Here is a 52,456-nt window from a genome sequence, read left to right as displayed (position 1 = left end):
ATGGATTCTGCGTGACGTTGTAGTCGCCCTCGTTGTGGGTGGGGTCGTGGCGTGGGGATCTGTTCGCGCGCAACAAGATATTGATGACGAAAGAATGTTGCGGGAAAGCTCGCTCGCGGCGCAGCAGGAGAGGCAGAGCGCGCGATTAGAGAATCTTCGCTTTGTCCGAGATCGCTCGTCGATCGATGATTCGGTGGTTCGCCCTTTCGGCGGGCTAGACCTGGCTCATCAAAATATGATTGGGCTGAACCTTACTGGAGCCTCTTTCATCGAATCGAATCTGCAGCTTGCTGACTTGACGCAAATCGATGTTTCTTCGAGTAGCAAGTTCGGCCCTGCGAACTTTTATGGCGCAGACCTGTGCGGAGCCAATTTGACCAACTCTATTATGTTCTTCGCAAATTTCACACATGCGTCCTTGCGTGCCACTACTCTTTCTGGTGGGTGGTTCGGACGGGCCTGGTTCGACGGCACTGATATGAGCTATTCGTATGGAGCGGGAGCCGACTTCGATCACGCAACCTTTGTAAATGGCGTAAACTTCCGAAACGCAGTGCTAACGGACGCGAGTTTTTGGAGCGCCGACCTTTCGGGGGCGGACTTCAGTGATGCAATAGTAGCTGGGGCCGATTTCTCACACGCAATAATAAGCAGCGCAACGAAGTTCGACGGAGTCGTTTACACGTCTTCAACCAAGTGGCCGCAGGGCTTTACGCCAAAATCGGATCCCGTTTCGGAAAGCGATCTGTCGATCGGCCCCGATTTCCAGCCCGACACGCAGAGTTGTGAAGAATCGAAGTGATTTTGACGGCCCCACCAGAGCAGCTCCCGAGATAGACCGTGGTCGTGAGACCGTGAGACCGCCGTAGACGCGTCGATCGGCGGCCTGGCTGGATGTCGCAGTTCTCGTGCGAATCCACAGCGCTTGCTCTGTGCGCCCGCTGCGGATTCAGCTGTTTTGTCAGGCTGCGGCGGGGCTCGACGAGTCTGAGGCGCCCGTATCGCCGGCCGTTGGTTTGTCGTTGTCGATCCTGGATTTGATGTCGTTGACCGAGATGCCGTTCTTTTTGGTGCCTTGTGCGTGCCGGGGGCTCGAGGGTCGGGTGGTGGCGCGGGCGTCGTCGTCATTTGTGGATTCGCCTGTGTCCGCGGCGGTTTCAGATGCGTTCTTGGTGGCTGTCGGTTTTGTCAGCCGTGTCGTGCGCGGCTCGTCTGTCTCGGTCGCCGGGGTCGTGGTGGTGCCCTCTTCCGTGTCCGCGGCGCCGGTCGTGGTCTCGGTTGTCGGGGTTGGGTCCGGGGCGGTGACCGTCGATGCGTCGGGGTCGAGGACCGGATCGGTGGGCTGCGTCTGCGGCTGTGGCGACTCGGTGAGGTGCTCGGCTGCCGGCGTTTCGGTGGGCTGCGCTGTCGGCGGCGCCTGCGGGTCGTCTGCGGCGGGGTCTTGTGGGGTGGGCTCGACGATGGCGGTGCCGGTTTCGGCGTCGGTTCCGGCGGCATCGGGTGTCGATGTCGGTGTGATGCTGAGGGACACGGTGCGGGGGGCTGAAAGTGCCGATGTGTCGGGAATGCTCGCGGCCGGCGGCAGTGCGGCCGCGGACCGGGTGGTGAGATTGCTGATGGCTGAGCCGATGTCGAGGGCGAGCGCGACTGCGTTCAGCGACGTCGCGGTTGCGAAGGCGGCTAGATTCACGGCGGTGTTGACGCCGGCAGCGATGACGTGGGGCAGGCCGGTGACGAACACTGGTTGTCCTGCCATTTGCAGGATGCCGCTGGCGGCGGTGGCCGCGCTGCTGGTGAATGCGGTGATGACGTCTGCGCCGGTCGTGGTGAGTTTTGCCGCGGTTGAGAACGGGATCGATGCCAGGGTGCCGGCTGTGCCGGCAGCGATTGTGAGTGTGGTGGACCCGGCGCCGACGAGTATCGAGAGGGCGTCGGCGTAGGAGGCCGGGGCGAGGGGGGCTGTGCCGATTCTTTCGATGGCCGCCTGCAGCGCTCCGGGGGTGGTGCCGTTGCCGATCCAGGTGGTGACCGCGGCGGAGGCCCGGGTGGTGAGCCGGGTGAGCGCGGTGGTGGCAGCGTTCGACAGTGCTGAGGTGCCGCCGTTGATGCCGGCGATGGTTGCGGTCACTGGGGCGGACACGATGCCTTGTACCGCGGTCAGGGCGCCGTCGATGAGACGGTTTCCGCTGTTGTCCCCTACGGCGTCGAGTAGATCGTTGAATCCGGACAGCGCGTTGGTGATCTGTGCGGTGATTCCGGTGACGAACGTGGTGCCGAGCCTCAGGGCGGCCGGGGCGAGGTCATGGCCGGCCGTGGTGAGCGCGTTGTTGATGGTGAGGCCGGCGATGTCGAGGGGGACGGTCAGTAGGGCGGTGTAGGCGGCGGCAGACAGAGGGTTGTTGAGGATGCCGGCTACGGCTTGCAGTGCGGCGCTCAGTGAGCCGGTCAGCGTCGAGGTCAATAGGTCGGTGACCTGCCCTGTGGCCAGGGTGAAGGTGGTGTTGGCCGATCCGGCTGTGGTGGCCAGTCGTGTAAGTCCGCTGTTGGATGTGGCTTTGAGTGCCTTCAGCACGTCGCCCAGGGTGGGGTTGTCGGTGGCGGTGATCAGCGTGTCCCACAGGGTGGTGTTCAGTGTGACGGCGGAGTTGAGCGCGTCGGCAAGAGTTTGTCCCGGTGCGCCGATCGCTGTGGTGACTGTGGCCGAGACGGCGTTCATGGCGCTGTTGAGGTTGTTGATCAGGGCCTTGATGTCGGCCGGTGAGATGGCGGCGGCGAGTTCGATCGTGGGCGGCGCTGCGGCGTGGGGAACGGCGATGTTGGCCGGTGCGGTGCTGGGGATCGTCAGCGGCGTTAGGGCGATCGCGCCGGCGGCGGTCAGCGCCATCGTGGTTGTCAGGTAGGAGCGGGGGGCGATTTCCATACGGGGCCTCCGTGAGTGGTCGTCGGCGGCGATGGCGTGGGTTCCTGCAACCGCCAAAATGTCTCGACAAAATAGCACGGTGTGTCATGACACCGTTGACATCGGCGATCGGCTTCGGCGCACAGTCAGGCAGTGTTTGCACACCAGTCATTCGGCGGCCACCGGTGTCGGGTGAGGACGCTTCTGGCCGCCCGGCCTGGCTCGTCGGGCGGGCGTGCGTTGCTGGTCGAAACGGCGGCAGGCCGGTTGGCCGTATATTTCGGTTTGTGATTCGCCGGTTGATGCTCGACTGCAGCGCCATGCTGCGAGGGTGGTGCTGACGGTGGATGAGATCACGGTGCTGCAGAGGGCGCACGACCTCTTTGCCGGCAGTCCCGCGGTTGCGGCTGCTGGTGGGCCTGCTGTCGACGCTGAGCGGTCGCTACGTGGCGGCCAGTCGTTGAGCGGTGCGGCGTTCGAGCGCTACCACCAGCGGGCGGCGCAGGGCCGCAGTGATCTGCGCGCCAGTGGGGCCACCGATGCGCAGCTGTCGACGATCTTGCGCGGCGCGGCCGATGAGCACGCCGCGGCCCGGCAGCAGACACGGGTGATCTTGGATGCGGCCCGGGCGGATTCGGCGCCGGCGGCCGATACGCCGATGGGCCAACGGGAGTTCTTACGCCGGCGTGTGGCGCGGCTGCGCGCCCAGCATCGCACCGTGTCGGGTGCGCGGCTGCGCGCGCTGCGGCGGCTGGCGTTGATTCGGGCGCTTCGCTATGGGCGGGTTGATATGGCGCGGTTGGCGGGGGCTCCGAATCCGCGGGCGGCGATGGCGGTGCGGGCGGCGTTGTCGAAGTTGGGGCGGCCGTACGTGTGGGGAGCGACGGGGCCGAATGCGTTTGACTGCTCAGGGTTGGTGCAGTGGGCCTATCGTCAAGCCGGGGTTGATATTTCACGGACGACGTGGACGCAGATTCATGATGGTGCTCCGGTGCCGCGGTCGATGATCGCGGTCGGGGATCTGGTGTTTCCCAATCGTGGCCATGTGCAGATGTACATCGGTAACGGCCAGGTTGTGGAGGCTCCGTACTCTGGGGCCTCGATCCGGATCAGCAGCCTCGGCGATGCCGTTGCGATTCGTCGCCCCATTATCTGAGTCAGGGCTACCATCTGTAGCATCGTGTACGGCGTAATCGGTTGTACGGGGCGCTGTTTGGCCTTTGCGCCTGCCGGGCCGAAACGCGCGGCGGCGCGATTGGGTGGGACCTGCTTGGCCGCTCGCCGGCTACCGGTGCTCGCTGCCGTAGTCCACAAGCCCGGCTAGACCGCCGATGGCCTCTATGACGACGTCTCCGGACAGCTCCTGCTCCCCTGCCAGCGAGAGTGCACCGATGCTCGCGACCAACGGAATCTCACTATCTGGCGCGCCGGTGACGTCGACGACGGCGCGCCCGTCGACGAAGAGGGTGTACAGGTCGTGCTCGGGAAAGTCGTGGTTCAACCGCAACACCCACCAGCGGCACGCCTGCATGGCGGCGAAAGGAAAGTGCTTGTCTCCGGTGCGTTTCCAGGGCGGGCGTGCTGCGCCGACACCGTGGACCGAGAGCCTATCGTCGACCACAACCCTGATTCTAGGTGGCCCTGTTCCCTTGACCCGTCCACTGCCGGGCGCAGTCCCGACGCAGATGGCCGCATTGTCGCGTGAACGTCCCCGGCGTCAGAGTATGGCGAGGGTGTCAGCGGTCGAGTACCACGTTAGATCGGGTCGGGCAATTGTTGTGTGCGGGAACGCAAGTTGCGATTCGCCCCCCGCCACAGACGACGGGCGGTCCCCCGCTGCAACGGGGGGCCGCCCTTTTCGCTCTCTCAATCCCTGGCCCCACGAGAAAAAGGAACCGTCGATGACGGTATCGGCCTATTCCAGCACGGGCAACTCACTGTGGAGCCGTCCTAGCGCAGGAGGTCTGCGATGAGCAGTCGTGACCGCTCGGGGATCGGCGAGTCCGGGAAGTAGCGTTGCACGATGGCCCAGACTTCTGTTTCTGAGGTGATGTTGAGGTAGTCGAGGAGGAATTCGAGGTCTTGGCGGTCGGTGGTGGGCCGGGCGGCCAGGACTTTCATCGCGAGCAGATGTCGCGGTGGTGTGGCGGCCACTTGCAGGTAGGGATGGTCAAAGACGAGGCTGCCGGTGCCAGGGGTTCGGGAGACATAGCTTGCGGCTTGGCTGTTGAGCCACGTGGAAGGCCAGCCGTTGTCGGTGGCGACCTTGCGGATCGCGTCAACCATGGGGCCGTCGGGTGAGAACAGGGCGTCGATATCGCGTGTGGCTACTCGTGTTTCGTCGTAGGCGAGGAGCATGGCGGCGCCGCCGATGACGTGGACGTGGCCGATGACGCCGCGGCGTTGGAGTTCGGCGGCAAGGGCGGTGAGCGCGCGGTGGATCTCGGCGCGGTCGAACAGCGGTTCGGGCATGGGGGTGGCTCCGTCGTGGGTGAGGTCGTGGCGGTCGAGGTAGATGCCGCGCCGGCGAAACGCTGCGGGGCTGGACAGCATGGCGTAGGCGCGCGCTGAGGGCAGGTCGCTGGTCCACCATGGTGTGTCGAGGAATCGGTCGGTGGTGATGCTCCATAGCGGGCCGGGCAGGGCGTAGCGGGCGGCGATGTGTTCGGCGATCGCGGCGAGGAGCGCGTCGTAGCGTGGTTGGCCGGTGGTTGGTGGTTCGTCGCGGATCAGGGTGAGGGCGGCGCGGCCGGCTTCGTCTGCGCCGCGGTTGAATTCCAGGAATAGGCGCCAGCGGGTGCGGTCGTCGGCGGTGTCGGTGAGGGCGGCGGCGGTGGTGGCGAGGGTGAGTGCGGCGGTGGGTGTGGTGAGGTCGGTGCGGGCGCCCTGGTGGCGGTCGACGGCCCAGATGTCTTCGGCGGGGTAGCCGGCGATGCGGTGGATGTGGCGCGCGGACAGGATGCCGCGGGCGCGTGCTGGGGTGACGCCCCAGTAGCGGGCGGCTTGGTCGGTGGTCCAGAGTTCAGCCACCCCCCCAACCTACGCGCTTGCCGCGCGGATGTGTACAGCGCGGTTGCGGTCTGTGTTCGGCTGAGGGATTTATGGGGGTTCTACAGGTGTTTTCTAGTCCCCGATGTCGTCGACCGCCTGTGGGCTGGCGCGGGTGGGTTGTCCGACATCGGTCGGAGTAGAGATGTTTTGTTCTACGTGATGAGGTAGGTTCGAGCCCATGCAGCCGGCACCAGATGACGCGCCCCACGTTCCCTACTCGGCGACCGATTGGGGTAGCCGTGTCGTCAGGACCGACGAGGTCGCACAACTCCTGGGCATCAAGCCGACCTCGCTGTACCAGCTCGTTCTGCGCGACGCGTTTCCAGAGGGACAGGTTCAGGGGCGGGACAAGATTTGGATGCTGGACACGGTGCTGCGCTTCATGATCGAGCAGCGCCGCCAGCAGATCGAACGGGTGCCGCGGCTGTTTCCCCGGGTCGACCGGCCGATTCCGGCGTTGTTCTGCGGATCGCGGCTATTCATGTCCAAGGCGCGGTCGGGGGAAACCCACCGTGAGTACATCGCACACATGTGGCAGCCCAGCGACGGCGGGCCGCTGGTGGCGCTCGTGTACAAGCTGCACTCCCCTGGCTGGCATCGCCCAGCGCGCGAGCTGCTCACCGAGCTGCACGAGGCCGGGCACACCGATGTGGGGGCGGTGGTCATCCCCTCAGGATCCAGCGGTGTGGCCCCCGACGGGGTGATCGAGCCACCGGAGATCGACTATGCCGACACCAGCCCGATGAACGGCGGGTGGGTACACGCCACCTGGTTTGACGTCGCCTACCTGTTGCAGGTGGACCTGCCGTGGTGGCCTCATTACTTGCGTGATGCCCAGGCCATGCTGCGTTGGCAGCCCGGCGATGCGCCGTATGCGGTGGTGCCACGCAGCTCAGTGTTCGGCGATCCGCATGCGCTGCTGCGGCTGGGTTCCACAGTGCAGGTCGATGACGATCACGAATCGGAGGAGGTGGCTCGGTTCTTCTGGTGGTGGGCAGAGCGCGCGGCGTGCGGGTTCTGCCCACCCGACACGCACCCGGCCCAGACGTTTCCCGGGATCTGTGTTCCGGTGAAGGCCGTTGCTCCGGGCACGGGTAGCGCGCTGAGCGCGGACGTCGCCGCAGAGCGGGGCCGTCCTACGCCCGAGCAGACCGCCCGAGTTCTACATACGCGGGTCGATCCGGAAGCCTTCGACGACGTGGTGCGCATGCTCGCCCACGGTTTCACGATTTGGTCTCCGCTGATCGAGCGAGTCGTTGCGATCAGGGTCGGCACCGCCAATCCGCTGGCGCGCCGGTTCTTGAGCAAGCTGTCGGAATCGGCTGCGCCCGTCGATGAACTCGGCTACCTGCATGTGTGTGCGTTCGGCCGCGATGATCAGCGGATCACCCAACCGTTGTCGATGACACGGCCGCAGCGCCTTGAGCATGAGCTGAACAAGGATCTGTGGATCGCCCAGTTCGGGAACACAGTGTATATCACTGTGCCGCAGGCGATTTCCACCGCAAGGGGGGAACTTCAGCAGCTCGACGTCACACAAGATGACGGCGTGGTGGTCGGCGATTTCTCCGCATGGTGGACCGACACCGACGGTTACGCGTGGCCGATGCCTGGGGAAGACCCCCACGAGGCCGGGTACAGCGGCGCCGGTCCTGACGGCCTCGCCGCTGCCGCCACAATCCTCGCCGACGATGCGGCCAGTCCCGTCGGCGGCCCGTACAGGCTCGCGGTGCAGTCCGACGTCCGCTACCAGCAGCTGGCCAAACAGCTCAAGTCTCGCCGCTACCCCACCCTGATTCGCCGGCTCGACGACCCAGCAGCGGGCTTTCGCTGGCACACCGACATCCCCTCGCGGTGATGTCCCCATTTTGGGCGGCGTCCTAGTCACGGGCCTTAGGTGCGGTCCCGTTTCCAGGCGTTATTTGCAGCCCTGTTCGCAGTCCGATGATCTGATGCGAAGTGAGAGTGCCTCGTTGAGCCGGTCGAATTCGACCTTGGTCGGGATGGCCTGATCGCCGCTGAACATGCCTTCGTCGGTATAGATGGTGCCAAGAACTGCGTATACATCGGGGCTACCGAACCGTAAGTGGGGCGTGCACAGGCCGGCGTTCTCCAGCCGGTCCAGAAGCGCATGAACCGCTTCCGCTCCCCTCGTTTCCAGTGTGGCGCTGTACGTGATCCATTCGCCGTGTTGGCATTTGCGCACCGCTCCGAGCGAGAAGGGTGCTGCGGGGCAGCTGTCCATTGATGGCATCGCCTCGTTACCGGTCTCTGTGGAGGTAGCCTGCGCTATCTGTCCCAGTCTGGGGCGAAGCTGGGTGGTGGGCGGCGCGTCACTTCAGTCACGTCGTCATCGCTGGCTGTCGGTGGTTGGAAGCGCGAGTGCGCATCGTCGCCGAGGAGTTCCATGAAGCGCTGGTTGGCGTCGTCGACGTACTGGTGGGCTTCGGCGATGTAGCGCTCGGCGGCGGCGCGGGTGCGCGCTACTTCGGCATCGGCTGCGCGGCGGACCTCTGCGACCCGGCCGTCGGCGTGCCGATGGGCTGCGGCGATCTCGGCGTCGGCGTCGGAGCGGACTCGGGCGATCTCGGCGCGCAGCTGCTCGATCTCTGTTTGTGCTTCTGCGCGCTCGGCTGTGCGTTCGGCGGCGCGCTCGTCGGCTTGGGCCTGCGCAGCGGCGAATTGTTCACGTGCGGCTGCGATCTCGGCGGCGGCGTCGGTGCGCACTTTTGCGATCTGGGCGTCGGCATTGGCGCGGAGGCGGTTGACTTCTGAGTTCAGCCGCTCGATCTCTGCTTGTGCGGCCAGGGTTTCGGCGTGCGCTGCTTGGGCGGCTTGGGCGTGTTGGGTTGCCTCGGCGCGCGCAATTGCGGCTGCCGTTGTGGCGTCTTGCATGTCCTGGCGGGCGGCGTGGGCTGCGCGGTCTGCCCGTGCGCGTAGGCGGTCGGCTTCGGCGATTTTCTGGCGCACTGTTGGCCGTTGGGGTGCCGGGGCGGAGTGTCGGCGGTGTTCGATGAGCTGCTGGACGGTCATGGCCGCGGCGGCTGCCAGTTGGGGGTGCGGCTGTCGTCCGGCTTGTCGTGCGGCTGCTACTGCATCGGCGGCGATGCGCTGGGTCATTGTGGCCCACGCTTCGGGGGTGAGTTCGGCGATGCGTTCCTGCAGCGTCATCGGCGTCGGCGCCCTTCGCCGTCGGTGGCTTTCGCTGGCTTGTCGTCGGCGGCCGGAGTTGTTGGGGTGGAGTTGTTTTCGTCGCCTGATGATGACGGCGAGCGTGCGGCCGCCGGCCTGTCGTCGGCTGGCGGCGCCTGGGCTGCGGCCACCTCGGCGAAGCGGTCTATCTGCTGGGTGAGGACTAGGCCCAGCTGGGTCAGGTACACCGCGGTGGCGTTGGCTAGGGTCTCGTCGCCGAGTTCTTCGGCGTCGCGCTTGAGCCCGCGTAAGAGTTCTTCGGCAAGTTCGGGTCCCAGTCCCATGTTCGCACTGGCTGGATCCGTTGCGGCAAGCTCCATGTCGGCTGTCTGCACTATCCAGGTCAGGCGATCCCAGCATCGGTTGATCGCTGCCGCGCGTTGTTGTGCTTCGTGGGTTTCTTGGTGGTGGCGGTCGCGCTGGTCCATTTCGCTTTGTCGGCGTTTGTCGGATCGGCGCGATGTTGCCAGCAGGCCCAGCAGGACGATCAGCGCGGCCAGGACCGCGGCGGTTCCGCCGAATCCGGCTGAGTGCACCCAGTCGCGAAGGGACGGGATTGTATCGGCTACCAAATACTGTGTTTGTGCAGCCACGATCTCACCTTAGATTAGCGGCACGGTACCGCGTTGCGTGCGGATTTCTCATTGCGGTCTGTCCCTATTCTGTGGTCGTCGTAGTGGTTGGTGGTGCTGGGGCCGGTTCGTGGGTTAGGGAGAACACCGCCGGGCTGTACGGTGAGACCGTCACTGTGCCTTCGCGGGTGTCGATGGTCAGGTCGCCCCAGTCCTCGCCGGCGGGGCCGACGCCGCCGGCGGTGCGCGGGTCGTAGTCACCGCCGGCCCATTCGGCGATCGCGTGGCCCTGGTCCGGGTGTGTCCACTGCACGACCTCGACGAGGGTCGGCTTGACGCGGAACTGCTGTGTCTCAGTCACCACTCTTGTCCCCTTCTGTGATGCCGTCATAGGGCGGCTTTGTGCGTTAACGACGCGGCCCCGGCACTATGGGACCTTCCGTCTGGGACACCGCCGTTACCGGATGTGGCGTGCATGTCGTCGGGCCTCCTCGAACTCATCGAGCACCTGGCGGACACGCGGATCGCTGACCAGCTCGCGCACACGTGGTGTGATCGCCAGGTCTTCGACGTCGCGATCGAGGCCGACGAGCTCGGCGATATCTGCGAGATGGCCGCCCAGGACCATGGCGACGGTCATCGTGTGATCGAGCCGGTCAGCCAGTTCGGCCGCGCCGAGCGCCGCTAGGCCCGCTAACCGGTCTTCCCTCGTTCTGGCCCCGGCAGGCATGTCCTGGCTCACCGGTTCTCCTGTGCGCGGCGGTAGTAGTCCTCGGCGAACTGGGCCAGTGCCCAGGTCGTCAGCGTGGGATCGGTGGACGATGCGTCGGGCGGTAGGTAGCCATGCAGACATGCGTCGATGAGGTATTCGCGGCGCACGAATTCGTCGACGTCCTCGCCGTCGGCCGTCAGGTGTCTGATGAACGCGGCCGCGCGGTCGAGCTGGCCGAGGTCAACACCGTTGCGGGCAGCGGTTTCTCGGACGTTGGCTGTGTGCTCGGCGTTGCCGTCGGCGTCGAGCAGGAACGTTGCGAGCTGGAAGGTGTAGGGCCGGTTCTCTGTCAACGGGGTTTCCCTTCCGGGTTTGGTATTGCGGTCTGGTCACTGCGGGTCGGCTCAGTGGGGGCGATCGCGGTCTCGGAGCCCGGGGAGCCTGATCGCGCCGGCGAGGTCAGTTCTGGTCATGGTTTCAGTGGGGGTATCGAGCCGATGGTGATGGTGGCCGCGGCACACAGCAGTACCGCGACGACGAGGACGGTCACGTGCCAGAGCGCCCAGCGCGGCAGGGCACCGAGCGGTTGCACCGGTTGGTGGGCTTTGGTTGGCATCGTTGCCCATTGCTGGCAAGCGCGCTTGAGTTCAGCGAGTGTCATGGGTTCACGAACGGCGAGGCGGATGAAGCGCAGTCGAATCCCGTTGTGCAGCATGTGGACTGCCAGGCGTGCACGGTATGCGCTGTCCTCGTCGTACACCTGGGCGGTGTCGGTGTAGTCGACGTCGATCGGGGTGGGCAGGCGCGGTAGCAGATCGGCGACCAGGGGGCCGGGAAGTCCGGACCGCTGTGCGACGTCGCGCTCGCAGAGCCAAGCAGATCTGGTGTTCATACCACCCCTCAGGCGATGTAGCACATTTCTAGCGGAGTGTATCTCGGTGGGAGGGGTCGCCGTTTCACTGATTTACGCCGAGCGGGGTTAGGAGGCGACCCCGGCGGGGCAAGCGATCATGGCCGCGTGGCGATCGGCGTCCGCGATCGCGAGTTGGTACTTCGCGGCGACGCTGAGGAACCGGATCACATATGCGCACTGGCCGGTGGCGGGCAGCCATTCGGAGGGGCCGGAGTCGCCCTTGGCGGAATTCTCCCGTGTGTCGACCGCCAGCAGGTTATCGGTGTCGTTGGCGAAGATGGCCCGCTGCTGTGGTGTCCACTGCCAGGCGCCGGCGTCCCATGCGTAGCGTAAGGCGACCACATGGTCAACGGCGATGTCCTCCAAGGTGATTCGCTGTCCGGTGTAGGGGTCGTGGACCCATCCTGCGGTGACCTTGCAGGTGCGGGTGCCTGGTTTGAATTGCACGTCGTGCAGTTGAGCGGCGAGGACTCTCGATCTCGTATCGCAGCCGGAGTGGTCCAGTGGATCGTTCCACGCCGGGCCAAACACGCAGCTGTGGCCTTTCTTGCAGCTTCGGTCGTAGCCGGCCACCGGCGTGATCGTTGTCGCTGTGGGGATCTGTGCGAGCAGCCGGGCGATGTCGCCGGCGGCCGCAGTGGGTGGTGGGGCGGGGGCGGCCGGCGGCGCCGGCGATAGTGGCCATTGGGTGTGGTCTGCGGCGCCGATGGCCAGCGCGCCCGCGGCCAGGGCCGCGGCGCTGAGGGTGACGAGTTTGCGTCGGTATCGACGTTTCATGGCACCTCCGTTGATCCGGGATGGGCGACGGGCAGTCCTGCGGCGCGGGCGGCGGCGGCCCGGTCGGGGTCGTAGGTGATGAATGCGGTCAGGGTGGCGGCGGTCTGAGCGGCGGCGATATGTAGGGCGTCGACGACGGTCGCGGTGGCTCGAACTCGAATTGCGGCGTCGAGTAGACGGTCGCTGACGTTGACGGTGTCCAGGGCGGTGGTGGCGGTGTGGATGGCCTCGCCGGCGTCGGGTAGGTCGTGGGCGAGCTCGACGCGGGTCAGCGCGCAGGTAAACCAGCGGACGTCGCAGTGTCGGCTGAGGTAATCGCGCAGCGGTTCTGTTTCCGGTTGCGCGGCAATGAGTTTGGCTACAGCGGTGGTGTCGAGGTAGATCATGGAATGGGCGCAGCGGTGAGCAGGTCGGTGCGGGGCCGCTGGGCCGGGGTTACTTCGCCGGCGTTGATCAGCTCGACCCAGGCAGGGTCGGTGGCGATCGGCATCAGGCGTGCGACCGGTCGGCCTTGGTTGGTGACTTCGATGATTTCGCCGGCGCTCACGCGTTCGAGGTAGCGGGTGGCGTATTGGCGCAGCTCGCGGACACCGATCCTCTGCATGTAGCACATGGTATCCGGTTTGTGCCACATCGGTGTGCAGGCCGGTCGGCAGGGGGTCGCGCCCTCAGAGTTCTAACGTCCTATTTCGGTGACGTCATAGCTTGCGGTCATCCGGGCACCGCAGGGTTGGACGGAAGTCGATAGATCGGCGTGCTGAGCGGCCGATTCCCAGCCCCGACGATGGCCGGCGACACGCGGACCATGCGGATCTGGCTGCGCCCGACGCCGACGTGCTGGCGCCGCCAGTGCCCGCGCCGGATGTGTGCCGTCACGGTGCGGCCCGTCGGATTGGGCCGCGCTGCAGTCGACGCTGTGCGGGTGGCGTTAAGGACATGCACCTTGCCGGCGGCGGCGGCGTGCTGCAGAGCGGCGCTACGCCGGTGACTCGTGGTGGTGGCCTCCGGGTCGGCGGGTTCATGCCAGTCGGCCCAGGCCGCAACGGCGAGGAGCGCATCGACCTGGTCTGCGTAGGCCGTGCGGTCGCGTTGGGCTGGCAGCGCCCACCGTCCCAGGACACCGGTGCGCGCCGGCACAGCGACGCACCAGGCAAGTCGGCCGTTGGGAATGCCCTGGTAGTCGCTGAGTAGCAGGACGCCCTCGATCAGGGCGCCGCGGGCCGCGATGAGGTCCAGCACGTTGATTTGGTTGACTGCGGTTAGGTTCGACAGAACCCAGTTGCTCGAATTGGTGAATTTTCGGGCCTGAACAAGACGCAGGGTGATGGCTTCGAGCCGTTCGGTGTCGACGGGTTCGGCGGCAGGGTTGGCTTCGAGCACGATCGGTTTGCCTAGTGCCAGAAACACGTTCGGGTAGGCCAGTCGGATTCGAGCGCGGTCGTCGTTGGTGATGGGATCGGAGTCGAGGTAGCCGTGAACTTGTCCTGGCGGCATCCAGAAGTTCGATGCCGCGGCCAGTGCTACGGCGGTTTCCCCGTAGCCACGGGATGATTCGGTGCCGTCGCTGCGCGCCCATGCGCCGGCTGCGGCCAGGCTATACCAGTGGCGCAGTGCGACCGCGTCGGCTGGTGATGGGTGGCGCGGCGGCGGGTGCAGAGGTGTCGGCAGGCGACCGGTGTCGCCAATCGTGTTGCGGCCCAGGCGCCACAGCGGCAGGAGCCCGTCGGCTACCTCCCAGGGGTCGCGCAGCGCGTAGAACGCGCGGTCTGATAGCAGCGGGTCGATGGTCGGTGGTTGTTGGCGAGGTGATGCGGTTTCGGGGCCGTTGAGGTCAAGTCCTAGCAGTCGTGCCACTGGGTGCTCGGTGTCGATGGTGGCGTCGACGCGCGGATGCGGGTGGCCGGCGAGTGCGGCGGTCGGGGTGAGGGTATACGGAGTGGCCCGCTGCCATTGATCGATCAGTTCCTTGACGCGCTCAGGCGGTTGCGGGGCGCGGTCGTTGTCGGTGTGTGACGCCAGCCAGGCCTTCCACTGCGGCCGCAGGGCGCGTGGCGCCAGCGCGGACGCGTCGACGACCGTCTCGCGGCGCGGCATTTTGTAGTTCGCTGAACGGGCGCCGCGCGCTTGGTCGATTCGGACGGTGGCCTCTGCTCCGAGCTTTCGTCGTACGGCCCAGCCGTCGAAGTCGATGACTCCCGCCATCCCCTCGTTGAGCAGGCCCATTACCGACTCGATGGCCTCTACGGGTTCTGCCGACCCGGCCTTTCGTTGTTCGATGTAGGTCTCTAGGTAGGTGACCCATGCGGTGTTCACGGGTTCAGACACCTCTTGGCTGCGCGCCAACACGTTGCGCAGCACTTCGATATCAGCGGTAAGGCGTTGTCGTTCGTCGGCGACCGCGGTGTCACGCTCATTGAGGCAGCTGCGTAGTTTGGCGTCCAGTTCCGACCGGTCGCGGGCCGCGGTCTGCGCTGCCCCCAGGCGCTTACGTGCGTCGCTGATTTGTGTTGTGAGGCTGTCGATCTCGGCCTCCAGTGACTTGTGGTCGCGGTTGGCCTTGCGATGGGAGTACTTACCGCGGGCCATCGGCGCTCCTGGTAACCACGGTGGTGAACGGAGGTATCTCGGGCAGCGTCAGGTAAGCGATGTCTGCCGCGTGGAGCTGTTCGATCAGCTGGGTACGGGCGGCACCGGTGGCGCTGAGGGCTGCGGGCAGCGCCGGCGGAGGAGGTACCTCGGGAGCCTTAGCGGCCATGGTTTCGCAGGCGCCGACGGTGTCGATCAGACCTGTCCACGCGCGCTCGATCGCATCGCACAGGTTCTCGGCGGTTTCTCGCAGGTCCTCCACCGTGGGGCTGGTCAATGCGTCTCGGTCGCGCTGTGCCTGTTCGATCGCGGCGGCTAGGACCTTGCGGTCGACCGCTGCGCGTTCGGCAGCCTCGATCTGGTGTTGCAGGTCGGCCAGCTCCTTTTTGAGGGCGTCGCGTTGTGCCGTCAGCGCTGTGATGTCATTGCCTCGGGTCTCACCGTCCATCGCTACCTCCCGTCAGCGTTGTCTGCGCATCCCTTGTGACGATCGCTAGGGTAGTTCCGCCCTGGGACAGTGGATCGATAGTCCAGCAAATCCGGGTAGGGGCTATTCCTCGCCGGGCGAGGTGGGGCGGCGTTCGAGGTGGGGCGGCGTTCAGTTGAGCCTTTTGTTCGCGGTGGCAAGCAGACCCAGCACAAGCGCGAGATGCTCGGGGTCGGCGCGCGGCGGGTTGACTTGGTCGAGGTTGCTCGTTGCGCTAGGTGCGGTCAGGTCGACTTTGGTGTGGCCGCGTAGCCCACCGAAGCGGCCGTGGGCGACGGCTTCCATGCCGCACGAGAACAGTTCGGTGTAGTTGCTGCCGGGATAGTCCTTGCCCATGTAGCGGTGAGCGAAGCCGTCTGGCACTACCAGTTCTTTGCGGTGGTAGCGCTCTTTGGGCAGTCCCTCGGTGCGGCGGTTCAGAAAATGCTTTGTGGCGATGCTGATTTCGGGGTTGCGGTCTTCCATTCGGTGGGCTAGCTCGTGGGTCATCGAGGATGTGTCGTTGTAGGTGATCTCGGCGGATGTGCCGGCGTGTTGCACGGTGGCGCGCTTGCCGGCGCCGCGCACGTAGATCACCTCTTGGGCCTGGCCGGCGGCGTCGGTGTGGGTGGCGAAGTGCATAGTGGCCGGTTTCTTGCGAGTGGCGTTGAACTGTGCCAGTAGCTCGGTGATGCGGCGTTCGTTTTCGGGGGTGCGTTCCACGGTGGCGTAGGGACGCGCATAGGTGTCGGTGAGTGTGCCGGTCCCGGTTGCCATGGCCTCCGGTGAGTCGACGTAGTAGCTGGTTATCGAGGTGAGTCGGTCTTGTTGAAGGGAGCGGCGCAGGTCGAGGACTTCGACGCGGGTTCGGCGCGTGGTTTGGCGCTTGGCGGCGCTGTAGTGCGCGCGGGCCTTCGAGCGTTTGGCGAGCATGCCGCCCAGGGCGGCGGAGCGCTCGACCATTTCGTCGGGGTATAGGGCTGTGCTGGTGGTGCACATTTCCCGGTCGGCTTTGGTCATTTTGCTGTGGTTGGTGGGGGTGAACTGGGCGCCGCCGAAGCTGCGTTCCTGCGATAGTTCTTGGTAGTAGGCGTTTTTGGTGATGGTGGTGCGTAGTTCGTTGATCTCGGCGGAGCGTTTCGCGGCCTGCTGGAGGACGTCGCGCTTGGCGGCGATGTAGGCGTTGCGGGTGGCGTCGATCTCGGCGGCGGCCTCGTCGCTGATGAACGATTTGCCGTCGGCGGTCAGGTAGCGGTCGGTGCGGGCGCGGATCTGGTCGTAGTCGGCGTCGATGGACGCCAGGCGCTGGGCCACGTCGTGCGCTTCAGCGACCACCGATGCGTCGTCGACGCCGTGGTCGATGAAGGCTTGCTCGATCTTGTGGGTGGCGATGTCGCGTAGGACGGTGCCGTGGTCGACAACCGCTGAGGTGTAGGTGGCGCGGTCCTCGGCGGTCAGTGTCCGGCTGGGCTCGCGGATGAGTGCCAGCGCGTCGTTGACGGCGCGGGTGGTGGCGACGCGGCGCTGTTGTAGCTCCTGCAGCGCGGTGCCGGTGCCCGCTGTGTCGGCGGTGTCGTGTCCGGTGGTGGCCACGGCGGCCGTGGCGGCTTTGCCGACGGCGTAGCGCAGTCGCTGGTAGGCGCGGCGTCGGTCGCCGCGGGTGCACGGGCAGCGGCGTCCCCCTTCGGCGATGGCCCGGCACACCCCTGGAAACTAGCATTGATCTGCGTTTTCCGTGTCCCCTGCCGAGATGAGTACGCCCGCGGTCCTTCGGCGATACCCTGAACGCCATGAATCCGCAGCCCGCCGAGATCGCTGGTAGTCCCCCAGTTGTCGTCGGCGCGTCTGGCAATGTCGGCGTGCTGGGCGGGCTGCTGGCGCGGGTGGCCGAGGGTGCGGGCAGCCTGACGTGGACAGGCACCTTCGACTTCGGCTCTGCCGGGTCAGTCACGTTGAGCATCCGCGACGTCGATGTCGCCAGGCTCAGCGTGCCGGCACGGGATCTACTGTTGGTGACCGCAGCGCGCTTGGCCACCCTGGGCATGTCGCAGCAAGGGATGTGGCGTGCGGTTTCCTTGTCCCCTTCTGGGGGTGGGCGGTGATGGCGCTAGCGACGTTTACGTTCACCACCGACCGCGGGGTGATCGCCTACACCCAGTTGGAGCGGCCGGTCGCCGAGGAGGGCGGCGTGGTCGCCGGCGGGATCCTTGGCGGTGACGCGGAGCTGGTCGCGCTGGTGCACGACATCTTGGCCGGCGGGCCGCCGGATCAGGTCTGCGTCGCAGAGCCCAACCTGTATTACCGGTTCACAGAGGATCGGGACACCCTCGCCGACGTCGCCGCGGCGATGCTGGTGGTCGGCAACGGGCGCGGGCAACTGTCTGATCGAGGATGGGATGCCCTGCATGCGACCCTGGCAGAGGAGGACGGGGATGACAGCGGCCTCACGACTGCCACTCCCCCACCTGATGACGACGAGGGCACCGTCATCTTCTGAACCACCAGGCCTGCAGCACGGTTCTGGCATTATCGAACATATGTTCCCCACGATCGCCATGTTCGATGGCTGGGAGGATTCGGCGGACTACCCGACGCTGTTCCGGGTCTGCCGAGAGGTGAGCATCGACACCGCGCGAATCTTTCCTCCGAGTGGGATCCGCAAGGATGAGCTGCCGATGTTTGTGAAAAGCGGCGGTCTCTTGCTGGAGCCTTCGATGCGGGGCCGGCAGATCGCGTGGATACGACGTGCCGACGGGGGCTGGCTGGCCGTGTGCGAGCTAAAGGCCGCCAGCGCCAATGGCCGCTCCCGCGTGAACATGCAGCTTTGGCTGCCACCTGATGCGCTCACCGCCGACGTCGACGACGCCACGACCTAACGACCTAACGCCAGCCTTATCCGTAACGGTGTTTCCTACGTGCTGCTGTCGGCGGCCTGTGATGCGAATCGGCCTCGCGTTGGACAATCACGCTCGGGTGGATTGCGAGAGGTTGATGTGGCCCACATGCGGCAAATCGTTGCCGTGATCGGCCGGGCGATGCAGATCACGAGCGACGTCGCGAGTAGGGGTGCAATGACAGGCGGTGTCACGTGACGATTCCCCCGCCCTACTGGGCGATGGCCACCGACAGGTGTTCTGGCGCGCCGCTGGCGCAACTGGCCACCTCCGGATGTCCCTGTTGGCCCGGTCGTCCTAGTCCGGTAGATGTGGTGTTGGCGGTCAGCGCGGGCGCATGTAGGTGGTCGTACCAGCGCAAAACCCATTCGGCGTCGCCGTAGGCGGTGTGGCGCAGATCTGGCGTGGGGATGTCGATGCCGCACTGCTCTGAGAGGGCTTCCGGGTTGCGGCGTGGGAGCTGTCCATGTGCAAGCATCCAGCCGCGGGCGAGCTCGGTGATGTCAACGGGGTCGCGCCACCACCGGGGCTCGCGGCGGTGGCGGCGCAGCGCGTTGGCCAGGGTCACGGTGTCGAAGCGGGGTCGGACGCCGAAGATCTCCGCGCCGGCGGTCCACTCGTCGACGATCTCTGCGGCTTCCCTCTCGCTGAGGTGATGCTGGTCGGGGCCGAGGGCGGCGCCGAAGGCGGGGTGGCGTTGATAGAACCGGCCGACGTCGAGTCCTTTGGGGTCGGCGTGGTCGAGATCGATGTCGTCGATGTGGACGAAGACTGTGATGGTGGTGTCATCGGCGTCGGCGACGCGGCGGATCATGCTTATTTCCCAAGCGCGGCGGTCGTCGTGCACTCCGGTGGTCTCGGTGTCGAGGAACAGGACAGTCACGTATTCGCCTCTCTTGGTGCGGGTTTCGCTTGGAGTATCGCGGCAGGCACCGACAGGAATCGCCGGCGAATCCCTTCCCATAGCGCCCCTATGGGCCATAGGGGCACTATGGGCCACTCGCCGTGCTTGCCACTCCACTCCCCTGTTCACTCCAGGCTCCGCTGTAACGGCGTGGCCCGCTGTCGAGCACCAGGGCTTAGCGTTTCTTGGCGCGGGCTGCCGCGGCGGCCGCGCGTGGCCGCGCCTTTATCGGCTCGGCGGCTGAGCTCCGCCTGCTGGCAGCGCGGCTGATCTGCACGACCAGACTCGCGCCGTCCTCGCTGTCGAGGACGCGTGCGCGAACCGGGATGTCACGGAACGCCTTGATCCGGCGGTTGCGCAGGTCGCTGGCCATCTGTAGGGCGGGCTGTCGATTGCCGGTGTTGGTGTAGGTCTTGTAGACGATCCAGCGGCCCAGCGGGGTCTTGCGCAGCACCGCCGCTTTGGCGTTGGCGACTTCGGTCGCTGTGGGCAGAGGGTCGTCGACCAGTGTGTTGGATCCCAGAACCTCAGCAGGGTCCAGGCGGCGGGTCTCGCCTTTGGCCCAGTCGAGCAGCGACTTGTTGGTGCGGCCGTTGATCTTGCCGATGGCGCCCTCTTTGATGATGGCGGCGGCGTCCTGTGCGGTAACCGGCTCGTAGTCCATCTCCCGGTCGATGAGGAAATCGACCGACATTGGCTTGTTGTAGACGAACGCATCGACGTTGGGCACGTAGCAGTGCAGTCGGCCGTCGCGTTCGGCGGTCAGCGCGACGGTGCGGTCACCGTCCTTGACCAGGTAGAGCGCGCTCATGTGTTGCTCTCCAATCTTCACTTCGGCTTGGGTGCGGGCTTGGGGCGGTAGTCCTTGAGTTCGACGGCGACCCCGCCCAGAGTGGTCAGCTTGCGTAGGCCCGGTGGTGTCGGCACGTCGTCCCACAGGCGCACGCAGCGCTCGAACGCTCGTTTGCGCTCCTCTGGCGACAGGTCGACGTCGCGGTATAGCTCGTATTCCTTGTGCCCGCGGTTCTTGGTCGCCAGCGCGGATTCGGTGTGGTACTGGATCTCGCAGCGCTGGCCGGCTTCGTTGGCGACGATGATGTGAATTCCCTTGTATGGGTTGCCTTTTACAAACGAATGCTCGGCGCTGCGCACTGTCCAGCCGTGGGCGGTCAGTGTGGTGATCGAGGCGGTCAGGGTGGGCACCAGATCGGCGACCCGTTCCGTGGTCACGGTGTAGCGGATGGTGTCGTCGAGCCGGGTCGCGGCCTGCTCGGGAGTCTGCATCTTCTCGATCTCTTTCTTGCGGATCTTTCGCGCCAGCGACGAAGGTGCCTTGATGCGGTGCTCCAGGCCGACCAGTTCGGCGCGGCTGCCGGCGATCGCGGCCTGAAGTTGCTCGGTCATCGCCGGCTCGTGGCGTAGCGCTTCTAGCAGGGTGTTGAGTGCGGCGTTGGCGACCTGGCGTGAGTGGGTCGCATAGATTTCGGCGGGTTCCTCGCTGGGCTTGCCCGCCCAGGCCGGCGCCGGCGCGTCGGCGCGTGGAGGGGGCAGTAGCTGGGTGCCGGCGAGTTTCTTCAAGTGTGTATCGCATCGGCGTCCCCCTTCGCTTTTAGCCCGGCACACGGCGGCGGTGGGCTGCGCGGCGGCGGTGGCCGTCGGCGGGGTTGGCTCCCAGCGCCCGGTAGGCGTTGGCGTACTTGTGCAGCAGCCGGGTTCGTCTTGTTTCGGGCAGCATCGCGAGCCGGTCGGGGTCGGTGTTGTCGGCCAGGTCGGCGAGTTTGACTTCGCGGGCTATCCGGTGTTGGCGGATTTGGGCGTAGTAGTCGGCCGGTGATTGGTTCTCGCGGCGGGTGAGCAGTTCGACGGCGGCGATCACTTGCGCTGGGATGCCGCGGTCGGCGAGGTCGGCGGCGGTGATCGGGGTGTCTTCGAGGGTGTCGTGCAGTAGGGCTGCTGCGACCGCGGCGGTGTCGTGCGGGTCGTCGATGTAGCTGGCCACGCGTCGGACGTGCCCGATGTAGGGCTGTCCGGCTTTGTCACGCTGGCCCGCGTGGGCGCTGTCGGCGATGCCGGCTGCCAGGGAGGTGATTGTGTTGGTCACGATTTTCCTCCTCTCACCGGCCGTGTCCCTCTTTCCATACTCATCATAGTCCATCCTAGTGTCGGACGTCTATGGTATGCCGCTGGCAAACCGGTCTGGCATGAGAGATGAGAGAGGGGCAGACCGCTGTCAAGGGGGGAGGTTCGAGTAGCGGTCTGCCCCTGGTCCAGGAGGATATCGGGTTTCGCCTCGTCGCGTTTCACCCTTCCGCAGCAAGGCCTTTCAGTGGTCGATCAGTGTTGATTCATTGGCAGCGTGTGCGCGTTGAGCGCCACGAGCGCCTCGTCGAGGTCCTGCGGGGTAGGGACGGCCGCTGATGGTCCTTCGTCAGGGTTACCAGCAATCAGCTCGGCGCGTACTTCCAGGGCTGCTTTTACAAACGACACCTGCGCGGTACGCAAGATCGCCTCAGCGAGGCTGGCGGAGTCGGTGTTCATTACGTCTTCACTGAGGGCGACGCTGTGCATGAACCCGCCGCGGCATGACCGGAACAGGATCATGCCGCTGGGGTGCACAGCGTCAAACTCCGGGTTGGGCTGGTCGTTCATGCGTCGCCGGTGAGCGCCCGGAATGCGGTCGTGGAGCTGCGCTCGTGGTTGTCCCACAGAGCGTGAGCCTGTCGCAGGCCGGCGGCGGTGGCGTCGTGATCGGCGGCCTGGGCCTCGTAGTTCTGGCGCCGCTCATCGAGTTTGATGCGGGCTTCCTCGCGCAGCTCGGCGTACACCGGTCCCAGGGAATCCAGAGTTGCCTGGATGTCCTCGTTGGAGGCCGGCACTGTACGCAGGTACTCGGCCGCGGCCTGGTGCCCGTCGGCGGCGTCGCGGAGCACCTCGGGGGTGACGTGGATGGGCTCGGTCATGATGTCCTCCTATCGCTGACCCGTCGGGGTTAGCAACGTCGTTCCGGTACCGGTGTTGTTGTTCGCGGTGGGTGTGCTGGTCGGTGCCGCTGGATCGGCCGGCGTAGAGGTCGTCGGTGGTGCCAGCGGAGCGGCCGGCAGCTCCGGTGGCGGCATCCATCCGAGGAACCCGGGGCGGCCGTTCACATCCGAGATCGGGCGGATCTGGCCGTCGATGAATGCCAGATCCTTGTTGATCGCATAGACCTGGTGGTCGGTGAATTGACCGACGGCACCCATGGTCAGCCGCGAGGGATCCATGGGATTGGGCACCGCTGCACCTGGGGGTGCGATCGTCATGCCGTTCTGGCGGAACGCATCGGCTATCGGGGTGCCCTCCGAGATCGCCTTGGTCACGTTGGCCAGCTGCGGGTTGGGGGCGGTGACTGTCTGACCGTTGGGTAGGTGAACCTCGGTCGGTCCGGTGCCGGGCGGCACGGGAGGCGCCAGCGGTCCCGGCACCGGCGCGCCAGACGTCGGCTGTTCATTGTTTGGTTTGTCGTCTTCGGCCTTCTCCCCCTCGGGCTTGTCCGGATCCAGCGGGGACTGTGGCTGCTCGCTGCCTTCACTGCCTTCAGGCGGGGCGCCCAGTAGAGGGTCGTCGAGCAGTGACGCGACCGGGTCTGGTTCGTCTGTGTTGTCTTTGGGTTTGAGCAGATCGGACAGGCCCGACGCGGCCGGAGCGCCGCCACCGCCGAACAGGCCGGGCAGTCCTCCCCCGCCGAGGCCGGGCATGGACGGCATCGTCGGCATCGGCATCTGCGGTAGTTGTGACCCCATCCCGCCTAGAGGATCGCCGCCGAGTAGGCCCGGATCGCTGAGCAGAGGATCTCCGAGAAGATCGGCCAGTGGATCACCGGTGGCGCCGACATTGGATCCAGCCGGAGGAGTAGTGCCGGCTCCGGCTCCGGCTCCGGCGTTGTCACCGCCGCCGTTGCCGGCACCGTCAGCTTGCTCGCCAGCGTTCTTGGCGTTCGGGTCCGACTCGTCGGCCTTCTCGGGGTGAGGGGCCGCGTTGAGCGCGTAGAGGCCGGCCAGTATCTCGCGCTTGGACTTGTCATCGAGGTCGGCCTCGGCCACGACGTCGATGATCTCTTTCTGCTTGGACAGCAGAAACTTCTGAAATTCGCGCGCACCCATCGGAGTGTCCAACGCAGTCTGCCGATTCACGGCGTCCTCGATGGACTGCTGCAGCACTGCGAGCTTCTGCTTGCCCTCCACAGTGTTTGAGAACGCATTGAGCACCGCAGCGGCCAAGGTGCGGTCCGCCTCGGCGACCTTCGAGTTCTGGCCCTTCAGGGAATCCTCGAGTTTCTTGATCGCCTCGGCGCCCTCGCCCTGTTGGGCGTCGGCGTCGCCTCCGGAAGGCCCCGGCGGCGCGGGGGCGGCCGGAGGTGGCGCAGGAGCGGCCGGAGGTGGCGCAGGCATCACTGCCGCCTTGGTTTCCGGGTTAAACAGTTCTGGATGCATATTGCGGATTCGGTCGAGCGCATCGTCGGGTACCGCAGGGTTGACGGAGCTGTTCTGGTGGGAACGGTCCTCGTAGACCACTCCGGTTTCGGGATCCCTGTAACCCCTGAACCCGGCGCCGTCGCTGTTTAGCCAGCCGTTGACGTCGCGGATCTGCTGTGGGGTCAACCCCTGTTGCCAAGCGTTCGGGTCGCCGGTTTCCTCAGCGATGTGCTTAATGATGTGACGCAGATCGTCATAGGAACCCATGCCTCACCAGCCTCCCCCGGCGAGCCGCGTCAAACGCGGCACTCGCGCATCGAGAACGCGAGCGAGAGCCTTCGGTAGGAAAGTTGTGGGCACAGGCTCGCTCATCCCCGTATTTGGGTGGGTCGTCGCCTGACTCAGTTCCTTTACCGTCACTATTCTTTCGCCCCGTTCGGTGTCTCGTTAGGCAGTTTTTATCGGACCCACTTTTTGACCATAGTTTCGTCGGGCGGAATAGCCGCCGGCGGTGGAAGGGGCGAATCCCCGAATAGAGATCGCGCACGACGCAGATCAGCGCGCACTTGGTCGAGGTGCTGCTGCAGCAAAGAACGCTCCATGATCGGTCACTGTACCGAGGTCACCACCCCGCCACCACTCACCCTGCGATGGCCTGCACTGGCACACTGAAGCGGTGCTGACCAGTGGCTTTGGGCTTTAGCGATCGAGGCGATTGGGGTAGTTCAGCCGTGCGAGTTGCTCGCGACGACGGCTGGCATCGGCCTGCGCCTCAGCCAGTATCGTGGCTATCTGCTGCTGTTTGGCAAGTAGGAATCGATGCAGTTCGGCCGTTCCCATCGGCGTGTCACTCAGCTGAGATTGCATCGTCGATACGTGCTGTTCAATCTCGGCGGAAATGCGATCTAGGCGTTCTCGGTAATCAAGCATGCTGTCGTGGGCACCTTTGACGATGGCGTCAAGGTCACGGTCAATCTCTATCGCCCGCGCATTGCGGTCGACTAACTGTTCTTCACGCTCAGAAATACCGGCCGCGGATTCCTCGGAGCCCTTTTCGCCAGCCACACCTTAATCGTAGGTATGCACCAGCTTCTGACTCAATGCCACAACGTGCACGTCAGGACGCCGCGTGGGTCGCTGGCGGTGAAATCAGCTCTGCGAACCTGCTGCGCAGCAGCTCGGCGCGCGCCATGTCGCTGTGCACGGCATGCGGGCGGGTGCCGTCGAGGGCCAGGACCCCGGCGCCGAGCGCAGCTCGTCGACGGCCAGGCCGAGAATGACCATCGTCGTCGACGTCAGGGCGTGGTCGCGGGCGTCGGCAGCGAGCTCGTCGACCCATCTGCCCAGTTCTGGGTCGTCACCGTCGACGCCGTACCGGTTGGCGTGGCTGACCATGCGCTCGATAAGCGTCAGCAGCTGGTCTTGATGCGCCTCAAGCCATGCCTCCTCAGCGTCATGGCGTTGCCGCGCTTGTCTTTTGCGACGCCGCTCATCGCGGCTGATCTGCTCGTCGGGGCGGTCGTGGCGCAGCAGCGCCTCCATTCGATCGATCCGGTCGAGGATGCCCTGCTTTTTGACGCCGAGTTGGGCGCCGAGCTGGCTGAGGAACAGGCCGCGGGTGCGGCCGATCTTCAAGATTTGAAGTTCGCGCCGCTGGGTTTCCCACCACAGCCAGTTGTTGAGCTTGAGCATGTCGGCTACGTCGGCCTGCTTGACATCGCTGGGGATTTCGGGGCCGCTGTATCTGAGCAGGTAGTCCAGGACTTCGCGGGGATCGGCGTCGGGTGAGTCCGGCAGCTTCTCGCGATTGGGGTCGTCGATTTTCACGCGCCGATTGACGATTCTGGTGATTGCTCGCGATAGCTCTGCGCGACTCACCCTGGGTCGGATCGCCACCCCGTCAGTATTCCACTGACGGATAGTCCGGGTATGCAGCGCAGAGGCCGGTCGCTGCTGCTGCTGCGGCGGCTGTTCGTCCTGGACGTGTTCACCGCGCGACGGCTCTCGTCATCCTGCCTCACGGCGCGGCAGCTCACATGCTGGAGACGGCCGGCGGCGGGAATGCCTCGCCGTTGTTGTATTTGGTTTCTAGATCCTCGCACAGCCTGGCGATCGCGTATCGGATGAACTTCGACTGGTGCTTGATACCGGTGTGTGGGGATGTCCAGGTAACGGTGTTGACCATGCGGTCCTTTTCCTCCTCGGGCAAGGTCAGCAGCAGATCCTTGGAGTTGCCGCCGAGCCGTTTGGAGTTGGCGCCTGACGTCGTGGTCGGGGTGCTGGCCGGACGTGGGGGTTCGGGGGCCGGACGTGGCGGTTCGGGCTGTGGTGGCACTGTCGCGACCGATGGGGCCGCTGGTTCTGTCCCTGTTGTGGCGGCGTCATAGGCCTGGCTGGGTGCGGGTGGTTCGCTCTGCGCGGCTTGGGCGATCGAGCTGCGCCGGGGCCTTGTGGGCGGCGGCGGCTTCGGAATGGCGCTGCTCATGCACTAACTCCTTCGGGCACACGGTCGGATCCATCAGCCGCGGGCGCGGGCAGGGGCACAGGGACCTGGTCGGAGAGTTGTTGGAGGATCTTGGCGAATACGGTCACCATGTTGCGGATTCGTGGTGTCGGTTTCGGGTGTTCGTCGCAGCCCCATCCGATTGCGCTGAGACGGGAGAGGTCAGCGATCGCGGGGATGTGCTCTCCGAGGATGGTGATGCCCTCCTCGACCGACATGCCTTCAAGTAGCTCGATGGTTTCTTTATGGTCGCTGCGGCGGCCGTCGACGGCGTTGATGATCCAGCCGGCGACCTCCAGGTCCTTATCGAGATACTCCTTCAGGTCTTCGACTGCGCTGAGGGTCATCTGCAGTCCGCCGACGGCCCAGTCCTCCGGCTGAACCACGATCACGAGCTTGTCAGCGGCCATCAGGGCGTTGCGGGTAATTAGGTCGGTGGCGGGCCTGGTGTCGATAAAGACGAAGTCGAACTCGGCTTCGACTTCTCGTAGTGCCCGTGTGATGGAGTGCTCTGACCCTGGCTTACCAATGAGGGCGTCTTGGACTGCCTGTAATTCGTCGAAGCCGGACGGGAGTAGCGAGATCGCTTCTCGGCGGGTCTGCAGGATGGCGTCTTGCACGCGGATCTGTGCGCGGCGGTCAAGTACGTCTGCCAAAGAGACCGGGGGTGGCTCAGCGTTGTTGTACTGGGTGAGCGACCGCGTGATGTTCCCTTGTGGATCCGCGTCGACTATGAGGACGCGCAGGCCCGCCGCGGCGGCGGCATGGCCGAGTTGGACGGTGATCACCGTCTTCCCCACGCCGCCCTTTTGATTCGCCAGCACGCACTTCCGGGCTTTCCTTGATGTACCTGGTGTGGTCATATACCTGTCTCCCCTAGCTTGGCTTGCTTGATCTTATCAATGGTTATCTCTGCTCGTATTCACTGTGCTTTGTGGACCTTCGCTACAGCTATGCCTGCTATATAGCTCTATCGTTAGCTCATCTCTACCTAGCACCCTTTAGCATATTTCGGCTAATAGCTACTATGCTGCGCTGCGCTTCCTATATGTAGGGGTAGCATACCGCGGATTATCTCACCTTCCTATACTCCTACTCAGCTAGCCATAGCTGTACTTATATAAGTTAATCACTGATAGTCGCCCATATGGGCCATAGGGGAGAACCGCGAGAGGTGCAGCTGGTGCGCCACCGTGATGGTCTTGGTCGGACCGTTGCGGTGCTTGGCCAGGATCAAGTCCGCCTCGCCACCGCGCGGGTCGTCGCGCTCGAACGCATCTGGGCGATGCAGGAGGATGACTATATCTGCATCTTGTTCCTGGCTGCCGGATTCGCGCAGGTCAGAGAGCATCGGCTTCTTATCGGAGCGCTGTTCGGGGCCGCGATTGAGCTGACTAATCGCCACCACCGGCACGTCGAGTTCCTTGGCTAGCAGCTTCAGGTTGCGTGAGAAGTCCGATACCTCCTGCTGGCGTGATTCGTAGCGCTTGCCTGACGTCAGCAGCTGCAGGTAATCGACGACGATCAGCTTCAGACCGACGCGCTGGTGCAGTCGGCGCGCTTTGGCGCGGATCTCCATCATGGTCAGGTTCGGCGAGTCGTCGATGAACAGTGGCCGTTCGTTTAAGCGCGCCATGCAGTGGCCCAGCTGTACCCAGTCGTCATCGCTCATGCGGCCCGACCGCATCGATTGGAGCTTCACCTTCGCCTCTGCCGACAGAAGCCGCATAACGATCTCAGACTTACTCATTTCCAGCGAGAACACGACGCTGGGGAGGTCGTGTTTGATCGAGCAGGACCGCATGAAGTCCAGTGCCAGAGTGGAGTTGTGAGTAGGTACCGCGCCTGGTCCAGCGAGGTAGAGATGGTCTGCGTTGGCGACCTGGACACAGCGCACGGGCACGCTGCTGACCCTGCGCACAGCGACGATGGCGTGCCGCACCGCGCCGGGGATGCGCCATCGTTGTCGCCGTGCGGCTACCTGCTCAGTTACCGACGCCAGCACCTGTACTAATGACCCATATGGGCCATAGGGGGCAGGGGGGCTCGCTGGGGGCGGTAATGCGGCGCGGTCCATCGGGGCATGCGCCAAGCTGTTCGACGCGGGCGTCGCGTCCTGCAGACGTGCGCCGCTAATGAGCCGGACTGTGCCGGCACGCGCCATCTCGCGCCAGATCTGCGCCGTCGTGCGCACACCGGAGGGTGTTGGCCACTGGTGTTCGGCGTCGGCGACGATCCGGGTGCCGTCGCTGAAGGTCAGCTCGTAGCACGGGCGCCCGTGCAGCACGTCGGTCGCGGCAACAACCCGGGTGGGACGGCCAGCGGCGTCGAGCAGTTCGTCGCCAGGCTCAACGCGGCCCATCGTCGTCCATCCGGTCGGGGTTGGGAGGGGGGTGTCCAGTGCCAGGGCTTTGCCGACGCCGGGGCGCGCGGCCACGATCACCATCTGACCGCCGTGTAGACCGGTGGTCACTTCGTCCAGTTCTGGGAAGCCGGTCGGCACCCCGCTGCCACGTCCACCGCCGCTTGAAATGGCGTCGATCTCGTCCAACGTCGGCTGCAGCAGGTCATCGAGCGCTACGAAGTCGTCGCTCGCGCGGCGCTGCGTGGCGTCGTAGACCTCGGCCTGGGCGCGGTCGACGACCTCTTCTACCTCGGCGCCTTCGGCTCCGGCGTACCCGTACTGCACGACGCGGGTGCCGGCTTCGACAAGGCGGCGCAGCAGAGCCTTTTCAGCGACGATGCTCGCGTAGTAGCCGGAATTTGCGGCGGTGGGGACGGTGGCGATGAGGGTGTGCAGGTACGGAGCACCGCCGATGCGCTGGAGCATGCCTCGGCGGTCCAGTTCTGCAGCGACGGTGACGGGGTCGGCGGGTTCACCGCGTCCGTATAGGTCAAGCACGGCGTCGTAGACGCTGCGGTGGGCTGGTCGATAGAAGTCGTCGGGCCGCAGCTTTTCCACCACGTCGGCGATGGCGTCCTTGCTGAGCAGCATCCCGCCCAGCACGGACTGCTCAGCGGCCGCGTCGTGCGGGGGTTGGCGGCCGTAGTCGTCGGGGGGTGCTGCGTCGCTGCGGCTGGGGTGTCTCGGCCGTGTGGTTCGGGGTGGGCGCTCGGTGATCTCGGTCATGCGGGAATGTCCTCCAGCAGCTCGGGGTCGGCGTTTTGGATCCAGCAGTCGTCGCAGATGGGGGTGGGTAATGGAAGTTGCGGCCGGATCGAGCCGGGCGCGTTTTGGCAGGACACGCAGGTGTGGCTGTCGCCACATGCCGGCGCGATCAGGCTGGTCAGGTTGGCGTCGGTGGGCGGCGGTGGGGTCGCAGCCGACTGCGTGTTGCCCAGGATGTTGGCTGTCCAGCGGCGCAGCGCTGATCCCAGCGGTTCGGTGGGGAACTCGCGCAGCGCCATGCGGCCTGCGTGTGCGAGTGCGGCCTTGGGGTTGACCACGGGCCTCCATGAGGCCGGCTTGAGTTGGTCGGTCGCCTGCAGGATTTGGTCGCGGAGGCGTTCGTCCGTGGCGGCGGTCACCGCCGTCAACCACCGGTTTGTGGTTTCCTGGGCGGCCTGGCGTTCAGCCGCTGCGTGCCGTTCATCCCAGGCTTGTTGCAGCGGCCTGAGGCGTGGACCTGCGCCGATGATGTTTCGCCGGAGTCGGTAGAGCGCCAGGCGCCACGGGCGGTGCACGTCGGCGGGCATCGGTGCGCTCAAAACGGCCAGGATCTGTTCGGGCAGCCAGCCGGCGGCGAGTTGATTGCGGATCTCGCCGCCTAGCCGCCATCGCAGCCCAGCGGGAAGGCCTTGGTAAACCGCGGGCAGCTCGCGCAGCACGGTGCGGACTTCTGCCGGATTGACATTTACCGCGGTCGGTCGTGGGTCGGGGACGGCTCGATGGTGGCGGGGGGTAGGGGGGTGAGGTTCTTGGCTTATAAGAGGTGGCGAGTCAGAAAAGGTGACGGAATGGGTAATCACACGGCCGTCGGCGTCGCGGGCAAGGATTCTTACGTCGGCCAGGAACTGGGGGTGGATGGCGATCTCGGCGTGCTGGCCTCGTCCGCGGGCGGGGCGGTAGGTAATCAGCTGGTCATCGGCGAGCGATGCCAGTGCGCGGCCGACTGTCTTGAGGTCGTAGAGGCGACCGTGATCGGCGACGATAGCCTCGGCGATCTGGCGCAGCCGCACAGCGTCGTCAGTGACGCGTGACCAGCCACAGAGCAGCCCTAAGACGGCGGCCAGCACGCGCTGGCGGGCACCACGGAGGCGTAGTGGCGCTGCGTGGGCTTCCACGCGCTGGCGGACTAGTGCGGCGTCGGAAGCGAGCACGCGCGGCCGCGCATGGCGAATGTGTATCTGCCGGTTTCCACGTTTGCGACACGCCCAAGAGCTGCGGGTGTTTCCGCAGGTCAGGCCGCGTTTTCGTGGAAGTCCGGCGGAGTGTGTTGATCCGTATTCAGGGTAGGAGTTACCCTGAGAACGACCTTGCACGGTTGTTCTCCTCGGAATTCCGGGGACCGCGAGAACGAAGCGGCTAACTTCGGTCTCACCAGAAGCTCGGGGTTCGCGTCCCGAGGATTCGCCTTAGAACTCCTCCCAGTTCCCCCCTTGTGGGGGACATCTGTCTTCGTTCGGTCCCGCTATGGAGTTGTCAGGTGGCCGCTCGAATGAGCGGCTTTGAGAAGTGGGGGGAGAAGGCCTCCTTTACCTAGTCGTGATGTCCATCGGACCACTGCGCTAGTCGATGAACTCTTAAGGACACGGCCCCATACGCCCCATATGGGCGAGGTCAGGGGCATAAAATCGGCGATTCGAGGGGTTGTCGTATCGCTTGTATGCCTCTGTGAGCAGCGCCGAAGTTTGTGACAGCTGTGTCGCACGTGGTTGCGTGCGGGGCTGGTTCCGACCCGAAGGTCGGCCTGGCGCGGTGTGGTTGAAGGGTCTTGACGCCGGCCAGATCAGCGGGTTGGCCGGCTGACATCCTGTCTTTGCGGCATGGGTGAGCGCGTCGAGGACCGCGATGTCGCGGATGAGCCGTCGGCGGCCCCTCCAGCTGCACGTGCAGGCGGCCTGGGCGCGCCGTAGCGGTGCGGCGCTGACGTAGACCGTGCCGCTAGGCCGCATCGGCGTGAACGACGCTCTCAGGGGCGCACAGCGGGTGTCGTCAGAGGCTCGGCTGTGATCGTTCGCGCGTGGTGGGGTTAGGCGGGTAATCGCGCTCGTCGAGGGTGCGGTGGCAGACGTCATGGCGGGCGCGGTGGTGGCGGTCATGCGGTCTGAGCGATCCGTGGAAGGGAGCGCGCGTTGCGTGCGCCGCCGCCGAATGTGCGGGCGGTGACTGAGATTCGTTCGCCGGGCACGTTGCGGTTCTTGTTGTACAGGAACATGATCATGAGCGCGGTGAGCACGGGCTGGGTGCCGCCCTGGTGTTCGCCGAGCGCTAGGGCGCGGGTCTTGAGATTGCGCGGGCCGGGGATGCCGAGCAGCGTGTCGGCGAGGCGTTCTAGGTCGATGCGGTCGCGCAGGTGGTGCAGCACCAGGCCGATGCCATGCACGATGGGGGCGTCGAACGCATCCAGGCGGATGTCCCAGACGTCGATGATGAGTTTGAGTGTGTCGCCGACGAGTTCGACGCCGCCGAGCGCGCGCAGTTTTTCGAGGGTTGACGTGCAGCGCACGTTGCCTTCGCGAGGAGCCGAGTCGATGGTCAGTTCGAGATCGGCGGCCACCTGCTCGATCGCGAGGACGTCGGGGTCGCCGGCGCCCTTGCGGGCATGCCAGTGATCCCAGGTGGAGGGGCGGCGCCGTTCCCGGTTAATCCGGTCGAACAGGCGGGCCTCGTCGGCGACAGTCAGGCCTTCGTGGATGGTGGCGACCATCATTGGCGGCGGGTCGATGAGTTGGCCTGCGGCCCATCGGTGTTGGCCGTCAATGATGGCGTAGCGGCGGGGTTGGTGGTCGGGGCCGCGGTCGCTGACTTCGATGACGCCGGCGAGGCGGCGGTCCCAGTTGGCGGCGAGCTTGCGTGCGCGGTGCTCGTCGAGGTCGCGTTGGTAGGTCTTGTCGACGAACAGCTCGTCGACGGCGATCGCGTCGATGTAGGTGCCGCGCGCGGCCGTGGCCGCGGTGGTGGCAACGGAGGTGGTCATGCTGCTGGGTTCCTCTCTCGCGGCGTGGCGGGGTCGTCGCCGCAGGTCAGCGCTGCTTGGTACAGCTCGTGGCAGGCATCGCAGCGGGGCCGGCCTGGTGAATGCGGTTCGGTGCGGCAGTCCGGACAGATGCCGATCCGGTACAGGTCGGCGCGAGACAGGCCGGCTGCTTGCGCGGAGGTCAGGGGTGCGGGTGCGGTCATGCTGCGCCCTGCGCGGATCGATTTGCAGAGCGGGGGAGCAGCAGCGCTATCGCGTTGTCATAGAGGTCGCAGATCTGGGCGCGGGTGCTGTTGTCGTTGAAGTCGATCAGCAGCACGTTGGGCGGCAGTGCGCGGCGTAGGACTCTGATGAGGGCGGTGTGCGGTACGGGCATGTCCGCGTCGGTCCAGGCCTGACTGGTGCACTGGTAGATGTCGAACCTGGTTGGGTGCCACCGCTCACGCGCGATGTGTTTGGCCGACTGCAGGACTGTAGCCAGGGCCTGGGCTGGAGGTGGGGGAGTCGGGGTGGCCGCGGGCACTGGGCGGGCGCGGCGACGGGTCATGGTTTGGGCGGCGTCGATGCAGACAGCCAGGTCGTCCACGGAGCTCGCTGGGGGTACAGGCTGGTTGGGCAGGCTGACCGTGCCCCGGCTCGGATCTACGTCGACGAGCCAGCCTCGGTAGCTCAGTCGGGTCCCCAGCTGGGTTCGGCCAGGCCTGTGGTGGCTGTCGATACGGATATCGCTGCAGTCAGCGGGCATGGCTGGTCCTCCCTAGGTGTCGTGATGTGCTGGCGTCGACGAGGTGCACGGCGGCGGTGGGGAACATCGCCCGACGGATGGCTTCGTGGGTGATGTGAGGGGCCTCCTGGGGCAACATGTGGCCGGCGTCGTGCAGGTGAATATGGGTTGCTCCGGGGATGGCGGCGGCCAGCTCGCGCGCATGCGCCGGTGGTGTCAGCAGGTCGGCGCCACCACTGATGACAACCGTGTGTGCGCGGATATCCGCCAGGACGGGGTAGGTGTCGTAATTGGCCAGCGCTGGCAGGAACCCGATGATGGTGGGCACGGGTGTGGTGGCCAGTGCTGCGGCCGCGAGGGCGGCCAGTGTGGCGCGGGGTGCTCCGGCGGCGCCGCGCCAGCGGCCCAAGCCTGCGCAGAGCGGCCCGGAAAGGGCTTTGAGCGCTTGTGCCGGGGTGTGGTTGATCAGGCCGACGAGGGCGGCGGTGGCGGGGATGGCCAGCAGTCGGCCCAGGCCACGCTCGCCAAGTCGGCCGGCAGCTGTGGCCACCAGCACGAGGCCTTGTGGTTCGACGGGGCGATCGGCGGCTGGGCGGGCGTAGTAGGCCAGCGCCGTAAATCCGCCCATCGAGTGGCCTACCAAGGTGAGTCGGCCCGTGACGTTGAGTGAGGTCAGAACCTCGGCGAGGTCAGCCGCCAGTGTGGCAACGCCGTAGGTGCCGATCGGTGCTTGTGATGATTGGCCATGGCCACGGTGGTCGTAGGCGACGATGCGGATGCGCTGGCCGTAGCGTCGCAGCAGATAGGCGATCTGGCCCGACCACGAATCAGCCGAGAGGCAAAAGCCATGCAGCAACACAACAGTGTGCTCGGCATCGCGGGGGCCGTAGTCGCGCACGGCGAGCTGCACACCATCTGTGGTGGTGACGGTGGTGACGGTGGACTCGTTGCCGAGTCCGCGGATCGGGCGCAGGCGGCTCGCTGGGGCGACGGGACGGAGCTGGGTCGCAGTGGGGTCGGCGCAGTGGATCATTAAGGTGCTCCAACCACGTGTGCGGCGGTAGGGCCTGTGTCGTCGAGGCCGCAGGTGTTGGTGAGCAGCTGCGGCCATCGGGGGTCGACGTCGAGCAGGTCGAGGTGAGCGCGGGCAGTCAGGCAGTGCAGTTGTGCGGTGGCTGCGACGTCGCGCAGGTGGCATGGCTGGTGGGCGGGGGTCCAGCCCAGCACGGCGACGGTGCCTCCGGTGTGGCGGCATATCCGCCAGAGCCGGGTGGCTACCTCTCGGGCGCGCTGCGGTGCAGCCGCGTCGCCCCAGGCGAACACGATGACGTCATGCTCGGCGGCCGCGCGATTGAGGTGGGAGTCGTTGTCCGGGCCGATCGGATCGTCCATTGCCGCAAGGTCGGCTGGGTCGGCAGCTTGGCCGGCGTACAGGCTCAACGTGGTGAGTGCGTCGTAGCCGAAGCGGCGCGCGAGGCGCTTGTCGAGGCGTACGGTCGGATCGTCGTGGTGTTCGTCGGCTCCAGAGGGACGGTCCGAGATAAACATCAGCGCTGGTCCATCGCCCCACCGCCGGGTCAGCCGATAGCGGTAGCGCCGGTCGGGTGAGAATTCCGCTGGAGGGCACGGATGGCGGTGGTCGAGGGTCAGGGTCATCAGCGGTCCTGCCCGTGCAGTGCCGAGACGGCAGACGACCGGCGTGTCCAGTAGATGTGGCGGCGGCCGCGGTGGGTGATGCGGCGCACGTGACCGGTGCGTGACATGGCATCGAGGTGGCGATAGACGGTTTCGTGGGTGACGTCGCTGAATCCGTGGTCATCGACGATGCGGGTGCGCAGCTCGGCGGTGGTGACGGCGCGGCCGTGGGACAGCAACGCAAGCAACGTCTGGCGCAGCTGCGCGTGCTCGGGGCTGAGCCAACGAGTCATGACGTCGTGACCTCGCGGGTGTGGTGCTGGGCTGTCTGTAGCGCTCGGCGCAGCTGGGCGGCGTAGGCGTCCTTGGTCATGGGCGGCACCATGGTCTGGGCGAGCTCGCGCAGCGAGGCGGTGGGGTGGTCGACGCGGTGCTGCAGGACCGCTACCCAGTGGGGGTAGCGCCCGCTGGCCAGTAGCTCTGCGAGAACCTGCTGGGCTTGGGCGGATGTGCGTTGCCCGGTTTCGCGCGCACGGCGCATATTGGCGGCCAGGCCGTTGTGGCGCCGCTCGGTCACGCTGCACCCTGCAAGAACGTGGGGTCTTCCCACCAGTCGTAGCCCGGCCAATGCACCGGCACCCTGTTCGGGCTTAAATCGGGCCAGCGGCGCGCTTGCTCCCAGCTCAGACCGCCGGCTCCGATCATGGTGTCGGCGACGGCGACCACACCGATGACCTCGGGGGCGCTCGCCAAGTAGACGCGCTGACCGATGCGGAACTCGTTGGCGTTCATGAGCGGGTGGCCAGCTTGGCGCGAGCGAAAGCAAGGTTGACGGGATTGGTGTTGGCGTGTCGCAGGTAGGCCAGGCTGGCGTGATCGAGGGTCGGGATCAGCCGGGCCAGCGCGGCGGCTGTGGTGCCGTCGGGCTGGCAGGTGCCCGGGTAGATCACGGTGGCATCGGCGGGGATCTCGGCGATAAATCCGCCGTCGGCGACGGTCTCGCCGAGATCGCTGATACGCCACTGGTAGTCGCAGACCAGCGTGACCAGCAGCCAGAAGGCGGTGCGCAGATTGGCCGAGGGCTGGCGTAGCAGCGTCGGATCGGGGATCGGGTCGCGCCGTGGCGGCCTGGGCCGCGGGGAGCCGACTTGATCAGAGAGCAGCCAGGCTAGATCGCTGAGACAGTCGCCGCCCTTGCGGCCCAGCGCCCCGACGGCTGCAGCCAGCCGGATGGCGATGTGGGCGTTGGGTAGCTCGAGATGGAGGTGACGATCGGCGCTGGTGATGGTTAGGCCGCGGTGGGTGGGGGTGTGCACATCGATGGCGCCGGCGCCGGTGAGCGCGATGAAGCGCAGCTTGCGCAGCTGCCAGCCGGAGTCGATGAGCGCGAGTGCGTCCCAGTAGGCCGCGCGGATCTCTGCAGAGCTTTCGGAGGCGATCTCGGTGACGAGCGGAGCGCGATGGGTGGCCATGATGGCTCGGTCTCCTGTCAAGTGACGAAACGGACTGTGGCTACTAGGCGGTGGCGCCGGCGGGTGCATCGGTCGGCACTGGCGCGGCGACGGCGCGGCCCTGCCGCGGTGCTAGCAGGGTGGGCGCGGAGCTGCTGGTCGCCGCGCGCATCAACCTGGCGTTGCTGGGATGGGTGCGTGGATTGATCGAGCCGTCAGCAATACCGGCCAGGATCTCGCGCTGGGCGTTGAGGACCGGGATCTTGCGGGTCTGGCCGCCGGGCAGCTGCACGCCGGCCCACACGCCGTAGGTGGCACCGGTGTCCAGGGCGATCTGCGCGCAGGTGCGCTGCTGGGCCAGTGGGCAGCGGGTCAGGCAGGCGGTGCGGGCGACTGCGGACAGGTGTGCGGCGCGCTGGCGCATTTCCAGGGTGGGGCCACCGCGACCGTGTCCGCGGGAATCGCGGTCGTTGTCGTCGTATTCGGTGTGGCCGCCGAAGAACAGTTCCGGGTCGGCAGTGCACGGATTGGTCATGTGAAGGTCCCCTTGACTGTTTAGGTGTTGTGTAGGGAAGCGTAGGCATAGATTGCGACACGCGCAAGAGGATCGCCGCAAGTAACGTATATGTGCAGGTGAGGTGTGTATGGGGTGTGTACGATGCCGTGCATGGCAGGAGCGTGCGGGTGAATCGAGAAGCCGCTGGTGCTGCGATCCGGGCACTGCGGGAGGCGCGTGATCTGTCGCTGGCCGATCTGGCGGCGTCTAGCGGCGTGAGTCAGATGGGGCTGAGTTATCTGGAGCGCGGGATTCGCAAACCGCGAAAAGACACCGTGCGCAAGGTGGAATTGGCGATGGGGCTACCCAGTGGGAGCTACCAACGGTTGGTGTTCGCCGAAGATCCTCACGCCGAGCTGGAGGCCATCGTGGCGACCTCGCAGTCGGCGTCGGCTCAGGCCAAGGCCGCGGTGTCTAGTGGCCTGGTGCTCGGCCGGCGCACCGACACCACCGCGCTATTGGGTGGGTACGCCGAGGCTCAGATCGAAGCGCTCAACGCCGTCATCAACAGAATGCCGCCGGAAACAGCAACCGATTATGAGACGTATATTGCGTTTGTGATCGATCGGTGTATTCAAACGGAGGGATTAACGGCGGATTCTTGGCGAGTCGCCGCCCACGCCGACGCTGGCGATGCCGATCGACTGATGGCACATCTGGAGACGTTGGAAGCCACCCGGCAAAGCCTGCTTGCACGTCTACAGGCACGCAGTCTCGGCGCGAAACTGGATATCGCGTGCGTGAATTCTCCACTGCCTGATTCGGTGATCGCCCAACTGCTCGGCACCACCGCGGAGGACCTGTGGGTGTGGCGCAATCAAGGTGCGATTCCCGGCGAGGCGGTTGAACTCGTGCAGGCGTTCGTTGCAGCGGGCCGGGCCGGAGATGGCGATGACGGTGCCGGATGAGGTCACGGTGTTGGCCCGGGCTCACGAATTGTTTGCTGGCAGCCCCGGGGTTGCGCGTAGTGGTGGGCCGGCAGTTGATGCGCAGCAGGTGCTGCGCGATGGGCAGCCGCTGAGCGGCGCGGCGTTCGAGCGGTATCGGCAGCGGGCGGCGCAGGCACATTTCGATCTGCGCAGCGGCGGCGCGACCGACGCGCAGCTGCTGTCAATCCTGCGCGGCGCGGTCGACGATCACGCCGCGGCGCGGCACCAGACGCGGGTGATCCTCGATGCCGCCCGGGCGGACTCGGCGCCGGCCGCAGATACCCCGATGGGGCAGCGGGAGCTGATGCGCCGGCGGATAGCGCGACTGCGCGCTCAGTCGCGCACCGTCTCGGGCGCTCGTGCCCGCGCGCTGCGGCGGTTACTGCTGCTGCGCGCGCTGGCCTACCAACGGCGGCGCGGCGCTGGCGCACGTGGGCCGCTCAACACCACAGCGGCGGGCAGAGCCGACGAGAAGGGGCTTCAGCACTACACCAAGTTGATGAACCGCGCGGTGTCGGCGGCCTTCCCGCAGATCCGCGAGATTGGCGGCTGGCGCGAGGACAGGCTGCACTGGCATCCGGACGGTCTGGCGCTGGACATCATGATCCCGAACTACGACACCCCCGCCGGGCGGGATCTCGGTAACCGGATCGTGGAGTTCCTGATCCGCAATCGTGGACCGCTGGGTCTTGATCACATGATGTGGCGTCAACGCCAGATCAACGCCAATGGCACGTCGTCTCTTATGGGCGATCGGGGGTCTGACACAGAAAACCACTTCGATCACATTCATGTGGTGTCGATCGGCGGCGGTTACTAACGGTAAAGAGACAGGACTAGGCTAGGGGCGGATATGGACATTAGCGAAATGATCGTCGGCAGTGGTACTAACGCTTCCACGTCGATTGAGGAAAACGCAATTCCTCAAAATCTCGACACGCCGGACGATGACGCTTTAGACCATCAACCGGATATGGCTGCTGGCAATCAGCCCGATATGCCGGCCGGGGAAATGACCGCCGTCGAACGGATCCGCGCATACCGCGAGGGCACACTTTCGCCGCCGACGATAGGCGGTGACGATTCCGGCCACAATTCTGGCAACGACACCGATGAGCAGACCGGCGACGGTGAATCCGACCGTGCCGGGTTTCCTGGCCTTGATCGCGACGATTCCGCCCACGAGGAATCGACCGGCGAACCGGAGCGTAACGGGGGTGGTTCGTCACCGGCCGACAACAGCAGCAGCGGGACGAGTCGGGTGCCTCGCAAGGCGCTGCTGATCGGCGTTCCCGTGGCGATTCTGCTGGTGGCTGGAGTCGCCATTCCGGGCTTGGGCGGCGGCTCCGAACCGTCGGACACGGCCGCCTCAGTCATGTCACAGAGCGCGGCCGGTGCGCTCAAACCGACCAGCACGACGGCGCCGGCGGTGGTTCCCGACGGCGTGATCGCGCCGGCGAAGGTTGAAGCTGCCGAGTACCCGATCTCTTTGACCCCGCCGACGGATGCGTTCTCCGGCGACACCAACAAAGCGTGGGTGTGCGCCGGCCTGGCCGGCACCGTCCTGACCATCACACTGCCCGCTCCGATGATCGTCACCGAAATCGGTGTCGTCCCGGGATTTGCGGGCGTGGACAAAGACGGCGCCGAGCAGTGGGCAAAGCACCGGATCGTTACCAAGGTGGCCTACTACCTCGATTACGGCGGCCCGGTCTATGCCGACTTCGCCAACAAGCGGGAACGCCAGACCACCCCGCTGGGAAGCGCCGATCAGCCCGCGGTCACCCAAACCATCCGCATGGTGATCCTGCAGACCCAAGACGTCTCCGGGCAGGCGGCGACCGCCGGCACGGACAGCTCGGCGGCTCCGGCGCCGGGCCTGTTGGGCGACCTCGGATCTCTGGGTTTGGCGCCGAGCCCCGTCGCGGCTCCGGGGCAGGGCAGTGGGCCTGCCACGTTCGCCGTCGGCTCCATCGAGATCATCGGCCGCAGCGTCGCGCGCTAACGTCTGTTACAGCCAGCGAGCAGCGGCTATGGCCCATATGGGGGGTAGGGGTTAGCAGATATATGGGAACTAGGGCACAGCCGAGCGGTCTCGGTCATGGGACGCCTAGGCCCCCCTCTGGCCACAGCGGTGAAAACTCGTTATACCGCGCGAGCAGGGTATATGGGGCTATTAGTACCCATATGGGCCGCTCAGGCGGTATAACGAGGGTGCTAACAGTGGTTGCCCTGGGATACGGCGTGGCTATGCCGGGCAAGGGTGGCAGGTTCAGCTGGCCTGTCCTGAGGGAAGCTCAGCACTGCCCCCGTGGGTGATCGTCAGCCGACCGTCGTCGAGGCGATCCAGGTTGACGCGGGGATGGTGACGTAACCGCGACAGGGTCATGTTCAGCGCCGACTTGTTCTTGTCCGTGGGCGCCGGATAGACCCGGTGCAGTAGGTCGTTGGTCGACAGCGGGCCGAAAAGCGAAATAGCGCGAGCGACCACCCGCAAAGAGGGCGACAGATACGAGAACGTTAGTTCCTCGTGGCGGCGATAGGCGTCCTCGGTCACCGTGTATGCAGCGCCGATGGGTAGCACGCGGGTGGTTCCCGTGGGTGCAGTGATACGCACCTGACCAGAGTCGGTGACGACACGAAACCGCGGAGCCAGCGTTGAGGCCGGCGTGGATGCGGGGGAGTAGCGCTGATGCTGCATCTCCAGCGACATACGCACCTCGACCGGCAGAGCGCTGATGTCACAGGCGGTCATATTCAGCAGAACCACACCGGATCCGTGCGGAGCCAGCGCGGCCCACGGATGGGAGTCCAGCGCGATGTCCTCAGGCCAGCGGGCCTGGGCGGTCAGTGTCCAGTCCGCCGCCTCGCTGTCAAACACCGAGATCGTGTTCTCCTGGGAAAGGACGGCACACGACCCCGTCGATAACCCCGACAACGGACGTGGCACACCACGCGACAACAACAGCTGAAGCACATGCGGTGCTGCGTCGGTCATCTACTCCTCCCGTGTCTGACGAAATGCGCGCACGTTCTCTGGTGTTATCGGCTGATCAACGGCGATAAAAGTCGCGAACAATATCGTCAAACACCTGGGCCTCACTACGAGCCGGCTCATCATTTGCCTCCAGTGGAATCGCCCCCTGCGGGCTATACGGGGGCATTATCTGCGCCGGAGGAACATACGGTGGTATTGCCTGCGGTGGCGGAAATGACGGGAACGTGACGTTGAAAACGACCTTGGTTCTGCCCGCACGGCGTAGCGCGAGTTTTGCCAGAAATACCACGACAATCACGGCCGTGACTATTCCTATGATTGATCCGGTCATGATTGACGGGCCTCCTGTGAACTATCGAATTACGGGTGCTTCTATCGTGCCGCCGCGGAGTCGCGCCGGCGGGTGGGTTGGGCGGGTGCGCCACCGTGTTCCACGTCTGTGCCGGGCGCCGCGCGCGGCGGCCGGCCGCCCTGCGGCTTCTTGGTGCGTTCCCAGCGCCGGCGGAACTCATCGACGGAGGTCTGGGTGAAGATCGGGCCGGAGGCCGGGGTGGAGACCGGCTCAGGAAAGCCGAGCTGACCACCGGGCAGGGTTTTGAGCTGGGTCAGTTGGTGGGCACGCTGGCGGGAGACGCCGAACTGGTCGGCGATCTCACGCAGGCCAATCAGGTCGAGCCGGGTGGGATGGGCGGCTTCGGCAATGAACTCCTCGGTGGGCATCACCAGCAGCCGGCCTCGTCGGGTCTGCACGGCGCCGCGCGCCACGGCGCTCACCGCTGCGCCAGCCGCATGCAGAGCGCTGTCGCTGGCTTGGCGTAGGGTCGCGCCCTCGGTCTCGAAGGTGAGCTTCAGGTGTCCGGCTGCCTCGTCGTAGGCCACATTGGCGTCGAGCTCGGCGGCGATGTCCGCGCGCTGCTCCAGGGTGAGGCCGGGCGCGGTGTAGGTGAGTTGCGCGGTCCACGTCACGGCTAGATCTCCTCGCTCGGTTCGGCCTGGTTCTCCTCCGGAAAGACCAGCCCGACGCCGCGCAGCGCGCCGATCAAGCGCACCCACTGCACCGCCCTGGTGGGCGTGCTGGCCTCGATGACGCTCAGGCTTCCCTTCGCGAACACCCAAGCCCCGCGCTTGGTTTGCCAGACCTTGAATCCCTGGCGCACCGCGGCGGCGACGAGCTGGTCCATCCGATCTGCCATTGTCTCCCCTAACGCTTGATGCCGTCAAGTCTCACGTTATCACATAACTCTTGATGCCATCAATGGTTTAGCGGTACACTCTAAGCCATCCAGGCAGATCAGCAGACGTCCTGTCCGCCGCGTCCGAGGAGACCGATGAAGCGCAGCCAAAAGCAGGCCTTGGCATTGGCCGTGATCACCCGCGTCGCCGACCTCGCCGAATTCTGGACGGAGCTGGTCGATCAAGACCCGCAGCTGGCCGACGTCGATTACGACGAAGCCATGCAGACCATCGCCAACTGGCTCGCCAAGCTGCCCGGCGATCGCTGGGATACGCGGCTACCGATGCCGAACTGAAAACACGAGAAGGGAAGCAGGCTGAGCAAAATGAGTACAAGCGACAGTGAGCAGACACTGGACGCCGGCCGGGTCGACGAGCTACACAGGGCGCTACTGCGGCTCGTCGACAAATGGTCAGAGGATGCCAACCTCTGCGATACCGAGGAACCCGCCGTTGCCGAGCTGATCCGCGCGATGATGGGCAGCCTCGCCGGCGTCGTCAGGCTCTATGAAGTGAGCAGGCCGCCGTCATCGGCCCGAGAGGATGGTGTCGCATGAATCACCCTAACGTCGTTGACGTCGAAACCTGGCTCGTCCGGCTGTCCAACGGCTGGATCGCGTCGGTGTGGGTGCCGATCGGCTCGCCGGCGGCGGACGCGGTGGCCGAAGCCAAGCGAGAACACGGCGCCAATGCAGTGGCCGTGCGCCGACCCGCCGACACCGACTGGACCGAGATCCCTGCCGACGAGCCGCCGGGGGGCGCAGCCGCTGTCGAGGTGTGCGGCGCGTGATCGACCATGTGTCGCATGTTCCGCTCTTGGGCGAGCGTGCAGTGAGTGGCCGCTGTCGGTGACCAGCCGTAGGCTCTGGCCATGCTTGAGGCCGGTGCAATCTGCGCTGTGGTTCTGGTCGGCGGCGCCTGTGTTGTCATGCTGTACCGCCGGCGGCGCGAGGCGCTGGTAACCGCCGCCCTGTGGGACGACATGCGCCCGGCTGAGGCGCTGACTATGGCCGCGGGATTTTTTGTCGGCGGAGTCGTGATGGCGTTTTCCGATACGGCGGTGTGGAGCAAGGTCGTGACGCTCGGGTCGTGCGCGGTGCTGACCGTCATGCTGATCAACCGCGCGGCTCACGCGGCCGCGTCAAACGCCGCGGTGTACGCAGACCTGCGCGCACTCGCCGATCGTGTACGCAACAGGACCCCGGCGCTGGCCGGCAGCAAGCGCCCCGGCGATAAGTGGGCTCGCGCACTTCGCGGCTACGGCATCGACTCGATCGCCTTCACCTGCGATGGGGAGTTGGCTGAGCTGATCCTTAGCGACAAGGCAAAGCATCACGCCGGTCAGGCCGCTGATCTTCTTCATGTGCTGAGCCGCGACGCTGCCGGCGGGAGATTGTGACTTCCTGACGCGACGCCGCGGTTGGAGCTGACGTCGTCAGCCGGCCGTGTCGCCGAGATGTCCCGGAGTGGTGAACTGTGCGAGCGCGTCGCGCTGGTGCTCCAGGGCACCGTGGAAGCCCTCAGCTGCGGACTGATACTTGAGGGCGGCTTGCCGGTACCCCTCAGCCGCGATCCGAAAGCCTTCGGCACCTGCCTTGTAGTCCTCCATCGCGGCCAAGGTCAACGCATGCGATGCGCTCAACAACCGATTGGTCTCCTGCAGCGTCACGATCTGGGCCTTCAAATCGGCCACTTCATCGCTGCCAGTAGCAGAGGGTGTCGGCTGTTCCGAACTAGCAGGGGGCAGCTGGTCAACGTAGACGTACCAGCGCTTCTGTTTCGGGCCGGCGGTGGCGCCGCCCTGCAGTGCGCCGGACTCGATCATGCGGCGGATAGTGCGTACGTCCCGGCGCAGAATGCGTGCGGCCTGGCGGGCGCTGATGACGTGTCGGTCAGCCTGAGGGTGGCTCTCGATCGCCATCCAACAAGCCCCCTTCGCCGCCGCAGGTTTCGACATCGTACTACGCCCGGCCCCGCCCGCGACTTGCCGCGACCAGCTGCGATGCCCGCTTACTGATCACAAGATGCGCACTAAGTGGGCGACACGCGCTGCGCGGGTACGCGCGCAGTCCACAAAGAGGACATACGATGCGTGCAGATGTTCACTAAGCAGACATTGCTGCAGCGTAGGAGGGATCTGGCGATGGCGAGCGAGTCCACTGCGCCGCGCAAGAGCCGTAGCGGCTCCAGTAACAGGCAGCGCAACGAGCAGGTGAAACTGAACCTGCTGCCAACCGAAAGGCAACGCCTCCAGCAGCTGGCCGACCGCGGTGGGTACCAGAACGTGCAGGCATACATCATGGACAAGCTGCAGCCCGACCTAGCCCTGATCGGCGGCGCCGCAGCAGCCTCTTAGTCACATCCTTCACGTTTGCAGCACGCGTTGCGCGTGTCTTGCGCGCGTACGCGCGCATAGGCGTGCGAACATCCCTGTGGGTAACGCATCCAGACAGGGAGGACTCCATGGCCCCACGCCGCTCATAAAGGTGGCGGAAACTTCATCCACCCATAGCCGAACCACTGCGCTGCGAGAACGCGTCGTGCGCCATCGGGCCAATCGGCTTATCTCGCAGTCGATCTCACTCTGAAAGCCACTAAACACGGCGAAACCCCCGGCTGGCACCGAGGGTTTGCGGCCTAGCCGAGCTGCTACTCGGCCTAGTGGTAATGCATCCTGCCCCAGGAAAGGGACTGTCCCAATGACAGGTCTCACGATACTGCATGCCTGCATGCCGGCCACGGATCGATGACCGCGCGCCGCGATAACACTTCCGCCCCACCGGCGGGCGCGCGTGACACCGCGCAACGCACCTGGAAGGCATTGGCGCCCTTGATGGCTGCCCGGCCCACGATGCGGATATGGGGCGCCGAGCACCGATTCGACAAGGTTCGCCCGCTGACCCGCAAGCTGCCCGAAGTCCCGGCTGCCGTTCCCCTGTACAACCGTGGCCGCACCCGGCTGCTGGCCCTGGACCTCGATGCCAAAAAGCATGGGCGCGAACGCGTCTCAGACGACCGCGACCGCCTGCTGTCCTGGATCGCCGACTGCGGCGCCCGCGCGATCGTCGACACCTCAACCAGCGGCGGCGCCCATATCCTGGTGCCCCTCACCGTCGCGGTGACCGTCGAGCAGATCAAACCGCTCATGGCTGCGCTGGCCGCTGTGTGTCGCACCCTCGACGTCACGCCTATGCTCAACCCGGCCCAAGGCTGCCTCACCGCACCAGGATCGCCGTGTCGCGAAGGCGGTTACCGCGTCTTAGTCGGCGACCTCGGCGACGCCGAGCAGCTGCTACGCACACGCAACCCACCGCAGCTGCTCGACTTGCTCGCGGCGCAGCTCGCCGCCACCAATACCACGACCGCACCGGCGTCCCCGCCTCAAGTCGTCGAGTACTTCACCGGTTCCGGCCATCACCAATCCCTGGCGCCGCGGCATCGGCTGCACAGCCCGATGCCGGCCGCCGTCACAGCCTTCGCCCGCACTGGCGTCCTACCCTCCGACGGCCGCTGGCCATCTCGATCGGAAGCACGTCAGGCCGTGCTCACCCACGCCATGTGGCGCGGCGCCACCCTCGCTGATATCCACCGGCTCGCTGCCCCGGGTCAAGCATGGACTGGACTGTCGGCTGCCTATGAGCGCTACGGCGCCCAGCGCCATAAAGCGCTTGAGCGGGATTGGGACTCAGCTCAACGATGGCTCGTCGCTACTATCCCCAGATTCCAGACAGCCACGCACAAGAAACAGCACACAGGGGGTAGGGCGCAGGTACCCGCCCAGCATCGGCGGTGGCTTGCCCACGCGGTGTGGTGGTGCGACCTCACCCTACGGTCACACCCTCAGCGGTGGGCGGCGGCTGCCGTTCTCCAAGCCCTGGCGATCAGCTCCGTACGCGCCGGCGAGCTCGTCCAGGGGGTGCCCGTCGTGGCCGTCGGCGGTAGATCGTTGTCGATCGCGGCCGGGTTGCTGAGCGAATCCACCGCCTGGGCCGTGCTGCGGGCGCTGCGCGAAATGCCCGGCGCACCGATCCTGCTGGTAGCCAAAGGCACCGGCCTGCACGCCGATCGCTACGCGCTGACCACGCCTGACGTCTGCGACCCACACCCCGATGCACCCGGCCGGCCAGCGGTTGCCGACGTGCATCATGCGTGGTCAGTCATCGGGCTACAGCATCGACGCCTCTACGAAACCGTCATCACGACGGGGTTGGATAACCCGAGGGATCTCGCGGGGGCCGCGCGCACGTCCATCAGCAGCACCTACAACAGCATCGCCGAACTAGCCCGCATCGGACTGCTGCGCCGACAGGCCGGCCGCCTCACACCAGGGGAGACCACACTCGACGACATCGCCGAACAACACCGCCTCGCCGAAGCCAGATCGGCCCGTATCGCCGCACATCAAGCGGCCCGGATCCAATGGCAGGCATGGTTGGCCACCCGACAAATTCCGCCGATCGCACCGCCGGTCGACACGGGAACAGTCGCTGTCGCGCCGCCCGCGACTGTCGATGTCATCAGCGAAGCCGACTACCTGTCGGCGGTGATGGCCACCGGCCCGCCGGCGGCATTGGTGCCGTAACAGCGCGCCCGACGACAAAGCTGCGCTGAGGTCACGGGACACCTGTCAGCACGTGGCGCTGCAGTACCTGCCGGCCCATGAGGAGCCGATCGGCTCCTCATGGGCGGGGATGGTCGTCGTCTTGAAGCCAGTAACCGTGCTGTACGTGCGGACCTGCTCGGCCACACTGTGTTTGGGCACCTCGTCATGCCGCACGACGATCCAGCCGCGGCTTTCCACCGCTGACCACGTTGTATGACCCGATCCGTACGGCGCCACACCGTCGATGAGAAACGTTGGCACAATGGTGTGGCCGCGCTTGGCGGCGCGTCGGCTGCGCTCGGGGTATTCCGCGCCGTACTGCACTCGGCTGGCGGCCACCAGCTCAAGCGCTTCGAGCTGGCGCTTTGATGGTCTGCGGCTCATGGCGCGACGTGGATTGCGTGAGCACCAACGACGACGGAGCATCCCGTCTGGTCGTTGGTGAAGCGCAGATCCCCGCCCGCCCGGGTGGTGATCGTCCAGCCAAGCGCGCGGTAGGTGTAGGTGCTGTCGAGTTCGATCGCAGGGATGTTGCCGAGGTCGCCGACGATCCACGACATGACGGCGTCGGTGTCGATGCGGACGCCGTTGGCCTGCATCCCGTCGATGACCGGCGAGGCCGTGAATTGGTCGTTCTGGCAGCACAATTCAGTAGTCGTGATGACGCAGCGTGTCCCGTCGGCCGACTTTACGTACACCTGGTCGAACTCGTCGGGGAGGAGGGCATCTGGTGCCATCGCACTCACTGGTCTGGTCTTTTCCGTCGGGCGGTCAGGCACGGCCGTCGATTCGGCAGATGACTTCGGCGATGTGTTCGCCGGCGTCGGTGAGCACGGCGTAGCGCGGATGGGCGTAGTCGTGCTCGTCGTACTCGCTGGGGTGGGTCAGGGCGATGGTCAGCGCCTGTAGGTGCGGAGCCGCGGCCGACCAGCGGAAGTACTTCAACGCTTCGACGTCGCTGTAGTGGCTGTTTTCGATCCATCGGCGGACGCTGTGGCGAAGGCCTCCCAGGTCGGTTAGCACCGGATCGGCACCGTCGTCCGAACAAATGATGAATCGCTGCCCACTCGGGTCGCAGGTGAAGCGGCGCGCGGCGTCATCGTGGCCGAAACCGGCGGTCATCGCCTGGGTTTGGTGATCGGTGCAGCGGGCCACAAAGCGCGGCGGTGACTCGATGGTGTCGATTTCGATGTGGTGAGTCTGTTCGATGGTGGTCATTTGCGCGCTCCAAACTCGGCTGGTGGGTTCATTGTCGTCGTCGACTCCGACAAGTGGGCGCTTTGTGCCGCGGTGGCCGACGGGTCGAGGGCAAAACCGTTCAGAAGCAGCGCGCGGCGTGGCGATAGACCGTGCGCGACGACGTCGCTCACGGTATCGCGGGCGATGTGCTGCCATCGTCCCTCGATGGTGTGGCGGTAGGCCCAGGCCTCAGCGAAGGCCTGTGACAGCTCCGATAGTGCTCGTGCAGCCGCGGTGGGCCGACGGCCGGATCGTTGCGCTTGCTTCATCTCTGCTCTCCTGCCGCATAGGTGGTGGATACGGGTTGGAATCCGCCGGCTGAAGCCGGGGGGCCGCCGCCGCGCAGGAGGATGCTGTGGCGCTCGGATTGGCCCAGTAGCAGCCGGGGGGACTGGCGGCGAAACCGCACGCGCTCCGGGCTGGTAGCGGCGGTGGTCATCAGAGGCCTCCCTCGCATCCCTGTCCGGTGGCGGCGGCGGTCGATACCGCCGCCAACACGCCCGTGAAACGCGGCATTGCTCGTCTGGTACGGGTGTGAATCCTCGAGTTGCATCCGGGTGTGGCAGTGCAGCCGCCCTCACTCAACGGCTCCATCGTCTGCTCTCAGTGCGGTGTCGGAGGTGTCGGAGGCTGACTCGGTTGTGACGTCGGCCCACGGCTCGTGGCGGGTGGCGGCGCGCACGATGCGGCCGTCGTCGACGGCGATGAAGATCACGTTCTCGTGGCCGCGCGAGTTGACCATCCAGGCGCAGCCGGCCTTGTTGATCAGCTCGGGTTCCTCGGTGATGGTGTAGCGCCGGCCGCGATAGATCACCGTGGTGCCGGCCAGTACCGGCGTCGGGGGCGCGCCACGGGACGCTGTGGGGCTGGAGTCGGTTTCGCCGGGGGTGTGGCGCGCTGGTGTGGTCATCGAACGGTTGGCCTTTCTGAGCGTGCGCCCGCCGCACAGATGCGGGGGTATCCGAACTGCGGAACATGAGGAGCCAGCAGCACATGGCCGCCGACCTCCACCAGGTCGAACGTGTCGTAGCGGCCGACGACGTGGCCGGTGGCGAACGCGCCACCGTGCAGCTGCACGCGGACTCGGTTCGAGTGAGCGACAGACTTACTGGCCATTGTCCGATGGGCTCCCTTCCCGCGTAGCTGCGAACGATTCGATGCGAACCATAACGCTTGATGCCGTCAAGGCAACGGCATCTAATAATGATTGATGACGTCAAGCGTTAGCGGCCTGGCGGCCGGCCGGCGGCCAGGCGATACCCACTGGCGGGTGTTCCCACCCTCCCACCCTTAGATGGTAGCGCCGGGGTCCGACAAGTCGGCCCCGACGCTACACACCCGCCAGTGGGTAGGGATGAAAACGACTGTGCCACAACCCGATTCGGGAGATGCGCGCCACGAAAAGCGTTGCGCCACAACGAAAGTCGGTCACTAGTTGCAGTGAAATAGATTGCGACACAATGCAATCCGAGCGACGCGGAGCCAAACGCGATGTGATGGACATCACATCAGCAAATTTTGGCCGATTTGCTATCGGTAACTGTGGGTGGGGTGGAGACAAGGCGATATAGCGCTGGTAGCGAGGGGATATGTCGGTCGGTGCGGATATGCTTGGGGTTGTCTCGGGGAGGTAACTGAGACACATGGGAAAGCGGTTCAGATGTCCCCCACGCGGGGGACATGGGGATCGCGCGGAGTGCCTGTAGGAGGGCGTTGTGTCTGATCTGAGTGTTCCCGCTGCGGTGGGAGTGGCGGTGTCGGCGGCAGACCTGTTGGGGTCGTCGTCAGGGCTGGGTTCGGGGTCGTGGGTGTCGGTGCGGATCAACCCGGAGCTGTTAGCTGGGGGGTGGTTTGTCGTCGAGCAAGAGCCGATCGACGGCGGCCAGCGGTGGTGCGCGATTGTGTCGGCTGATCCGGTGGCGGTGGTGGCGGCTGGCCCGGTCGCCGACGTCATGCTGTGGGCGTGGTCGGTGCCCGACCCCGACGGGGCGATGCCGTCGTGGGTGCCGGTGCTGGCTGACTCGGCGTGGCAGGCCGCGCGGGGCCAGGCTGCCGCACGTGAGGCGCGCAGCGCCTTGTCGCGTGAGCGGGCGCGGCTGGAGGCAATCGTCGATGCGGCGCACCACTACGCGAACGACAACGATCTGTGCAGCCGGTTCGACGACTTCATGATCGAGCAGGGGTTACGCCCACGGTCGCGCGACTACTCGGTGCTCGTGGACGTGCGGCTGAGGGTGCGCATCTCGTCAAGCGGCCACGACGCCGACTCGGCGTCGGAGAACGTCACAACCAGCGAGGTCGTCGAGGCGATCTACAACCTGTCGAGGGGCGAGCTGGACGGGCTGTGCGACGGCGATTTCGACATCGTTGACGTGGAGGCCGAGTGATGGCGGCCAGCAGCCACGGTGGGGCCGGTAACGGCCCCACCCCCACGGCAACCCGAACCGACGCGGCACACAGTCATCTGGCCGCGCTGCTGGCCCAGGGCCGTGAACTGGACGAGCTGATCGCACGGGCCGCCGTCAAGGTTGTGAGTGCGTGGCTGATCGACACCGGGCGCTCGTGGCTAGCGGTGGATGTGAGCCGATCACTGCCCGACTACCCGCTCGACACCAACGAAGCGCTGGCCGATGCGGTCAGACACCTGCCCAACGCAGTGTTCTGCTGGGGGCTCGACATTCGCGGCCAGTACGCGGTGCGGCTCTTTGACCTCGCCATGTACCTGCAACGCGAGCGAGGCAACCGCTCGCACACGACCACCACAACCGAAAACAGGGAGAACCAATGAAGCTGACTGAACGGGCCGCCGAAGTCACTCGGCTACACGGTGAGTGGTTCGACTGCGACGGCGACGAGATCGACCACGAAGACGCACGTGACCGGCTGATCAATGCCGCGCTGGAGCTGGCCCGCCACGTCACCGAGGGCATCCCAAGTGTGCTTGAGGGCGTGACCGCTCTGCGCGCGGACTTCGCGCGGCTGCACGTGTTCGACGACGAGGACGACGAGCCCACAGTCAGCGGCTACCGCTACCACGACGAACACAACGCGGACGTTCGCGAGGACATCGAGCACAGCGCCGATGCGCTGGCATGTCGAATCGACGAGTGGATCGGAGCAGCCGAATGATGCTGGCAGACAACACGACTGGTGCGGCTGCGGGCGGACCTATCAGCGCCACGGAAAGCGTGACACCGTTGGTCGAACTCGTCGCACTCGCCGCAGTCAACGGCTGGACGGTCAAGGCCAGCGGCAGCGGGCTTGAGTGGGCGCGCGGGGCCAACCGGGTCGTGGCCAAGTTCTCAGTCTCTTCCCAGCGCCCGCAATACGCCGGACTGTTCAACTACACCGACTATGAGCGCACCGGCCAGCCGCAGCTTGGCACGGCGGTGTGGCGCGGAGTCGGAAACGGCGGCGACCGCGCCCAAGCGCACGCCAGCCTGCGCCGATGGTTCACCCAACCGCAGCGCGAACTAACAGACCCAACGCAATGGTGAGACAGGAGAAACCCATGAGCGCAACACAATTCGAGGTCGGCGAGTACGTCGAAATCGCCGACGACATCGGCACGCCACAGGACGGCACGCTGTTTCGGGTCATCACGCGGGGCCGCAAGTACCACGTTGTTCGCCAGGTGTCCGAACGCACAGGCGGGCCTATCGGAGTGCCTATCGGTGGCTGCGCGGCGAGCGATCTGATCGCGGCACGGCCCGCCACGCTTGACGACTACGCGGACGCGATCACGCTGGAAGTGCAGCGAATCGAGACGACCCACTACCGCGTGAGCTATACCCGCCGCGAAGTGGTCAACATGCTTGCTGACTTCGCACCCGAGCACGCCGAGCGCTACCTGCAGATGGGCAATGCGGAGCTGGCACAGGCCCTGCGGGTTGAGCTCGACGCCGCTGGCGAGTTGACCGACACGGTGATCGCCGAGCAGGGATGCAGCGACGACGCGTGCGACGAGCACCACGTCGCAATGAGCGGGTGGTGAGCATGCGGGTTCCTGCTGGTGTGGTGACGCGAACACTGGTGATGGTTAGGCCGCTGCCTGGCCACGTGTCGGTGGAAGACGCGCGTACCGAACGGACCGTGCTGTCGGTGCAGTGGGGCGAGGTGCTGATGCGGTTCACTTCCGCCGAGCAAGTGTGGACCGTCCTGGAGGCGTTTGGAGCCGTGCGTCAAGCGCTGCGAGGAGCAGTGGGTACCGAAGTGCTCGACGGAGGCTGCACAGAGCTGTGGCCGGGATTCTCGGCGGTGTCTGTGACGTGGACGCGCGCCCCGGAGTGGTCGGTGGCCGTTCAGGAGGACTACGACGAGCTGCGTCGTCGGCGGGTTGTGTTGGGTTGATGTGGTGATGGGGCCGGTGGTGTGGCGGGTGGTGGATTGGGCGGGGTTTGAGGCGGGGTTGGTGTTGTGGCGTAATGCGTTGCGTACGGCGGTGGGGGTGTTTGTTGGTGGTGGTCGGTGGCGGTGTGATCCGTCGCGGGAGGGGCGGGTGTGAGCCTGGGTGGTGTGGTGGCCGGCTGGTGTGGGTGCGCGTAGTGGTTGTCTCAAGCATGACGGCTGTTGGTATGTGTGGCAAAGTCTGCGGGTGACAGGTGGGGGTGTGCCCGGGTCGGCCGGTGCGCCGGGTGTGGGGATGGCGGTATTCGGTTGTGGTGCAGTGTGTTTCGGTGTTTCACGCCGTAGGCGTGGGGTGTATGCGGGTGCGCTCGGTTCGGCGGAGCCGAACCGGGCTAGTGTTAGCTGGATAGCGTAAGCGGAAGGCGAACAGCGAAAAGTACTGGGATACAATCAGATACATGGATACTAAGCGGACGGCGAAGCCGGTACGCGTGATGCCGAAAACCGTTGGAATAACGCAAGATTCGATCACAACAGAAGCGATGCGGGGAGGGCAAAGCCCGACCCAAATCCAACACAGACGAAAAGTATTGATACACAACAGAAGTCACCAACCACATAGGGCGCCCTTGGGCGCCCGGTAGCCTTTGCCCGCCCTTGGGCGGGCGCCCGTGGCTCGGC

At 65.8% G+C, this 52,456-nt stretch carries 69 protein-coding genes; 21 read left to right on the top strand and 48 right to left on the bottom strand.

The annotated features are described in order from the left end of the window. Window positions 1-46 precede the first annotated feature (46 nt). The gene (locus tag RMCN_RS04335; RefSeq protein ID WP_165604409.1) at window positions 47-802 is read left to right on the top strand and encodes a pentapeptide repeat-containing protein; all 756 of its coding nucleotides are present in this window, start codon (window positions 47-49) and stop codon (window positions 800-802) included. A gap of 159 nt (window positions 803-961) precedes the next feature. On the opposite strand, the gene RMCN_RS04330 is transcribed toward RMCN_RS04335, so the two are convergent. Further along, window positions 962-2,920: a hypothetical protein gene (locus tag RMCN_RS04330; RefSeq protein ID WP_067387568.1), complete on the bottom strand. Its 1,959-nt coding sequence runs from the start codon at window positions 2,918-2,920 to the stop codon at window positions 962-964. Window positions 2,921-3,236: 316 nt separating this feature from the next. Here RMCN_RS04330 and RMCN_RS04325 point away from each other — a divergent pair, with 316 nt between their 5' ends. After that, window positions 3,237-4,055, top strand: coding sequence for a C40 family peptidase (locus RMCN_RS04325; protein ID WP_067387609.1), 819 nt, complete (start codon window positions 3,237-3,239; stop codon window positions 4,053-4,055). Window positions 4,056-4,184: 129 nt separating this feature from the next. Here the strand turns inward: RMCN_RS04325 and RMCN_RS04320 are convergent, their stop codons facing one another. Both RMCN_RS04320 and RMCN_RS04315 read right to left on the bottom strand, forming a co-directional pair. Next, window positions 4,185-4,520 carry a hypothetical protein gene (locus tag RMCN_RS04320; protein ID WP_067387565.1) on the bottom strand — a complete coding sequence of 112 codons (336 nt, stop codon included), beginning with the start codon at window positions 4,518-4,520 and terminating at the stop codon, window positions 4,185-4,187. Between the two features lie 329 nt (window positions 4,521-4,849). Then, entirely contained in the window at window positions 4,850-5,929 is a 1,080-nt protein-coding gene (locus RMCN_RS04315; RefSeq protein ID WP_067387563.1) for a DUF6036 family nucleotidyltransferase, read from the bottom strand. 199 nt (window positions 5,930-6,128) lie between these two features. On the opposite strand from RMCN_RS04315, the gene RMCN_RS04310 reads away from it, so the two are divergent. Then, the gene (locus RMCN_RS04310) at window positions 6,129-7,808 is read left to right on the top strand and encodes a helix-turn-helix transcriptional regulator (protein WP_067387561.1); all 1,680 of its coding nucleotides are present in this window, start codon (window positions 6,129-6,131) and stop codon (window positions 7,806-7,808) included. A 60-nt stretch (window positions 7,809-7,868) separates the two neighbouring features. Here RMCN_RS04310 and RMCN_RS04305 read toward each other — a convergent pair whose 3' ends face one another. The 13 genes from RMCN_RS04305 to RMCN_RS04245 form a co-directional block, all read right to left on the bottom strand. Continuing rightward, the gene (locus RMCN_RS04305) at window positions 7,869-8,204 is read right to left on the bottom strand and encodes an ACT domain-containing protein (protein WP_131808521.1); all 336 of its coding nucleotides are present in this window, start codon (window positions 8,202-8,204) and stop codon (window positions 7,869-7,871) included. A gap of 35 nt (window positions 8,205-8,239) precedes the next feature. Continuing rightward, window positions 8,240-9,121 carry an ATP synthase subunit B family protein gene (locus tag RMCN_RS04300; RefSeq protein WP_067387555.1) on the bottom strand — a complete coding sequence of 294 codons (882 nt, stop codon included), beginning with the start codon at window positions 9,119-9,121 and terminating at the stop codon, window positions 8,240-8,242. Then, a complete protein-coding gene (locus RMCN_RS04295) occupies window positions 9,118-9,735 on the bottom strand; it encodes a hypothetical protein (protein ID WP_131808520.1) in 618 nt (205 codons plus the stop codon). The genes RMCN_RS04300 and RMCN_RS04295 overlap by 4 nt, the downstream gene beginning before the upstream one ends. A 64-nt stretch (window positions 9,736-9,799) precedes the next feature. After that, window positions 9,800-10,075 (bottom strand): hypothetical protein, encoded by a 276-nt coding sequence (locus RMCN_RS04290; RefSeq protein ID WP_131808519.1) that lies wholly within the window; start codon window positions 10,073-10,075, stop codon window positions 9,800-9,802. Window positions 10,076-10,171: 96 nt separating this feature from the next. Further along, complete coding sequence (locus RMCN_RS30795) at window positions 10,172-10,456, bottom strand: hypothetical protein (RefSeq protein ID WP_131808518.1); 285 nt, start codon at window positions 10,454-10,456, stop codon at window positions 10,172-10,174. Then, window positions 10,453-10,779, bottom strand: a complete 327-nt coding sequence (locus RMCN_RS04280; RefSeq protein ID WP_067387547.1) for a hypothetical protein — start codon at window positions 10,777-10,779, stop codon at window positions 10,453-10,455. Before RMCN_RS04280 ends, RMCN_RS30795 begins: the two co-directional genes overlap by 4 nt. Window positions 10,780-10,895: 116 nt before the next feature. Continuing rightward, complete coding sequence (locus RMCN_RS04275) at window positions 10,896-11,318, bottom strand: hypothetical protein (RefSeq protein ID WP_067387545.1); 423 nt, start codon at window positions 11,316-11,318, stop codon at window positions 10,896-10,898. 87 nt (window positions 11,319-11,405) lie between these two features. Then, window positions 11,406-12,116 carry an HNH endonuclease family protein gene (locus RMCN_RS04270; protein WP_067387543.1) on the bottom strand — a complete coding sequence of 237 codons (711 nt, stop codon included), beginning with the start codon at window positions 12,114-12,116 and terminating at the stop codon, window positions 11,406-11,408. Beyond that, window positions 12,113-12,502 carry a PIN domain-containing protein gene (locus tag RMCN_RS04265; protein ID WP_067387541.1) on the bottom strand — a complete coding sequence of 130 codons (390 nt, stop codon included), beginning with the start codon at window positions 12,500-12,502 and terminating at the stop codon, window positions 12,113-12,115. Before RMCN_RS04265 ends, RMCN_RS04270 begins: the two co-directional genes overlap by 4 nt. Further along, window positions 12,499-12,720 carry a type II toxin-antitoxin system Phd/YefM family antitoxin gene (locus tag RMCN_RS04260; RefSeq protein WP_067387607.1) on the bottom strand — a complete coding sequence of 74 codons (222 nt, stop codon included), beginning with the start codon at window positions 12,718-12,720 and terminating at the stop codon, window positions 12,499-12,501. The genes RMCN_RS04265 and RMCN_RS04260 overlap by 4 nt, the downstream gene beginning before the upstream one ends. A 107-nt stretch (window positions 12,721-12,827) precedes the next feature. After that, window positions 12,828-14,702 (bottom strand): AcrVA2 family anti-CRISPR protein, encoded by a 1,875-nt coding sequence (locus RMCN_RS04255; RefSeq protein WP_067387539.1) that lies wholly within the window; start codon window positions 14,700-14,702, stop codon window positions 12,828-12,830. Continuing rightward, window positions 14,689-15,150, bottom strand: coding sequence for a hypothetical protein (locus RMCN_RS04250; protein WP_067387537.1), 462 nt, complete (start codon window positions 15,148-15,150; stop codon window positions 14,689-14,691). Before RMCN_RS04250 ends, RMCN_RS04255 begins: the two co-directional genes overlap by 14 nt. Window positions 15,151-15,300: 150 nt before the next feature. After that, window positions 15,301-16,872: a hypothetical protein gene (locus RMCN_RS04245; protein WP_067387535.1), complete on the bottom strand. Its 1,572-nt coding sequence runs from the start codon at window positions 16,870-16,872 to the stop codon at window positions 15,301-15,303. Between the two features lie 86 nt (window positions 16,873-16,958). Here RMCN_RS04245 and RMCN_RS04240 point away from each other — a divergent pair, with 86 nt between their 5' ends. Genes RMCN_RS04240 through RMCN_RS04230 form a run of 3 tightly spaced genes read left to right on the top strand, consistent with a single transcriptional unit; the run spans window position 16,959 to window position 18,044 of the window. Beyond that, window positions 16,959-17,270, top strand: coding sequence for a hypothetical protein (locus RMCN_RS04240; protein ID WP_131808517.1), 312 nt, complete (start codon window positions 16,959-16,961; stop codon window positions 17,268-17,270). After that, window positions 17,270-17,665, top strand: coding sequence for a hypothetical protein (locus tag RMCN_RS04235; protein ID WP_067387531.1), 396 nt, complete (start codon window positions 17,270-17,272; stop codon window positions 17,663-17,665). Before RMCN_RS04240 ends, RMCN_RS04235 begins: the two co-directional genes overlap by 1 nt. A 40-nt stretch (window positions 17,666-17,705) precedes the next feature. Beyond that, on the top strand, window positions 17,706-18,044 hold the full coding sequence (locus RMCN_RS04230; RefSeq protein ID WP_234787566.1) for a hypothetical protein: 339 nt from the start codon (window positions 17,706-17,708) through the stop codon (window positions 18,042-18,044). A 229-nt stretch (window positions 18,045-18,273) separates the two neighbouring features. Here RMCN_RS04230 and RMCN_RS04225 read toward each other — a convergent pair whose 3' ends face one another. The 22 genes from RMCN_RS04225 to RMCN_RS04115 all read right to left on the bottom strand — a co-directional run bounded on the left by RMCN_RS04225 (window position 18,274) and on the right by RMCN_RS04115 (window position 36,405). Then, window positions 18,274-18,945 (bottom strand): 3'-5' exonuclease family protein, encoded by a 672-nt coding sequence (locus RMCN_RS04225; protein WP_067387529.1) that lies wholly within the window; start codon window positions 18,943-18,945, stop codon window positions 18,274-18,276. A gap of 196 nt (window positions 18,946-19,141) precedes the next feature. After that, on the bottom strand, window positions 19,142-19,777 hold the full coding sequence (locus RMCN_RS04220; RefSeq protein WP_067387527.1) for a hypothetical protein: 636 nt from the start codon (window positions 19,775-19,777) through the stop codon (window positions 19,142-19,144). 17 nt (window positions 19,778-19,794) lie between these two features. Continuing rightward, window positions 19,795-20,544, bottom strand: a complete 750-nt coding sequence (locus RMCN_RS04215) for a RelA/SpoT-related domain-containing protein (protein WP_067387525.1) — start codon at window positions 20,542-20,544, stop codon at window positions 19,795-19,797. Between the two features lie 31 nt (window positions 20,545-20,575). After that, window positions 20,576-21,121: an HD domain-containing protein gene (locus RMCN_RS04210; protein ID WP_084377131.1), complete on the bottom strand. Its 546-nt coding sequence runs from the start codon at window positions 21,119-21,121 to the stop codon at window positions 20,576-20,578. Between the two features lie 179 nt (window positions 21,122-21,300). After that, entirely contained in the window at window positions 21,301-21,615 is a 315-nt protein-coding gene (locus tag RMCN_RS04205; RefSeq protein ID WP_067387523.1) for a DUF2694 family protein, read from the bottom strand. Continuing rightward, the gene (locus RMCN_RS04200; protein ID WP_067387521.1) at window positions 21,612-21,926 is read right to left on the bottom strand and encodes a type VII secretion target; all 315 of its coding nucleotides are present in this window, start codon (window positions 21,924-21,926) and stop codon (window positions 21,612-21,614) included. The genes RMCN_RS04205 and RMCN_RS04200 overlap by 4 nt, the downstream gene beginning before the upstream one ends. Before the next feature lie 9 nt (window positions 21,927-21,935). After that, on the bottom strand, window positions 21,936-23,684 hold the full coding sequence (locus tag RMCN_RS04195) for a DUF4226 domain-containing protein (protein WP_067387519.1): 1,749 nt from the start codon (window positions 23,682-23,684) through the stop codon (window positions 21,936-21,938). A gap of 432 nt (window positions 23,685-24,116) precedes the next feature. Beyond that, window positions 24,117-24,482, bottom strand: a complete 366-nt coding sequence (locus tag RMCN_RS04190; RefSeq protein WP_067387517.1) for a DUF4226 domain-containing protein — start codon at window positions 24,480-24,482, stop codon at window positions 24,117-24,119. Between the two features lie 84 nt (window positions 24,483-24,566). Beyond that, a complete protein-coding gene (locus RMCN_RS04185; protein ID WP_234787564.1) occupies window positions 24,567-25,244 on the bottom strand; it encodes a hypothetical protein in 678 nt (225 codons plus the stop codon). A gap of 205 nt (window positions 25,245-25,449) precedes the next feature. Next, window positions 25,450-25,902 carry a ParB family protein gene (locus RMCN_RS31350; protein ID WP_234787563.1) on the bottom strand — a complete coding sequence of 151 codons (453 nt, stop codon included), beginning with the start codon at window positions 25,900-25,902 and terminating at the stop codon, window positions 25,450-25,452. Further along, a complete protein-coding gene (locus RMCN_RS04175) occupies window positions 25,899-26,783 on the bottom strand; it encodes a ParA family protein (protein WP_084377129.1) in 885 nt (294 codons plus the stop codon). Before RMCN_RS04175 ends, RMCN_RS31350 begins: the two co-directional genes overlap by 4 nt. A 266-nt stretch (window positions 26,784-27,049) precedes the next feature. Continuing rightward, window positions 27,050-29,050, bottom strand: a complete 2,001-nt coding sequence (gene dnaB / locus RMCN_RS04170) for a replicative DNA helicase (RefSeq protein ID WP_084377127.1) — start codon at window positions 29,048-29,050, stop codon at window positions 27,050-27,052. Then, entirely contained in the window at window positions 29,047-30,156 is a 1,110-nt protein-coding gene (locus RMCN_RS30790; RefSeq protein ID WP_131808516.1) for a hypothetical protein, read from the bottom strand. The genes dnaB and RMCN_RS30790 overlap by 4 nt, the downstream gene beginning before the upstream one ends. Window positions 30,157-31,178: 1,022 nt before the next feature. After that, window positions 31,179-32,060, bottom strand: coding sequence for a DUF6551 family protein (locus tag RMCN_RS04155; protein ID WP_067387512.1), 882 nt, complete (start codon window positions 32,058-32,060; stop codon window positions 31,179-31,181). A 199-nt stretch (window positions 32,061-32,259) separates the two neighbouring features. Continuing rightward, window positions 32,260-32,646, bottom strand: coding sequence for a hypothetical protein (locus RMCN_RS04150; RefSeq protein WP_131808515.1), 387 nt, complete (start codon window positions 32,644-32,646; stop codon window positions 32,260-32,262). A 148-nt stretch (window positions 32,647-32,794) separates the two neighbouring features. Next, a complete protein-coding gene (locus RMCN_RS04145; RefSeq protein WP_067387508.1) occupies window positions 32,795-33,817 on the bottom strand; it encodes an alpha/beta fold hydrolase in 1,023 nt (340 codons plus the stop codon). After that, complete coding sequence (locus RMCN_RS04140) at window positions 33,817-34,440, bottom strand: DUF1643 domain-containing protein (protein ID WP_067387506.1); 624 nt, start codon at window positions 34,438-34,440, stop codon at window positions 33,817-33,819. The genes RMCN_RS04145 and RMCN_RS04140 overlap by 1 nt, the downstream gene beginning before the upstream one ends. Beyond that, a complete protein-coding gene (locus RMCN_RS04135) occupies window positions 34,440-34,712 on the bottom strand; it encodes a helix-turn-helix domain-containing protein (protein WP_067387504.1) in 273 nt (90 codons plus the stop codon). The genes RMCN_RS04140 and RMCN_RS04135 overlap by 1 nt, the downstream gene beginning before the upstream one ends. Then, complete coding sequence (locus tag RMCN_RS04130; RefSeq protein ID WP_234787562.1) at window positions 34,709-34,996, bottom strand: helix-turn-helix domain-containing protein; 288 nt, start codon at window positions 34,994-34,996, stop codon at window positions 34,709-34,711. The genes RMCN_RS04135 and RMCN_RS04130 overlap by 4 nt, the downstream gene beginning before the upstream one ends. Continuing rightward, entirely contained in the window at window positions 34,993-35,211 is a 219-nt protein-coding gene (locus tag RMCN_RS04125; protein WP_067387503.1) for a hypothetical protein, read from the bottom strand. Before RMCN_RS04125 ends, RMCN_RS04130 begins: the two co-directional genes overlap by 4 nt. Continuing rightward, window positions 35,208-35,891, bottom strand: a complete 684-nt coding sequence (locus RMCN_RS04120; RefSeq protein ID WP_067387501.1) for a hypothetical protein — start codon at window positions 35,889-35,891, stop codon at window positions 35,208-35,210. The genes RMCN_RS04125 and RMCN_RS04120 overlap by 4 nt, the downstream gene beginning before the upstream one ends. Before the next feature lie 43 nt (window positions 35,892-35,934). Then, window positions 35,935-36,405, bottom strand: coding sequence for a WhiB family transcriptional regulator (locus RMCN_RS04115; RefSeq protein ID WP_067387499.1), 471 nt, complete (start codon window positions 36,403-36,405; stop codon window positions 35,935-35,937). Window positions 36,406-36,554: 149 nt separating this feature from the next. Here RMCN_RS04115 and RMCN_RS04110 point away from each other — a divergent pair, with 149 nt between their 5' ends. The 3 genes from RMCN_RS04110 (at window position 36,555) to RMCN_RS04100 (ending at window position 39,360) form a co-directional block, all read left to right on the top strand. Next, window positions 36,555-37,334: a helix-turn-helix domain-containing protein gene (locus tag RMCN_RS04110; RefSeq protein ID WP_067387597.1), complete on the top strand. Its 780-nt coding sequence runs from the start codon at window positions 36,555-36,557 to the stop codon at window positions 37,332-37,334. Then, window positions 37,312-38,175 carry a VldE C-terminal domain-containing protein gene (locus tag RMCN_RS04105; protein ID WP_131808514.1) on the top strand — a complete coding sequence of 288 codons (864 nt, stop codon included), beginning with the start codon at window positions 37,312-37,314 and terminating at the stop codon, window positions 38,173-38,175. The genes RMCN_RS04110 and RMCN_RS04105 overlap by 23 nt, the downstream gene beginning before the upstream one ends. Window positions 38,176-38,328: 153 nt before the next feature. After that, a complete protein-coding gene (locus RMCN_RS04100; RefSeq protein WP_131808513.1) occupies window positions 38,329-39,360 on the top strand; it encodes a hypothetical protein in 1,032 nt (343 codons plus the stop codon). Between the two features lie 267 nt (window positions 39,361-39,627). Here the strand turns inward: RMCN_RS04100 and RMCN_RS04095 are convergent, their stop codons facing one another. Genes RMCN_RS04095 through RMCN_RS04085 form a run of 4 tightly spaced genes read right to left on the bottom strand, consistent with a single transcriptional unit; the run spans window position 39,628 to window position 41,546 of the window. Continuing rightward, a complete protein-coding gene (locus tag RMCN_RS04095) occupies window positions 39,628-40,353 on the bottom strand; it encodes a hypothetical protein (RefSeq protein WP_067387493.1) in 726 nt (241 codons plus the stop codon). Window positions 40,354-40,408: 55 nt separating this feature from the next. Then, the gene (locus tag RMCN_RS30785) at window positions 40,409-40,684 is read right to left on the bottom strand and encodes a hypothetical protein (RefSeq protein ID WP_131808512.1); all 276 of its coding nucleotides are present in this window, start codon (window positions 40,682-40,684) and stop codon (window positions 40,409-40,411) included. A gap of 41 nt (window positions 40,685-40,725) precedes the next feature. Next, window positions 40,726-41,319, bottom strand: coding sequence for a hypothetical protein (locus RMCN_RS04090; protein WP_067387491.1), 594 nt, complete (start codon window positions 41,317-41,319; stop codon window positions 40,726-40,728). Window positions 41,320-41,321: 2 nt separating this feature from the next. After that, window positions 41,322-41,546 (bottom strand): hypothetical protein, encoded by a 225-nt coding sequence (locus tag RMCN_RS04085; protein WP_067387489.1) that lies wholly within the window; start codon window positions 41,544-41,546, stop codon window positions 41,322-41,324. A 135-nt stretch (window positions 41,547-41,681) separates the two neighbouring features. Here RMCN_RS04085 and RMCN_RS04080 point away from each other — a divergent pair, with 135 nt between their 5' ends. The 4 genes from RMCN_RS04080 (at window position 41,682) to RMCN_RS04065 (ending at window position 42,985) form a co-directional block, all read left to right on the top strand. Then, window positions 41,682-41,882 carry a hypothetical protein gene (locus tag RMCN_RS04080; protein ID WP_067387487.1) on the top strand — a complete coding sequence of 67 codons (201 nt, stop codon included), beginning with the start codon at window positions 41,682-41,684 and terminating at the stop codon, window positions 41,880-41,882. Between the two features lie 30 nt (window positions 41,883-41,912). Then, on the top strand, window positions 41,913-42,143 hold the full coding sequence (locus tag RMCN_RS04075; protein ID WP_067387485.1) for a hypothetical protein: 231 nt from the start codon (window positions 41,913-41,915) through the stop codon (window positions 42,141-42,143). Further along, window positions 42,140-42,376: a hypothetical protein gene (locus RMCN_RS04070; RefSeq protein WP_067387483.1), complete on the top strand. Its 237-nt coding sequence runs from the start codon at window positions 42,140-42,142 to the stop codon at window positions 42,374-42,376. The genes RMCN_RS04075 and RMCN_RS04070 overlap by 4 nt, the downstream gene beginning before the upstream one ends. Before the next feature lie 108 nt (window positions 42,377-42,484). Further along, a complete protein-coding gene (locus tag RMCN_RS04065; protein ID WP_131808511.1) occupies window positions 42,485-42,985 on the top strand; it encodes a hypothetical protein in 501 nt (166 codons plus the stop codon). Between the two features lie 36 nt (window positions 42,986-43,021). On the opposite strand, the gene RMCN_RS04060 is transcribed toward RMCN_RS04065, so the two are convergent. After that, the gene (locus RMCN_RS04060) at window positions 43,022-43,507 is read right to left on the bottom strand and encodes a helix-turn-helix domain-containing protein (RefSeq protein WP_110765748.1); all 486 of its coding nucleotides are present in this window, start codon (window positions 43,505-43,507) and stop codon (window positions 43,022-43,024) included. Window positions 43,508-43,684: 177 nt separating this feature from the next. On the opposite strand from RMCN_RS04060, the gene RMCN_RS04055 reads away from it, so the two are divergent. Next, a complete protein-coding gene (locus RMCN_RS04055) occupies window positions 43,685-43,942 on the top strand; it encodes a hypothetical protein (protein WP_084377139.1) in 258 nt (85 codons plus the stop codon). Window positions 43,943-44,332: 390 nt separating this feature from the next. Further along, on the top strand, window positions 44,333-46,168 hold the full coding sequence (locus RMCN_RS04050) for a hypothetical protein (RefSeq protein WP_084377125.1): 1,836 nt from the start codon (window positions 44,333-44,335) through the stop codon (window positions 46,166-46,168). 45 nt (window positions 46,169-46,213) lie between these two features. Here the strand turns inward: RMCN_RS04050 and RMCN_RS04045 are convergent, their stop codons facing one another. The 5 genes from RMCN_RS04045 to RMCN_RS30780 form a co-directional block, all read right to left on the bottom strand. After that, entirely contained in the window at window positions 46,214-46,573 is a 360-nt protein-coding gene (locus RMCN_RS04045) for a hypothetical protein (protein ID WP_067387479.1), read from the bottom strand. Further along, a complete protein-coding gene (locus tag RMCN_RS04040; RefSeq protein ID WP_067387477.1) occupies window positions 46,570-46,926 on the bottom strand; it encodes a hypothetical protein in 357 nt (118 codons plus the stop codon). The genes RMCN_RS04045 and RMCN_RS04040 overlap by 4 nt, the downstream gene beginning before the upstream one ends. A 34-nt stretch (window positions 46,927-46,960) precedes the next feature. Beyond that, on the bottom strand, window positions 46,961-47,407 hold the full coding sequence (locus RMCN_RS04035; protein ID WP_067387475.1) for a hypothetical protein: 447 nt from the start codon (window positions 47,405-47,407) through the stop codon (window positions 46,961-46,963). Between the two features lie 598 nt (window positions 47,408-48,005). Beyond that, a complete protein-coding gene (locus tag RMCN_RS04030) occupies window positions 48,006-48,338 on the bottom strand; it encodes a hypothetical protein (protein ID WP_067387473.1) in 333 nt (110 codons plus the stop codon). After that, the gene (locus RMCN_RS30780; RefSeq protein WP_131808509.1) at window positions 48,335-48,544 is read right to left on the bottom strand and encodes a hypothetical protein; all 210 of its coding nucleotides are present in this window, start codon (window positions 48,542-48,544) and stop codon (window positions 48,335-48,337) included. Before RMCN_RS30780 ends, RMCN_RS04030 begins: the two co-directional genes overlap by 4 nt. Before the next feature lie 599 nt (window positions 48,545-49,143). On the opposite strand from RMCN_RS30780, the gene RMCN_RS04025 reads away from it, so the two are divergent. From RMCN_RS04025 to RMCN_RS04000, 6 genes are read left to right on the top strand one after another with little or no spacing between them, the layout of a single operon-like run. Further along, window positions 49,144-49,815 carry a hypothetical protein gene (locus RMCN_RS04025; RefSeq protein WP_131808508.1) on the top strand — a complete coding sequence of 224 codons (672 nt, stop codon included), beginning with the start codon at window positions 49,144-49,146 and terminating at the stop codon, window positions 49,813-49,815. Continuing rightward, entirely contained in the window at window positions 49,815-50,216 is a 402-nt protein-coding gene (locus tag RMCN_RS04020; RefSeq protein ID WP_067387469.1) for a hypothetical protein, read from the top strand. The genes RMCN_RS04025 and RMCN_RS04020 overlap by 1 nt, the downstream gene beginning before the upstream one ends. Continuing rightward, a complete protein-coding gene (locus RMCN_RS04015; protein ID WP_067387467.1) occupies window positions 50,213-50,557 on the top strand; it encodes a hypothetical protein in 345 nt (114 codons plus the stop codon). Before RMCN_RS04020 ends, RMCN_RS04015 begins: the two co-directional genes overlap by 4 nt. Before the next feature lie 59 nt (window positions 50,558-50,616). Further along, window positions 50,617-50,925, top strand: coding sequence for a hypothetical protein (locus RMCN_RS04010; RefSeq protein WP_234787560.1), 309 nt, complete (start codon window positions 50,617-50,619; stop codon window positions 50,923-50,925). 14 nt (window positions 50,926-50,939) lie between these two features. Then, window positions 50,940-51,422, top strand: a complete 483-nt coding sequence (locus RMCN_RS04005) for a hypothetical protein (protein WP_067387463.1) — start codon at window positions 50,940-50,942, stop codon at window positions 51,420-51,422. A 2-nt stretch (window positions 51,423-51,424) separates the two neighbouring features. Then, window positions 51,425-51,778: a hypothetical protein gene (locus RMCN_RS04000; protein WP_234787559.1), complete on the top strand. Its 354-nt coding sequence runs from the start codon at window positions 51,425-51,427 to the stop codon at window positions 51,776-51,778. Window positions 51,779-52,456: the final 678 nt, after the last annotated feature.

The organism is Mycolicibacterium novocastrense (genome assembly GCF_001570485.1).
GTDB lineage: Bacteria > Actinomycetota > Actinomycetes > Mycobacteriales > Mycobacteriaceae > Mycobacterium > Mycobacterium novocastrense.
This window is presented reverse-complemented; position numbering and strand designations above follow the sequence as displayed.

Bases quoted from the DNA above. Each gene is read 5' to 3' on its own strand.
- RMCN_RS04330 (WP_067387568.1), bottom strand. From the start codon at position 2,920: ATGGAAATCGCCCCCCGCTCCTACCTGACAACCACGATGGCGCTGACC.
- RMCN_RS04310 (WP_067387561.1), top strand. From the start codon at position 6,129: ATGCAGCCGGCACCAGATGACGCGCCCCACGTTCCCTACTCGGCGACC.
- RMCN_RS04305 (WP_131808521.1), bottom strand. From the start codon at position 8,204: ATGCCATCAATGGACAGCTGCCCCGCAGCACCCTTCTCGCTCGGAGCG.
- RMCN_RS04300 (WP_067387555.1), bottom strand. From the start codon at position 9,121: ATGACGCTGCAGGAACGCATCGCCGAACTCACCCCCGAAGCGTGGGCC.
- RMCN_RS04275 (WP_067387545.1), bottom strand. From the start codon at position 11,318: ATGAACACCAGATCTGCTTGGCTCTGCGAGCGCGACGTCGCACAGCGG.
- RMCN_RS04270 (WP_067387543.1), bottom strand. From the start codon at position 12,116: ATGAAACGTCGATACCGACGCAAACTCGTCACCCTCAGCGCCGCGGCC.
- RMCN_RS04265 (WP_067387541.1), bottom strand. From the start codon at position 12,502: ATGATCTACCTCGACACCACCGCTGTAGCCAAACTCATTGCCGCGCAA.
- RMCN_RS04260 (WP_067387607.1), bottom strand. From the start codon at position 12,720: ATGCAGAGGATCGGTGTCCGCGAGCTGCGCCAATACGCCACCCGCTAC.
- RMCN_RS04255 (WP_067387539.1), bottom strand. From the start codon at position 14,702: ATGGCCCGCGGTAAGTACTCCCATCGCAAGGCCAACCGCGACCACAAG.
- RMCN_RS04250 (WP_067387537.1), bottom strand. From the start codon at position 15,150: ATGGACGGTGAGACCCGAGGCAATGACATCACAGCGCTGACGGCACAA.
- RMCN_RS04240 (WP_131808517.1), top strand. From the start codon at position 16,959: ATGAATCCGCAGCCCGCCGAGATCGCTGGTAGTCCCCCAGTTGTCGTC.
- RMCN_RS04235 (WP_067387531.1), top strand. From the start codon at position 17,270: ATGGCGCTAGCGACGTTTACGTTCACCACCGACCGCGGGGTGATCGCC.
- RMCN_RS04230 (WP_234787566.1), top strand. From the start codon at position 17,706: ATGTTCCCCACGATCGCCATGTTCGATGGCTGGGAGGATTCGGCGGAC.
- RMCN_RS04220 (WP_067387527.1), bottom strand. From the start codon at position 19,777: ATGAGCGCGCTCTACCTGGTCAAGGACGGTGACCGCACCGTCGCGCTG.
- RMCN_RS04210 (WP_084377131.1), bottom strand. From the start codon at position 21,121: ATGGACTATGATGAGTATGGAAAGAGGGACACGGCCGGTGAGAGGAGG.
- RMCN_RS04205 (WP_067387523.1), bottom strand. From the start codon at position 21,615: ATGAACGACCAGCCCAACCCGGAGTTTGACGCTGTGCACCCCAGCGGC.
- RMCN_RS04200 (WP_067387521.1), bottom strand. From the start codon at position 21,926: ATGACCGAGCCCATCCACGTCACCCCCGAGGTGCTCCGCGACGCCGCC.
- RMCN_RS04195 (WP_067387519.1), bottom strand. From the start codon at position 23,684: ATGGGTTCCTATGACGATCTGCGTCACATCATTAAGCACATCGCTGAG.
- RMCN_RS31350 (WP_234787563.1), bottom strand. From the start codon at position 25,902: ATGAGCAGCGCCATTCCGAAGCCGCCGCCGCCCACAAGGCCCCGGCGC.
- RMCN_RS04175 (WP_084377129.1), bottom strand. From the start codon at position 26,783: ATGACCACACCAGGTACATCAAGGAAAGCCCGGAAGTGCGTGCTGGCG.
- dnaB (WP_084377127.1), bottom strand. From the start codon at position 29,050: ATGACCGAGATCACCGAGCGCCCACCCCGAACCACACGGCCGAGACAC.
- RMCN_RS04155 (WP_067387512.1), bottom strand. From the start codon at position 32,060: ATGACCACCTCCGTTGCCACCACCGCGGCCACGGCCGCGCGCGGCACC.
- RMCN_RS04145 (WP_067387508.1), bottom strand. From the start codon at position 33,817: ATGATCCACTGCGCCGACCCCACTGCGACCCAGCTCCGTCCCGTCGCC.
- RMCN_RS04140 (WP_067387506.1), bottom strand. From the start codon at position 34,440: ATGACCCTGACCCTCGACCACCGCCATCCGTGCCCTCCAGCGGAATTC.
- RMCN_RS04135 (WP_067387504.1), bottom strand. From the start codon at position 34,712: ATGACTCGTTGGCTCAGCCCCGAGCACGCGCAGCTGCGCCAGACGTTG.
- RMCN_RS04125 (WP_067387503.1), bottom strand. From the start codon at position 35,211: ATGAACGCCAACGAGTTCCGCATCGGTCAGCGCGTCTACTTGGCGAGC.
- RMCN_RS04120 (WP_067387501.1), bottom strand. From the start codon at position 35,891: ATGGCCACCCATCGCGCTCCGCTCGTCACCGAGATCGCCTCCGAAAGC.
- RMCN_RS04115 (WP_067387499.1), bottom strand. From the start codon at position 36,405: ATGACCAATCCGTGCACTGCCGACCCGGAACTGTTCTTCGGCGGCCAC.
- RMCN_RS04105 (WP_131808514.1), top strand. From the start codon at position 37,312: ATGGCGATGACGGTGCCGGATGAGGTCACGGTGTTGGCCCGGGCTCAC.
- RMCN_RS04100 (WP_131808513.1), top strand. From the start codon at position 38,329: ATGGCTGCTGGCAATCAGCCCGATATGCCGGCCGGGGAAATGACCGCC.
- RMCN_RS04095 (WP_067387493.1), bottom strand. From the start codon at position 40,353: ATGACCGACGCAGCACCGCATGTGCTTCAGCTGTTGTTGTCGCGTGGT.
- RMCN_RS30785 (WP_131808512.1), bottom strand. From the start codon at position 40,684: ATGACCGGATCAATCATAGGAATAGTCACGGCCGTGATTGTCGTGGTA.
- RMCN_RS04085 (WP_067387489.1), bottom strand. From the start codon at position 41,546: ATGGCAGATCGGATGGACCAGCTCGTCGCCGCCGCGGTGCGCCAGGGA.
- RMCN_RS04080 (WP_067387487.1), top strand. From the start codon at position 41,682: ATGAAGCGCAGCCAAAAGCAGGCCTTGGCATTGGCCGTGATCACCCGC.
- RMCN_RS04075 (WP_067387485.1), top strand. From the start codon at position 41,913: ATGAGTACAAGCGACAGTGAGCAGACACTGGACGCCGGCCGGGTCGAC.
- RMCN_RS04070 (WP_067387483.1), top strand. From the start codon at position 42,140: ATGAATCACCCTAACGTCGTTGACGTCGAAACCTGGCTCGTCCGGCTG.
- RMCN_RS04060 (WP_110765748.1), bottom strand. From the start codon at position 43,507: ATGGCGATCGAGAGCCACCCTCAGGCTGACCGACACGTCATCAGCGCC.
- RMCN_RS04055 (WP_084377139.1), top strand. From the start codon at position 43,685: ATGTTCACTAAGCAGACATTGCTGCAGCGTAGGAGGGATCTGGCGATG.
- RMCN_RS04050 (WP_084377125.1), top strand. From the start codon at position 44,333: ATGACCGCGCGCCGCGATAACACTTCCGCCCCACCGGCGGGCGCGCGT.
- RMCN_RS04045 (WP_067387479.1), bottom strand. From the start codon at position 46,573: ATGAGCCGCAGACCATCAAAGCGCCAGCTCGAAGCGCTTGAGCTGGTG.
- RMCN_RS04040 (WP_067387477.1), bottom strand. From the start codon at position 46,926: ATGGCACCAGATGCCCTCCTCCCCGACGAGTTCGACCAGGTGTACGTA.
- RMCN_RS04035 (WP_067387475.1), bottom strand. From the start codon at position 47,407: ATGACCACCATCGAACAGACTCACCACATCGAAATCGACACCATCGAG.
- RMCN_RS04030 (WP_067387473.1), bottom strand. From the start codon at position 48,338: ATGACCACACCAGCGCGCCACACCCCCGGCGAAACCGACTCCAGCCCC.
- RMCN_RS30780 (WP_131808509.1), bottom strand. From the start codon at position 48,544: ATGGCCAGTAAGTCTGTCGCTCACTCGAACCGAGTCCGCGTGCAGCTG.
- RMCN_RS04020 (WP_067387469.1), top strand. From the start codon at position 49,815: ATGGCGGCCAGCAGCCACGGTGGGGCCGGTAACGGCCCCACCCCCACG.
- RMCN_RS04015 (WP_067387467.1), top strand. From the start codon at position 50,213: ATGAAGCTGACTGAACGGGCCGCCGAAGTCACTCGGCTACACGGTGAG.
- RMCN_RS04005 (WP_067387463.1), top strand. From the start codon at position 50,940: ATGAGCGCAACACAATTCGAGGTCGGCGAGTACGTCGAAATCGCCGAC.
- RMCN_RS04000 (WP_234787559.1), top strand. From the start codon at position 51,425: ATGCGGGTTCCTGCTGGTGTGGTGACGCGAACACTGGTGATGGTTAGG.